Here is a 57,671-nt window from a genome sequence, read left to right on the forward strand (position 1 = left end):
CAGCGGTTGCTGCCGCGGCGGGCGCCGAGGTGATAAACCACCCGATTAACCTCGGGCAGGGTGCGGCGCTGCAGACCGGTTTCGACTATGCGCTGGAGTGCGGAGCGAAATACGTTATCACCTTCGACGCTGACGGCCAGCACCGACTGGTTGACGCGAACGCGATGCTCGCGCTTGCCCGCGAGCGGGATCTCGCGATTGTTTTCGGATCACGCTTCCTCGACGACCGTACCAAACCGGGACTGTTGAAGAAGATTGTCCTAAAAACCGCGGTGTGGGCAACCAACCTGGGCACGCGCATGAAACTCACCGATGCCCACAACGGGCTCCGGGTGATTCGCGCTGATGCGCTGCGACTTATCCAGTTGAAGCAGGATCGGATGGCTCACGGCACCGAGATTGTTGTGCAGCTCGGCCGCACCGGGCTGCCGTGGGCGGAGCACCCGGTTGAGGTTATATACACCGACTACTCCAGGGCTAAAGGCCAGTCGCTGCTCAACTCGATTAACATTCTGATCGACCTGATTATTAGGTAGGCACCCGATGGAAATTATTAAGCTGCTGTTACTGGTTGCGGTGTTTGCGCTGGCCGCGATGCTGTTCAGGTCGATCCGCGCCGAAAAATCACTCGCCTTAAAACGCCTTTTGGCGCTGCTGTTTGTGGCCGCCGCGATTATCGCGGTGCTGTTCCCGCAACTGTTAACCGCGGTTGCCGGTTTCTTCGGGGTTGGTCGCGGCACCGACTTCCTGCTCTACGTCTTTATTGTTGCGGTTTGCGCGTTTGCGATCGCGGTTATCAGGGCGAAGGCGAGGGCGGACGCCAGGGTCACCAAGCTGGCACGCGCGGTGGCGCTTGCTGAGGCGCGGGCTGCCAGGATCCACCGAGAAAATAATTCGGGCGAACAGCGGTAATTTTAAAGCCGCGAGGGGGCTGCTAGCTTAGACTGGATACATGGATCTAGTTGTTGTTGGCTCTGGCCTGTTCGGTTTAACCATTGCCGAGCGCGCCGCGTCTGAGCTGAATAAAAAAGTTGTCATTATTGAGCGCCGCAGTCACATTGGCGGCAACGCCTACTCCGAGTTTGAGGAGCAGACCGGCATTGAGGTGCACCGCTACGGCGCGCACCTGTTCCACACCTCGAACGAGCAGGTTTGGGAGTATGTAAACAGGTTCACGAAGTTTACCAACTACCAGCACCGTGTTTACAGCAACTACAACGGTGAGGTGTATCCGCTGCCGATCAACCTCGGCACAATCAACCAGTTCTTTAGGGCCGCTCACTCACCCGAGTCAGCTAAGCAGCTGATCGCTGAGCAGGCGGCAGAGTTTGACACCGCCAGCGCAAAGAACCTTGAGGAGAAGGGGATCTCGCTGATCGGCAGGCCGCTGTTTGAGGCGTTCATTCGCGACTACACCGCGAAGCAGTGGCAGACCCCGATCAACGAGCTGCCGGGCAGCATTATCAGCCGCCTGCCGGTGCGCTACAACTACGACAACCGCTACTTCAACGACACCTACGAGGGCCTGCCGGTTGACGGCTACACCGCGTGGCTTGAGCGGATGGCGGATCACCCGAACATCGAGGTGCACCTGAACACCGACTTCTTCGACGAGTCACAGCCGCTCAACAAGCGCGCGCTTGTTGGCAAGGTGCCAATTGTTTACACCGGCCCGGTGGATCGCTACTTCGACTACTCGGAGGGCGAGCTCGCGTGGCGCACCCTCGATTTCGAGGAGGAGGTTGTGAACGTCGGCGACTACCAGGGCACAAGCGTTATGAACTACGCGAACGCTGACGTCCCATACACCCGGATCCACGAGTTTAGGCACTTCCACCCGGAGCGCGAATACCCGGCCGATAAAACCGTGATTATGCGCGAGTACTCCCGCTTCGCAACCCGCGAGGACGAGCCATACTACCCGGTTAACACCCCGGAGGATCGCGAGCGGCTGCTGCGCTATCGTGAGCTGGCGGACCAGGAACCAGAGGTGCTGTTCGGTGGCCGCCTCGGCACCTACCAGTACCTTGACATGCACATGGCGATCGGTGCTGCGCTGACCACCTTCCGTAACCAGCTGACACCGCTTTTGACCAAGTAGCACGTGGCGCTGCGCGACCCTCAGCGGCAGCACAGCACTGTGTGGTGTCGCTGCGGCGCTGCCGTGGCACTGTCGCTGATCTACCGCGCAGCGCTGCCGCGTCTGGCACAGGAAAAGGCCCGGGATAAATCCCGGGCCTTTTGCTTTCGCTGCCTAGCTAGCTAGCAGGTTACTGGTGAGCCTTGCGGCGCTTCACCTGCGCGGTCATCATACCCGCACCGAGCAGCAGCAGACCAGCAGCGGCGGTCAGGTACATGCCGTTGAGGGCAGAACCTGTCTGTGCGAGTGCAGGCTTGTCAGCTGCTTTCGGAGCTGGCTGTGCTGGCTGTACCGGCTGTGGGTTGTCAGCTGCCGGCGGTGTTACCGAACCGGTTCCTGGGTTAGGGCCAGGGTTTGGTGTTGGTGTCGGCGGGTTGTTTGGAGCCGGCGGGTTGTTTGGAGCCGGCGGGTTGTTTGGAGCCGGAGGAGCTGGCGGGGCTGGCTCCGCGCTGTTCAGCAGCTCAACCTCGGTTGACTGCTGGTTGGTGATCACGAAGGTCACCTCGTTCTTTGACTCCTTACCGTTTACGGCGAAGGCTGGCTCACTCCAGGCGATAGCCGGGTTGGCCGAGTTGGCTGAGCTCAGGTCCTCGGTGAGGGTGATCTTGGTGCCAACCGGGAAGGTGCCGTTGTAGGTGTTGTTCTTACCGATCTCGATGGTCATGTCAACCGGGTTTGCTGGTGCCTGCCAGCCCGGGTAGTCAGCAGCTGACTTACCAGCTGGCAGCTCCCACTTCACCTTGCCGGTGAAGCTGGTGCCGTTAGCAACCTGGTTAACAGCGGTGCCGGTCACCTTCTTGGTGACACCGAAGCCGCCGAAACCGTCCTCCATGGTCACCGTGATTTTGAAGGTGTCAACGTAGGAGTTGCTGTTCTCTCGGGTTTCGTTAGTGCCCTCAAGGGTTGCGCTGTTGCCGTAGACAACACCCGGCTTGATCTTGTCACCGTCTGGCTTAGTGGTATAGCGCAGGCGGTAGTTGGTGTCAGGCTGGAAAGGACCGGTGATAGTGAACTTCGCCTTGTTTGAAGCGAGCACCTCAACGTTCACGGTGAAGCCCGGCACGTTGAACTTTGCCTTGTTGTCGGTTTTACTGTCGTACTGATCGAAGATCGCAGCAATCTTGTCTTAATCGTCGAAGGTGTGTTCTGGACCACTCAGGGTGTCGATAAAGGAGATTGTCTGGGTTGAACCGTCAGCGGTGCGGCCGAGTGCCTTAGCAACAAAGTCCGCGCCGAAGCCGAGTGACCAGTGAACACGGGTCGCATTGTAAGCGATTGAAACGGTGTTCTTTCCGAAGGTCCATGGGCCGTAGCCGTTACCGACGGTCTTGATCAGCTCGTTGTTTGGCAGGGGCAGCGGGGTAACCTTGCCGTTCAGGTCGAAGGTGCTGGTGCCGCTGGTGGTTGCCTTCTGCGCGGTCAGCAGTGCGCGACCCTCACCGTGAATATTGATTTTGCCGCGGATTGCGTCATTGAAGGTGCAGGTGATTTTGCGTTCTAACAGCTCGCACTTACCAACAGAGGTGCCCTGGAACTCAAATGGCAGCTCCTGGATGCTCTCACGGGTTTTAAACTCGTCAGGCAAGCCGATTGAGAAAGAGTCTCCCGGCTGTGGATTTGCGTTGCTTGCATCCCACTTGAAATTCAAAGCTGCAGCCCGCCATACAGTGAGTGAGTCCTTGGTGTCAGCGCCCCGGCCGTTAACGGTTACCAGCGGTTCAGCTGTAACGGTGATGTTCGGGTTATCTGCTGCGTGAGCGGCTGTCGCCACGCTTCCGAGTGAAGCGCCAGAAACGATCAGCGTAGCTGCTGCGCCGCTCGCAAGGAGTGACAGCAGCTTAGACTTTGCGCGTCCTGCTCTAGTGTTTTTCATGTAATCATCCTCATTAACCACTAATTAGTTATCGATCGTGAGGAGGCCTCTGGGGGTAGTGGTTACATACATACTAATGAATCAGGGATGAATCAGTCAAACGAACGCTGACAATCCTTCAAGTCCTGGCGTGTCAACACGCAATTCTGAGCTGACAGCCAGTTTTCTGGGGCAGTAACTACTGCGGCCGCAACCAGTTCTGCAGCAGCGCCCGCGCGCTAAACTCGCCGCTGTGCACCTCTTTAACGAAGCGCTGGCCCGCCTGGATCCGCTCGCTAAACCCTGCCTGATCGCTGATCAACTCACGCAGCACGGAGCCGATCTGGTTCGCCTCGCAGCTGACAATCGGCAGCGACACGCCGGTAGCCTCCTCAACCGCGCGCTCAACCTGCGGGGTGATGTGGCCGACAACAACGCAGCCGGCTGCCATCGCCTCAACCGCGGTTACACCGTAGCTGCCAGCCCTGAACTGGTCGAGCACAATATCGGCGTTCTGGTACACCTCCGGCATCTTCGCGGACGGCACGTTCTGGATCCGCTGATAGTCAATAACCCCGGCGCGCTCCAGCTCAAACAGCAGCGGCTCGATAATGTCGGTGCCCTTCTCCGCGGCGCGGCTCGGCGCGTGCACAACCAGCGGACGCTCCCGTTTAGGCTTCGGCGAATCACTGCGCCACCGCTGCAAGTCAATCGCAACCGGGCACCAGATCGCCTCCGGGGTGTAGACGAGCAGGTCGGGGGTTGAAACAAACACCGGCCCGGTTAGTTCGCGGATCGCGGCAATATTGCGCCGCGACAGCCACTCGGCCCGGAAATTATCGGCGCCGGGTTCCGCGTGAATCGACCAGCGGGTCTGCTTCACGTGCTGTGAGGGGACGCGGATGTCGGTGCCGTGGGCGAGGAAGGCGACGTTAACACCCGCGGCGCGCAGCGCCCGCACCTCCTGCTTAAAGTTCTGGAAGAGGTTACCAAACAGCCTCACCTCCGCCTCCAGCAGCACAAAATCGGCTCCGCTCAGGAAGCGCAGCTGCTGTTTTTGCCACGCACGCGAGGTCTCGTAAACGGCGACTGGGATCTCACTGTCGACCGCGAAACTGAAACCGCCCGGCACCTCAACTGCGTAGGAGTGCGCGGCAAGGTCGCTCGCCGCCGCAACCGCGTTCCCCCAAACATAGCCCTGACCGGCGTAGTTTACCGGCCCGATAACGAGCAGCTGTTTCTGCGGGTCGGTAGTCGGCAGGGCGGGAACCTGGCCGGCCTTGCCCAGCTGGATCCGCCGCAAAAACCGCCGCAGCCACGCCGGCAGGAAGTCAACGCCGACCTGGATAAGTCGCCGCCCGATGCCGCCCAGCTTGTTCACCAAACTCACTAGATCAGTCCCGCCAGCTCTGCCTGCCGCTTAAAGTCAGGCACCTCGGCAACCACCTCGTCGAAGGTGCCCTGACTCTGCACCTTGCCGTCCGCGAGGTAGCAGACAATATCGTAGTCGCGGATCGTCGCAAGCCTGTGCGCGATCGTAATAAAGGTGACGCGACCGGCGAGTTTGTTCATCGCCGCGGTTACCTTGTTTTCGGTGTCGGTGTCGAGCGAGCTGGTCGCCTCATCGAGCACCATGACAAGCGGCTCCGCGTAGAGCGCCCGCGCAATACCGAGGCGCTGCTGCTGGCCGCCGGAGATCGCCGCTCCACGCTCACCCATCTTCTCCTGCAGACCCTCGCCGCGCGACGCCAGATTGCTCAACTGCGCCAGCTCCAGCGCCTCAATCACGCGCTTTTCATCGTAACTGTCACCCCAGGTGAGGGCGACGTTTTGGGCGACGGATCCGTCAAACACCGCAACCTTCTGCGGCACATAGCCGATGTGGGCTCGCCACTGCTGCAGCACATGCGTCACCGGTAGGTTGTCGATCTTCAGCTCACCGGTGCTCGGAATGCTGAGGCCGAGGATCACGTCAACCAGGGTTGATTTACCGGCGCCGCTCGGGCCAACAATCGCAACCCTGGAACCGAACGGGATTGTCAGGTCGATGCCGCGCAGCACCGGCGACTCACTGCCCGGGTAGGAGTAGGTGATGTCTTTCAGGGTTAGCTGCTGCGGGTGGTCGGGCAGCGTCGCAATATCGTCCGCCGGTTTTTCTTTGTGGGCGATAAAGTCGGCGCGGGTTAGCTCGTTAATCACGTCACGGGCGTACGGCTCAGCCGCAACCGCCTGGGTGATACTCGACTGGATACCGTTCATCGCCGGGATCATACGGAACCCGGTTGCCGCGAACAGCGAGATCGAAACAACCGCCGCCGCTTCGCCGCCAAGCGCGAAGGAAACACCGCCGATCAGCAGCAAACCACCGATCAGCGCTGCATCAAAAATGTATTTCGGAATAATCGCGTAGTAGGAGAGGTTGGCGCGCGCGTCGGTTGCAACCTTGCGGCTCACCGAAACAGCCTCACCCGCCTCCGGCAGTTTGTCGCGCAGGGTTAGCTCTTTTAGTGCGTCCACCATCTCGCTGATAATCGTTGCGGCACGGTAGCCGTAGTCGCGGTTCGCGTAGCCGGCACGGCCAGCACGGCGGGTAACAAACACGAGCGTGATCAGGGAGATAACCGTCAGGTAGATGAGAGTCAGCAGCGCGGTCAGCGGCTGCGCAACAATCAGCACCATCAGCACACCGACGAAGGTGACTACGTTGTTTGGGATCTGCGACAGCGGCAGAATAAACTGCATGTTCGCGAGCTCCATAGAACCGTCGACGATGCGGGTGACGTCGGAGTTTGAGTAGCGGGAACGCTCCTCCCAGCTGGAATTAACGTACGCCTCAAACAGCTGACCGCCAACCTCCAGCTCGTAGCGGGCAAAGCGACGGGTGGCGAACCAGTGCAGCAGCACCGCAAAAACGCCCTTGATAACGAACAGCGCACAGATCGCGACAACCACGAGCGGGGTTGCGGAGGGGTCGAGTTCGCCGAGCAGCGGCAGGGTGATTGGGTCGCCGTTCACCATCGGCGTGATCACAATCGCGATCAGCGCGAGCGCCACCGTGTCCAACAGTGAGAGCAGACCGGTGACGATTGAGTACCACACGTAGAAGGGTTTTGCGCCCTTCGGCAGCACCGCAAACAGCTCTTTTAGCGTAACCCAAACAGACTTCATCTTGTTGTTTTATTCCAGCCTCGTCAAACAGCTCAGCACGCTGAGCACTAAACCAGTCAGCTAATCCTTCGCCCTGGTCGATTAGGCGCCGGCGCTGAGAACAGCCGCAACACCGTTTACGATCCGCTCCAGATCACCCTCGGTGAGTGACGGGTGAACAGGCAGTGACAGCACCTCGCTCGCGGCTTTCTCGGTCTCTGGCAGGTGCAGCTCCGGTGCGAAGTGCGCGAGTGACGGCAGGCGGTGGTTCGGAATCGGGTAGTAAACACCGGATCCGATCTGGTGCTCGTCACGTAGCACATCGCGCAGGCGGTCGCGCTCTGCGGCATCAACCCGGATTGTGTACTGGTGGTAGACGTGCTCCGCCCCCTCGCGAACCGCAGGAACCGTGACACCGTCGATCTGGCCGAGTCCGGCGTCGAGCACGGCGGCGTTCTGCTGGCGCTTAGCGGTCCAGGCGTCAACCTGGGTGAGCTGCGCGCGACCGATCGCCGCGTGAATGTCTGTCATGCGGGCGTTAAAGCCGATAACCTCGTTTGCGTACTGCGTCTCCATTCCCTGGTTGCGCAGCAGCCTAGCGTTGCGGGCGATCTCACCGTTCGCACAGGTGATCATACCGCCCTCGCCGCTTGTCATGTTCTTGGTTGGGTAGAGGCTGAACATCGCAAAGGAGCCGAAGGTGCCAACCGGGCGCCCCCGCCACTTCGCACCGTGAGCCTGCGCGGCATCCTCAAACACCTGCAGCCCAAACTCGTCAGCAATCGCCTGGATCTCGTCAACCAGGAACGGGTGACCGTAGAGGTGAACCGGCATAATGCCGCGGGTGCGCTCGGTTACAGCGGCGCGAACACTCTCCGGGTCGAGGGTGAAGGTGTCTGGCTCAATGTCCGCAAACACCGGGGTTGCGCCGGTTAGCGCAACCGAGTTACCGGTTGCCGCGAAGGTGAACGACGGCACAATCACCTCGTCACCGGGGCCGATACCGCTCGCGAGCAGACCAAGATGCTGACCGGCGGTGCCGCTGTTAACCGCAACGGTTTCACGCCCCTCAGCAAAATGCTCGCCGAACTCTTTCTCAAAGGTAGCTACCTCTGGCCCCTGCGCGATCATGCCGCTGCGCAGCACACGGTCAACAGCCTCGCGCTCCAGATCGCCAATAATCGGTTTAGCAGCCTGAATGAACTCTGCCATTTAATTCACCTCTGTCCTACCTGGCGCGAACCTTACATAACTCGCCGCCGCTTTTAGTTTCTCTTTAAGGCTACCGCAAAGCGCCGGGTTTTAGCTGCAGCTTTTACCGTTTACCAGCCGGTTTTTTTAGACGGTGCCTGAGCGGATCCGCCAGCAAAATACCAGCGGCAATCCAGCGCGCTCACCCACATCCCGCCCAATGCTGTCACAATAGAAGAGACACACAAGCCAACCCCGAAGGGCCCACCCGCAATGAGCTGGACTCAACTTATTCCCGTAGTTCTCACCCTGATCGGTCTTATTACTGTTTTGGGTGCGCCGCTCGCGTTTGCTCTAAGAGCTCGCGGCTACGCTTTCTTCATTGTGACGGTGCCCGCCGCCTTCGCGGTTATTGCACTCTCACAGATTATTTCCGGGTTTTTGCGGATCCCCTGGCAACCGCTCGTCCCGCTCGGACTGAGTCTGCTGCTCGCCCTGCTTCTGCTGCCGCTGTGGAAACTGCACCGCTTTGACCCGCTCAGCGTGCCGGGCGCGAAAAGCACCGCCTACAAACAGCTGCCGCTGAAGAACCGCCTGCACGATTTCTGGGTGCCGCTGATCGCCGCCGGAGCCGCCGGCTTCTTTATCGTCAGCCAGCTGCTGCCGAACATGTGGGCGCCAGACGCAATCTCGCAGACCTACGACGCGAATTTCCACCTCAACCTGGTTGACGAGTTCCTGGCTACCGGATCCGCAAACCCCTTCACAATCACGCTCACCTCCCCGGAAGGGCCGGTGTTTTATCCGTCGCTCTGGCACGGCACCGTGGCGCTGCTGGTGCAGCTAACCGGCACTTCTATTCCGGCGGCAACCAACGCGATGACGCTGGTTGTGTGCTGTGTTGTCTGGCCGCTCGGCGCTGTCGGCCTGGTGCGCAGTATGCTCGGCCCGAGCAACCGCGCCGCAATTATCGCCGCGCTGTCAACCGTGCCGATGGCGGCGATGCCGTATGTGCTCGCGATCTACGGTGTGCTCTACCCGCTGCTGCTGTCAATGTCGCTGCTGCCGTTTGTGCTGCTCGCCCTGATGCACTGCTTCCGCGCGGCCCGCTCCCGCAGCACCGACCCGCTGTCGCAGATTGCCCGGATTGTGCTCGCGATTGGATCCCTCGGCGCCGCCGCTCTCGCCCAGCCGAGCGCGATCTTTGGCGCGCTGATCCTGCTCGGCCCGCTGTTTGCGCTGGCGATCGTCCGCGCCTGGAAGGCAGGCCGCTACCGCTATCTGCTGCCGCTCGGACTCGCGCTCGTCGGCTACGCTGTTGCGATTGTGCTGGCGTGGAAATACGGCAGCATCGACGACAACTCTTGGCTGCCGCGCAACACCGTCTGGCGCGCGGTTGTTGACGGACTCAGCGGCTCACCGCACCTCGGCAGTGATGCCTGGGTTGTTGGCGTTTTGACAATGGTCGGCGTTGTGCTGATGCTGCTGCGCAAACGCTACCGCTGGTTCGCCGCCATGTATCTTTTGCTCGTCGCCGTTTACACGGTCTGTGACGGTTTCCCGGTTGGCACCCTGCGCAGCCTAATCACCGGGCCGTGGTACAACGACGGCTGGCGACTCGCCGCCCTGATCGGGGTTGTTGCGGTGCCGGTGCTGGCTTTCGCGCTCGACAACATCGCGGTTATGCTGCTGCGCCTGAAATCCACGGTGAAAGCGCTCTGGGGTCGCAGGGCAACACAGGCGATGACCGCAATAACCATCGTTATCGCTGGCGCTGGCCTGCTGCTCAACCCCGCAATCGGCGAGGTTAAGGTGTGGGCGGAGAGCAGTTACGACAACCGTGACGGCTACGCTGACCTAATTAACGAGTCGGAGAAGAAACTGATTAAACAGGCTGACGAGATCCTGCCGGATGGCTCGCTGCTGCTCAACAACCCGTGGACGGGCTCCTCCCTCGTTAAAACCCTCAGCGACAACGAGGTAATCTTCCCGCACATCGGCGGCAATTACCCGCAAAGCTACTTCGATTTGATTAACGGCATCAGGGACGCGGATCCGGCAGCCTGCCAGACCGCTCAGGAGCTCGGCGCCGAATATATTATTGATTTCGGCGATCACCCCGTGTTTAAGAGCCCCCGCGACTTTGCCCGGTTTGCCGAGGTCACCAACCTGAAACCGAGCGAGAACCCGAACCTGGAGCTGATCGCCTCGGAGGGAGACACGAAACTGTTTAAGATTATCGGCTGCTCGTGGCAGGCAAACTAGCCGCGTGACTCTGCCAGCAATTTCGGGTTAAAACCTGGCCTCACAGAGTAGGATTGTATTACTAACTTCACCGCTAAGGAGAAACACTATGACACTGAAGTACGGTCTGCTTGGCCTCGGCATGATGGGTCGCCACCACGCCCGCGTGATCCGGGAGCTGGACGGTGCTGAGCTCGTTGCCGTTGCTGACCCGATGGGCGATCCGCACGGTGTCGCCGGCAGCACACCCCACTTTGACAGTGTTGCCGGGCTGATCAGCGCCGGTGTTGACGTGGCGGTTGTTGCCGTCCCAACCAAGTTTCACGAGGAAGTTGGTTTGCAGCTGGCGGAGGCGGGGATCCACACCCTCGTAGAGAAACCGGTCGCCTTCGATATTCCGGCGGCGGAGCGCCTGGTGAGCGCCTTTGAGAGCGGCAACCTGGTCGCCGCCGTTGGCCACATTGAGCGTTTCAACCCCGCGCTGATTGAGATGCGCAAGCGGATCGCGGCGGGCGAGCTCGGTGATGTCTACCAGATTCACACCCGCAGGCAGGGGCCATTCCCGGCGCGGATCGCGGACGTCGGCGTTGTTAAGGACCTCGGCAGCCACGACGTTGACCTCACCGCCTGGCTCGCACAGAGCAAATACGAGAGCGTTTCCGCTCACACCATGAGCAAGTCCGGCCGCGAGCACGAGGATATGGTGTCAATCACCGGTAAACTGCAGAACGGCATCATGGTTAACCACATTGTGAACTGGCTGACCCCGTTCAAGGAGCGGCTGACGCTCGTCACCGGCGAGCGCGGCGCAATGGTTGCCGACACCCTGACCGCTGACCTGACCTTCTTTGAGAACGGCGTTATCGAGTCTGACTGGGATGTTGTTACCGCCTTCCGTGGCGTGTCCGAGGGCACTGTCACCCGCTTCTCGCTGAAGAAAACCGAGCCGCTGCGCAACGAGCACGAGGCGTTCCGTGACGCGATCCTCGGCAAGAGCGCAAACCACGTGTCACTGCGTGAGGGGCTTGAGGTGCTGCGCGTTGACGAGGCCGCTGTTGCCTCCGCCCAAAACGGTGGCCAGGCAGTCAAACTGGAGTACTAATGAGCCTGATCGCAGAAACCGCCTACATCGGCGAGGGTGTGACCCTCGGCCGCGATGTCAAAATCGGCCCGGGCGCTGTTTTGCTCGGTCCGCTCACTGTCGGTGACGGGGTGTGGATCGGGCCGGGCGCCCAGCTGGGTGCTCCGCCCGAGATCTCATCACTGCCGCAAAACGCCGCCTGGGCTGGCGATCAGCGGCACGCCGGGGTGATTATCGGTGACGGTGCGGTGATTCGTGAGGGTGCCGTGATCCACCAGGGCAGCCACCGCCCAACCACGGTCGGGGCTAACTGTTGGATTTTGAACCGCGCCTATCTCGCGCACGATGTGCAGGTGGGTGCCGGCACAACGATCTCTGCCGGGGTGTCAATCGGCGGGCACTGCACAATTGGCGAGCGCGTCAACATCGGCATGAACGCGGTTGTGCACCAGCGGCGGGTTATTGCGAACGGTGCGATGGTCGGCATGGGGACCCCAGTGACGCGCGATGTGCCGCCGTTTGCGAAACTGTATGGCACGCCGCCCAGGATCACGGGCGTTAACAGTGTCGGGATGGAGCGCGCGGGAGTTAACCCCGGCGCCGCTGAACTGCTGTGGGAACGTTACCTCGCGGGTGACACGCTGCTGTGGGATGAGGCGGTTGTGACTGAGCTGGTGCGGGCCGGATCCGCCCCGGGCAGTGACGCTGAGCCGGTGCTCGCGAACGCGCTTCAGCACTGGCAGCAGTTCGCTGAGCTGCGCCCCGCCCGCACGGCCGCTGAGACCCCCGTTTAACTCAGGCAAACTATATCCGATAGAATTTACTAGACTAACAGCTGAATCGGGGATTATGGACAGTGCACTGCTTGAGAGCATCCGACGCGATGCCGACTATCAGACCCCTGGCACAAGCAAGGGCTTGCTCGATGTTTTCAGAAACAGGTACCTGCTTAGCCTGCTGATGAAGAAGGGTGTCGCCACCCGCTACTACGGTTCTGTGCTCGGCTGGGTGTGGTCGTATATCCGCCCGGGTGCGCAGTTCCTCATGTACTACATCGTGATCGGTGTGATTATGGGGGTGGATCGCCACCTCGACGCCTTCCCGATCTACCTGTTCACGGGCATTGTCGCGATCAACCTGTTTAGTGAGACGCTGCGCAACGCAACCAACGCGATCACGGATAACCGCGCGCTGGTGCGCAAAATCTATCTGCCGCGCGAGCTGTTCCCGGTTGCCGCCTGCGGTGTTGCGCTCGTGCACTTTGGCCCGCAGGCGCTGCTGCTGTTGATTGTCAGCATCGTTGTCGGCTGGACGCTCGGGTGGATGCAGGTGGTTGCGCTGTTTGTTGGCGTGCTGCTGCTGATGGGATTCGCGCTCGGTCTCGGCCTGTTCTTCGGCGCCGCTAACGCGCTCTACCGTGACTCGAAGAACATTGTGGATCTGATCCTGATGTTCGCAACCTGGGCGAGCCCGGTGCTCTACCCGTGGACGATGGTGCACGAGCGCGCTCCCGAGTGGATCTTTAACGTCTACATGTCTAACCCGGTGACGGTTGCCGTCGAGATGTTCCACATCGCCTTCTGGCTGCCGCTCGACAGTGACGCTAACCGCCCTGACCTGGTGCCGTACCTGATCGCGGCGTCGATTATCACGGTGGTTACCCTGTTTATCGGGCAGCTTGTGTTTAGAAAGTTGGAGGGTCAGTTTGCACAGCGACTTTAGTAACGCGGTTTGGCAGAACCCGCTTGAGGCGCCTAAGCCTGGCGCTGATCCGCGCCCCGCGATTGTTTTTCACGGTGTCACCAAGAGCTTCGACATTAAGCACACACACTCGCTGAAGGAAACGGTGGTTGCGGCGTTTAAGCGCAAGGCTATCTCCAGCAAGTTTGATGCGCTCCACGATGTTTCTTTCACCGTCCCCGAGGGGCAGTCGATTGCGCTGATGGGCCGCAACGGCTCCGGCAAATCAACAACCCTGAAGCTGCTCTCCGGTGTTATGCCGGTTGATAAGGGGTGGATCCGCACTCGGGGCCGGATCGCCGGTCTGCTCGAGGTTGGTGCTGGTTTCCACCCGGATCTGACGGGCCGCACCAACGTCTACCTGAACGCCGCGATCCTCGGAATGAGTAAGGCGGAGGTTGATGAGCGCTTCGACTCGATTGTCGAGTTTGCTGAGATCGGTGATTTTATTGACACCGAGGTGAAGTTTTACAGCTCCGGCATGTATTCACGGCTCGGGTTCGCGGTTGCGATTCACACCGAGCTTGATACGCTGCTGGTTGACGAGGTGCTGTCGGTTGGTGACGCGAAGTTCCGCGAGAAGTGTTTTGCGAAGATTGATGAGTTGCAGGCGCAGCGCAAAACCATGTTCGTGGTTAGCCACAGTGCCTCACAGGTGAAGCAGCTCTGTGAGCGCGGAATCATCCTGGAGCGCGGCCGTAAGGTGTTTGACGGCCCGATCGACGAAGCCGTTGACTTCCTGGAGCGCAGCTAGTTTTCTGCTGCGATGCGGGTTTGCAGGTTAGCGTCTTTTTGGGCGACCTGGCTAGCAAGATCCGCTGCATAGTCGTCGAGCTTTTGCTGCACAGCCGCGTCGGAGCTGCCGATGATCCTGGCCGCGAGCAGTCCCGCGTTTTTGGCGCCGCCGATTGACACGGTTGCTACCGGGATGCCGCCCGGCATCTGCACGATCGAGAGCAGCGAGTCCATGCCGTCGAGGGTTGCCAGTGGCACTGGCACGCCGATAACCGGCAGGCTTGTCATTGACGCGACCATTCCCGGCAGGTGGGCTGCCCCGCCCGCGCCAGCGATAATGGTTTTTAGGCCGCGGCTGGCCGCGCTGGTTGCGTAGTCGAACATTTTTTGCGGGGTGCGGTGTGCGCTAACAACCGCGACCTCGTGCGGGATCCCGAACTCCCTGAGCACCGCGACCGCGTCCTGCATTACCCGGTAGTCGGAGTCGGATCCCATAATCACACCGACCAGCGGTGACGCCTGGTTTGCCTGCTGCGCCGGGTGCGGATCCGCCCCCGCCTGCGCCTCTAAAGTCGCCGGGTCTGTTGCTGCTGTTGCCTCTGCTGCTGTCTGGTTAGCCATGTTATGCTCCCTCCCCAAACTCTGCCGCGCAGTCGATTGCCTGCTGTTTCACGGCCTGCAGGTTGTGTCCGGTGACGGTGACGTGCCCGACTTTTCTGCCCGGGCGCGGGCTTTTGCCGTAGCTGTGAATTTTCACCGTCGGATATTTCGCCATAATCTCAGCGTACCGCACCGGCATCGCGCCCTCTGGCGGGCCGCCCAGTACGTTCACCATCACCGCGTGGGGTTCACGCATGGCGGTGTCGCCGAGCGGCAGGTCTGTGACGGCGCGCAGATGCTGCTCGAACTGGCTGGTGATACTGCCCTCGATTGAGAAGTGGCCGGAGTTGTGTGGGCGCATCGCAAGCTCGTTAACGAGCAGTCTGCCGTCGCGTGTCTCAAACATTTCAACGGCGAGCACACCGGTGACGCCAACGCCAGCGGCAACCTGTGTGCCGATGTTTGCTGCCGCCTCGTTTAACGCTGCTGCCCCGGCTGCGGATCCGCTCGGCGCGGGCGCTGTCACAACCGCGCAAACACCGTCCCGCTGTTCCGTTTCAACAACCGGCCAGGTTGCCTGCTGCCCTGAGGGGTTTCTCGCAACCAGCTGTGAGAGTTCACGGGTGAAGTCTACGAGTTCTTCGGCGAGCAGCGCTTCTGTGTCGCCGAGCTGGGCGAACCAGTCGGCTGCTTCGTCACCGCTGGTGACCACGCGCACGCCTTTGCCGTCGTAGCCACCGGTCGCGGTTTTCACAACCGCTCTGCCGCCGTGTTCGTAAATAAAGTCTTGCAGCTCGGGGGCGGTTTTAACGGCCCGCCAGCTCGGCACGGGAACCCCGAGCTCGGTGAGTTTTTGCCGCATCAGGATCTTGTTTTGTGCGTACCGCAGCGCCTCTGCTGGTGGCTGGACACTGTGTCCCGCGTCGGTTAGTGCACGCAGCACCGACTGTGGCACGTGCTCGTGGTCGAAGGTGATAACGTCAACGGTTTTCGCGAACTCGAGCACAGTTTCTGCGTCTTTGTAGTCTCCTACCCGGTCGGCTGCGCGTTTTGCGCTCATTTCGGGTGCTTCGGCGAGCACGCTGATGTCGATGCCGAGGGCGATCGCGGGCGGCACCATCATCCGCGCCAACTGGCCTGCGCCGATCACTCCGACCCGAATCTTATCCTGCGCGCTCATCTGTTTCGCTCTCTTCCGCTGCCGCTTGCTACTGTTGCTGCCGTTTGTTGTCTATTCTACGATTATGCCGGTTGGCCCGGTGCTGACGTCCTCTAGCGCAACCTCCGGGGTTTCGGGGGTGTCTATGACGTCAACAACAATCAGTGACACGTTGTCTCGTGCTCCCGCGTCCAGTGCCTCATCGAGCAGCATGTCCGCGATCGCCTGCGCACTGTCGGGCGCGGCGAGCATCTGTGTCAGGTCGCGATCCGCGATCTCGTTGACGAGCCCGTCGCTGCAGATCAGCAGTTTGCTTTCGCGGTGGACGGGAATCAGCCAGGTGTCTGCTTCGTCCACTGGCCCGCCGAGCGCCCTGGTGATGATGTTGGGTGGTGGCAGTGACGGGTCGTTTGGATCCGCCCCCCGCTCGATCATTTCGTCGCGCAGTGTGTGGTCGACTGTGATCTGTTTTAGCTGGCCGGCGAGCAGCTGGTAGACGCGCGAGTCACCGAGGTTGATGATCAGCCAGGTGGGGTTGCCGTCGTGTTCGATCATTATTGCGCCGCTGAGTGTGCAGCCGGCACCGCGTTCGCTCTGCTGTGCGAGTTTGCGCACGCGATGCCGCGCGAGCGTGTATGCGTCTGAGACGATTTGAAAGTTTGCGGGTTTGCCCGCCGGGATAATCTCGGCGAAGGCGCTGATCGCGGTCTGGCTGGCAACATCTCCGGCATCGTGGCCGCCCATGCCGTCGGCGACGAGGTAACAGGGGTACTGTTCGAGCACAGCGTCCTCGTTAACGACGCGTTTCGCCCCGACGTCTGAGTGGCTGGCTGTCTCGATTAGTGGATTCTTGTTCACTTGTTAGCTCCCGACCCGCACTAGTTCAACCTCTAGGCTGCCGAAGCGCATTTTGTCGGTTGCGTATTCTTGTTTACCTGGCACTGCGATTCTCTCTGGTTTGCCATCTTTATAAAGCACTATGCCGTTGGTGGATCCGAGATCCTCGATCAGCCAGCCGGTTAGCTCATGCTTAACCAACCGCGCATGCGTTTTTGAAACGGTGCGTGTCTCGTCCGGGATAATCAGCGGGTTATCGCCCTTCGGGTTGCGCCCGATGTGGATGCTGTCACCAAACAGTTCGAACTCGTCGCCGTTTGGCAGGCGCAGGGCCCAGCGCTCTTTGGACGGGGATGGCTGCGGTGTCACGGGCGCGGTCGCCGGTTCTGTCACCAGCTCCGGGACAGTGTCCGGGGTTTCACCCTGTGTCTCGCCCGGGGTTGCTGCAGGGGCTGCATCCGAGCTTTCTGCCGGAACGGCGGGTTTTGGCGCTGGCGCAAACACCGGCGCTGCAATCGGCGCGGGCAGCGGATCCGGGGTTGGTAGTGGATCCGGCGCAGGCTCAGCCGCGGAAGCGGCCGCGGGCGCTGCCGCGTCGGCACTGTCAGCGCTGTCACCACTGTCAGCGAAAAGCTGCTGAATACCGTCGGAGTCGTTCTCGTTGGACGCCTCGGCGATCTCGTTGTCGCTGTCGACCGGCTCCTCCTCAAACGGCGAGGAAACCAGTTGCGTGTGCTCGTCGTAGCTGCTCGCGATAAGCGCGTCAAAGTCGGTTATCACCTCGGGCTCAGCGACCGGGTTCTGGTGGTCCACCGGCAGTGGCGGCTCAAAACTCGCGGACTCGTTCAACACCGCGTCAAACGCTGACTCTGGCAGCACCGGCGGCAGCTGCGCCGCGTTAGCTACCGGGTCGCCGGCGGCCACGGTGTGCGAGGTTGGGCTCGCAAGCGGCTCAATAATCGGGAGTGCTGGGGCGGATCCACCAGCGTCGCTGAGATCGCTGGTTACGCTGAGATCGCTGGTTGCGGAGGCTGCGGAGGCTGCCGGATCCGCCACAATATTTTGCGGGTTTGCGAGCAGCCAGTAGCGCAGCATTTGCGCCCACAGCGGTGCGAGGACGAAACCGGTGACCGTGTAGATGGGACCCCTGCCCATTTCGGCGTTGATTTTGTTGATTGCGCGCTGTCTAAAGAACAGCAACAGTAGCCAGCCGAGGATTGGCAGCAGGGTGAGATAGGCCGGGGTTGGTGAGAATCCGGCGCGTTTCAAAAGCGCAGCGTCGGCGACGATCGGGGTTTTGCCCTTTGCGGCGGGCAGGCCGATCAGCGGGAACAGCTTTGCGAGCTCCAGCAGATACCAGACATACACACCGATAGCGAATGCCAGCCATAGCACTGTGTTTGCCAACAGCAGCACTGTTTGAGCGTTCACTGACGGTGTCTCCTTTTCGCTTCTTTCGGGTTACCTGTTTTCCGGCACACAGACCGGGCAGCCGCGCGTTCAACCGCTTGCCTGCCCGTAGACGACTTTATCTATTCTACTGTTATTTTGTATGGGATCACACCGTAACCATTTTTCTGTGGATAACTGCGCTCGGCAGTATCTACGGGGTTGTGAGCGGATCCACCCCGAGCCATGGCGCTGATATTACAAAAGCGCCGCAGCTTAATAACTGCGGCGCTTTGTGGTGTTATTGCTTAGATAGCGTTAACGTCAAGCGGGATACCAGGCCCGAACGTTGTTGAAACAGCGCCCTTGAGGACGTACTTGCCCTTCGCAGATGCTGGCTTCAGACGCAGGATCTCCTCAAGCGCTGCGCTGAGGTTCTCAGCGAGCTGCTCGGCGGTGAATGACGCCTTACCAACGATGAAGTGAACGTTAGCGTGCTTGTCAACACGGAACTCGATCTTACCGCCCTTAATGTCGGTAACTGCTTTAGCAGCGTCAGGGGTAACGGTTCCGGTCTTTGGGTTTGGCATCAGGCTGCGTGGACCGAGCACCTTACCGAGGCGACCGACCTTGCCCATCATGTCTGGGGTTGCAACCGCTGCATCAAAATCAGTCCAGCCTGCAGCAACCTTCTCGATGAGCTCGTCGCCACCAACCTCGTCAGCGCCAGCAGCGAGAGCTGCCTCAGCTGCAGGGCCGATAGCGAACACAACTACGCGAGCTGTTTTACCTGTGCCGTTTGGCAGACTAACGGTGCCGCGCACCATCTGATCTGCCTTACGTGGATCCACACCGAGCTTCACAACCGCCTCAACGGTGCTGTCGGTTTTAGCTGAACCGGTTTCGCGCGCGAGCGCTACTGCCTCAGCTGGGGTGTACAGTTTACCGGCCTCAATCTTTGCAGCGGCGGCGCGGTATGCCTTTGACTTCTGTGCCATTTCGTCGCCTCCTACTACTCGACCGTAATGCCCATTGAGCGAGCGGTGCCCGCGATAATAAGTTCTGCTGCGTCCAGATCGTTCGCGTTCAGGTCAGCCATCTTCTGCTCTGCAATCGCGCGAACCTGGTCGCGGGTAACCTTAGCCACCTTCACGGTGTGCGGGGTGCCTGAACCCTTTGGAACGCCGGCTGCCTTCTTGAGCAGCTCAGCAGCTGGTGGGGTTTTCAGAACGAAGTCGAATGACCGGTCGTCGTAGACGCTGATCTCTACAGGGATAACGTTGCCGCGCTGTGATTCAGTAGCGGCGTTGTATGCCTTGCAGAATTCCATAATGTTGACACCGTGCTGACCCAGAGCCGGACCTACCGGAGGTGCTGGGTTAGCGGCGCCAGCCTGGATCTGAAGCTTAATCAGACCCACAACCTTCTTGGCTGCCATGTTTTTTCCTTTCTAACGAGGGTTACCCCTCTCCCACAAAACAGACTCTCTGCCAGTGGTATTTGCGCACAGCAAAATGCTGCTGCGAGCAACCTCTCTATTCTAGAGAGTTTTTGCGGATCTCGCAATCCGAGCTTAAATAAACGCTTGGGCGTTAGGCGAGTTTAGCAACCTGGTTGAAGCCGAGCTCAACCGGGGTTTCGCGCTCGAACAGTGACACGAGCACGGTGAGCTTGCCGCTTGCGGCGTTGATCTCGCTGATGGTGCCTGGCAGGCCCTCGAAGCTACCGTCTTTAATGGTGATGGTCTCGCCAACCTCGAAGTCGATTTCGACGTTGCCGGCCTCCGCTGCGCGGTTTGCTGCGGTGCTCTTGTCTTCGTTCTCCAGGTCAACGGTGCTCTTCAGCATCTCGAATGCCTCATTGAAGCGCAGTGGCACTGGGTTGTGTGCGTTGCCGACAAAGCCGGTAACACCTGGGGTGTGGCGCACAACAGACCAGGTATCTTCGTTGAGGTTCATGCGAACCAGCACGTAACCGGGGATCCGCACCCTGGTCACCATCTTGCGCTGGCCGTTCTTGACCTCCATCACGTCTTCCATCGGAACCTGGATCTCGTAGATGTCGTCAACGGCACCCATAACCTCGCGACGGTTCCAGAGGTTCTGCTTAACCTTGCGCTCGTAGCCGGCGTAGCTGTGGATCACATACCACTTGCCTGGCTTGCGGCGCAGCTCACGCTTGAACTCTTTGTAGGGGTCGACCTGCGGCTCAGCAGCTGCTGCGGCGTCTGCCGGAGCGTCGGCAGGGTTGACAAGAGCGTCAAGTGCGCCCTCAAGCTGCTGCTCAGCTGCTGTGCTCTCTGAAGTCATATCCTTAAACCCCTACTTAGTTATGTGAAAAACTGTGACGGCAAAACCCGCTTAGTTAGGGGTTCCGAATACCCAACCGGCGAGTGTGCCGAAGCCGAGATCAATCAGTGACACAAACACCATCATGATGATTACGAAGGCGAGCACCACCAGGAAGTAGTTCCACAGCTCTTTGCGAGTCGGTGTGACAACCTTCTTCAGCTCGGCAAAAACCTGCTTGATGAACAGAATTATGCGCGCGAACGGGTTGAGTTGCTTCTCACCATCAGCACCGTGTTTAGCGAGTTCGCCAGAGGTCCTGTGTGCCTCGATTTCACTGCTGCTCACGCATAGTCCTTTCATTAAAACACTCTGCACCGGTCAGAGCAGAAGTGTGGCAGGGCGGACAGGACTCGAACCTGCAACCGACGGTTTTGGAGACCGTTGCGCTACCAATTGTGCCACCGCCCTAGGCAATGTCTACCCTTCAGCACCCTACTTGTGGGCACGTCAAAATAACATTACAGGTGTCAAGTCTACGGCAAAACCTGGCAGATGTCGAATGAGACCTCGCAAAAACTTAAAAATTCCGCAAAACCCCGGCGCGGATCCGCCCAAAAATGCCCCAAAATGATGAAAAGCAACCCGTAAAGGCGTAAACTAAGAAACTGTGAACCAGAAACCTCGTTTATCAAAGAAAATTGCGGCAATCGCAGAGTCAGCAACTCTCAAGGTCGATAGCAAAGCAAAAGAGCTCAAAGCAGCCGGTCGCCCAGTAATCAGCTACGCAGCTGGTGAACCAGATTTCCCAACCCCGGAGCACATTGTTGACGCGGCAAGAGCGGCGCTCGACGATCCGGCAAACTTCCGCTACACGGCGGCGGCGGGCCTGCCAGAACTGCGTGAGGCGATTGCGGCGAAAACCGCTCGCGACTCATGGCTAACCCTGCCAGCCAGCCAGTTTATTGTCACCAACGGCGGTAAGCAGGCTGTTTACCAGGCGTTCCAGGTGCTGATCGATCCGGGCGACGAGGTAATCGTGCCCGCGCCATACTGGACAACCTACCCGGAGGCGATCGAGCTGCCGGGCGGTGTGCCGGTGCCGGTTTTTGCCGGGGCGGATCAGGGCTACAAGGTGACCGTTGACCAGCTGCAGGAGGCACTCACCGAGCGCACCAAGGTGCTGCTGTTTGTTTCGCCGTCAAACCCAACCGGCGCGGTCTACTCGCCGGAGGAAACCAAGGCGATTGGTGAGTGGGCGCTGCGTAACAACCTGTGGGTTGTCACCGACGAGATCTACCAGAACCTCACCTATGACGGTGTCAAAGCAACCTCGATTGTCGCCGCCGTGCCGGAGCTTGCAGACCGCACCATTCTCGTCAACGGTGTCGCAAAAACCTACGCGATGACCGGTTGGCGACTCGGCTGGATGGGTGGCCCCGCAGACGTGATGAAGGGCGCGGCAAACCTGCAGTCGCACCTCACCAGCAACATCAACAACATTGCGCAGCGTGCCGCGATTGCAGCGCTCACCGGCCCGCAAGAGCCGATTGAGGAGATGCGTCAGGCGTTTGACCGCCGCCGCAAACTGATTGTTGCGGAGCTCAGCAAGGTGCCCGGCTTTGTTTGCCCAACCCCGGAGGGCGCGTTCTACGCCTACGTTGACGTCACCGGCGTGCTCGGCCGGGAAATCAAGGGGCAGACACCAACCAGCTCACTGGAGCTCGCTGACCTGATCCTCACCGAGGCAGAGGTTGCTGCGGTTCCGGGCGAGGCGTTTGGCCGCAGCGGCTACCTCCGCTTCAGCTACGCACTCGGCGATGAACCGCTCATTGAGGGTATTCAGCGGATCCAGCAGCTGCTCAGCTAGTCTCACCAGCTGTTTCAGCGGGTGAGACCCGCAAACTAAAGCGCTTTCGGCGCTCAAAGGGCGGTGCGTTCCTCTCTTAAGGAATCGCACCGCCCTTTCGCTTTTGGCTAGCGTCACACGCTGCTGACGCCCGGCCAGGGACTAGCGCCTGCCGCGCAGGCTAGCCCCTGGCCGCAATGGTCTAGCGCAGCGCCGCGGCCTCGCGGTCGGCGACGTCTAGCACCTCGTCGATAATCTCTAGGCCGCGCACCAGATCCGCCTCGGAAATAATCAGCGGCGGCGCAATCTGCAGCCGGTTACCCGCCGCGAACGGCCACAGCCCCGCGTCCTTGCACGCCGCAACAACCCGGTTCATTGGCGCGGCAGCGTCACCGCTCGCGTTAAACGGCACAAGCGGTTCACCGGTTTCACGGTCGGTGACGAGCTCCAACGCCCAGAACAGGCCGAGTCCGCGCACCTCACCAACCGACGGGTGTTTTGCTGCGATCTCGCGCAGTTTTGGACCAACAACACGCTCCCCCAGGTCACGCACGCGCTCACAAATCTGTTCACGCTCAAACACCTCGAAGGTTGCAACGCCGGCGGCGCAGGCGAGCGGGTGACCGCTGTAGGTGAGTCCACCCGGGAAGGGGCTGCTCTCGAAGCTGCCGTGGATCGCCTCCGAAATAATCACACCGCCGAGCGGCACATAGCCGGAGTTAACACCCTTAGCGAAGGTGACAAGATCGGGCGTGATCCCGAACTGTTGGAACGCAAACAGCGACCCGGTGCGGCCAAAGCCCGCCATCACCTCGTCACAGATCAGCATGATGCCGTGTTTGTCGCAGAGCTCACGCACACCCTCCAGGTAGCCGGGAGGCGGCACCAGAATACCGTTTGTGCCGGTCACGGTCTCAAGAATCAGCGCCGCAATGGTGCCCGGGCCCTCCAGCTCGATTGTGTGTGCAAGATGCTGTAGTGCCCGCTCGCTCTCCTCGGCGGCGGATCCGGCCCAGAACTCTGAACGGTACTCGTAGGGGCCAAAGAAGTGCACAACGTTTGCGTCGAGCACACCGTTCGCCCAGCGGCGTGGCTCACCCGTAAGCGTGATCGCGGTCGCGGTTGAGCCGTGATACGAGCGGTAGCGGGCGAGCACCTTCTGCCTGCCGGTGTGGTGGCGGGCGAGGCGGATCGCGTACTCGTTAGCGTCAGCGCCGCCGTTGGTGAAGAACACGCTGCGAGCGCCCGCGAAACTGTTTTCGACGAGCAGCCTCGCCAGTTCACCGCGAGCGTCGTTCGCGAAGGCGGGCTGGATCGTGGCGAGGCGCTGCGCCTGGCTGGTGATCGCCGCAACCAGTTCGGGGTGCTGGTGTCCGAGGTTCAGGTTGACGAGCTGTGACGAAAAGTCGAGGTACTCTTTTCCGTCATAGTCCCAGAATCTCACCCCCTCACCCTTTGCAACCGGTAGCGGATCGATTTTGCCCTGCGCCGACCACGAGTGGAAGACGTAACCGCGGTCGTTTTCACGCACCCGCTGCTGTGCGGCGGCGTCACCGAAACTGCGTGCCTCACCCGCGAGATCAACATAGTCTGTCATTGTTTACCTTTCTGGTTTTGGTTGGTCTGGTGTTAATTCTTTTGTGGATCGCGCCCGCGCCGTTGCTTCTGAGGCTGCCTGCGTGGATCCACCCGCGCCCTCACCGCTAGTTGCTGTTTTGCTGCCAGAGCGCAGTATAGTTGAGCCCGAGCCCGATCAGCAGGCGGCGGAGCGCCGGCAGGGACAGCCCCATAACGCAGCTGTGGGATCCCTCAATTCGGTCGATAAAAGCACCGGCAAGCCCGTCAATTGCGAAGCCGCCCGCGAGCTGCAGTGGTTCGCCGGATGCGACGTAGGCGGCGAGTTCCTCGTCGGTGACATCATCGCAAAGGCGCACTGTTGCGCTGTCAACCAGGCCACCACCGGTGATTATTTCGCCGTTTTCGACAACAACAACCCAGTGCCCTGAGTAGAGCACGCCGGTTTTGCCGCGGTGCTGTTTCGCGCGTTCAAGCGCAACCTCCGGCACAAGCGGTTTGCCGAGCAGTTCACCGTCGAGCAGGAACATGCTGTCACCGCCCAAGATCACGCCAGTGAAACGCTGCTGCCGCAACTGGTCACGATGGCGTTCAGCAACGTCCTCAGCCTTCGCTTTTGCGAGCAGCTGCACGGTTTCTGCGGCGGTGAGGGCGGATCCACCAACGGCGATGCTTGCCCGGTTTGCGGCCTCAACAACCGCTGCTTCGTCGGTTGCTGGGGGCCACAGCTGGGCGGGGATGATGCCGGCGGCGCGCAGCACGGCCTGGCGTGCCTGGCTGGTTGAGGCGAGAATTAACTGCATAACCAGATATTAATGCCTGAAACTGTCTGTATGCTGCGTGGGACTGGCAGAATATTAAGCATGACTGAAAAAACCGAATCAGCGGCGACCGATAACGCCCGCAAGAATCCTGGCACGGCAGCGCTCAGCGCGGGAGACACTCTGGAGCTTGAGGTGACGGGGATCGCGCACGGCGGCCTCAGCATTGCCCGCCACGAGGGGCGTGTTGTGTTTGTTGCCGACACGCTGCCGGGTGAGCGAGTGCGTGCCCGACTGACCGAGGTGAAGAAGAGTTTTGCGCGCGCGACCGCGGTTTCGGTTGTTGAGGCTTCCCCCAAGCGGCAGGATCACATTTGGGCGGAGGCGAGTATTAACCGGCAGCCGGAGATGCGGGTTGGCGGCGCCGAGTTCGGGCACATCGAGCTTTCGCACCAGCGGGAGTTGAAGGCGCAGGTGCTCGCGGATGCGATGCGGCGCCAGGCGAAACTTAACAGCGAGATCGCAACGGCCGCGGTGATTGAGGCGCTGCCCGGCGACGATGATGCCGGGCTCGGCTGGCGAACCCGCGTGCGCCTGCACGTCGACCCCGAGACGGGCAGGGTTGGCCCCTACGCCGCCCGCAGCCACCGCGTGATCCCGGTGAAGTCGCTGCCGCTCGCTGTTCCCGAGCTCGCGCCTCTCGCGCCGCTTAACGACCTGCTGCCGGACGCGCAGCACGTCGACCTGGTGGCGCCGAGCGGTGACGATCCACGCCTGTTAATCACCCATCGCGGCGAAAAAACCGCGGTTGGCGCTGGGGACGTCATAACCGAATATGCTGCTGGTCTGCCGTTCCGGGTGCGCGCCGGTGGCTTCTGGCAGGTGCACCGCGAGGCCGCGTCGACGCTGTTTGAGCAGGTTGCGAGCGCGGTTGAGTGGCTCGGTGACGCGGTGGATCCGGCCGCCGCAAACCTCGATCTTTACGGCGGTGTCGGGTTGCTCGTCGGCGGTTTTATTGCGGGCAGCGATTCCAGGGCGCGGATCACCAGCATTGAGAGTGATGAGGCGGCGACCGATCTCGCGGCCGAGAACCTCGCAACCGCGCCGGGCGCTCAAACCCTCAACGCGAAAACCGAGGACTATCTCGCAGACCTGCTGCGCTCCAGCGGGGTTGTGCGGCAGCGGGTTAACCGGGGCACGGTGGTTTTGGATCCGCCCCGATCGGGCGCTGGCGGCCGCGTCACCGCGCAGTTGCTAGAGCTCGCACCGCAGAACATTATCTACGTTGCCTGCGATCCGGTGGCGCTCGCGCGCGACACGCAGACGCTGGTCACGGGCGGATATGAGTTGACGGCGCTGCGCGGCTTCGACCTCTTCCCGCACACTCACCACTTCGAGTCAATCGCGATCTTCGAGCGGATCTAGTCACCCGGCAACCCGGCACCCCCGCCACCCGGCATTCCAGCCACCCGGCATTCCCGGGCGGATCCAGCGACCCTGAGCGGCACTGCCGACCCTGGCCCTAGGCAGGCTCCTCCCCGGGCGGATCCAGCGACCCCGTCGACCGCTCCCGCGATCCTGCGGAGGCGCCGAATGATTGCGCGCATCATCAGATGTAGATAAAATGGGACTTACTAATCCCCAAGAGAATTGCATATTGATGTTAGCTACCTTTTTGATTGGCTTTCGCGAGGGGCTTGAAGCTGCCCTCGTCGTCGGTATTCTGATCGCCTACGCTGCCAAGCTCGGCAGGCGTGACGTGATCCGCAAAATTTGGCTGGGCGTTGCGCTCGCGATCCTAATCTCGCTTGTCACCGGGTTTATTCTCACCTACGGTGCTTACGGTCTGTCGTTTAAGGCGCAGGAGCTAATCGGCGGCGGACTGTCACTGGTCGCCGTCGCGATGGTCACCGGCATGATCTTCTGGATGTTGAAAACCGCGAAGAATCTGCGCGGCGAGCTGGAGGGTAAGCTCAGCAAAGAGATTATTAAAGGCTCAGGCTGGGGAATTGTTGCGCTCGCAACCATCTCGGTTGCCCGCGAGGGTCTAGAAACCGCGCTGTTTATTTGGGCGACAACCAAAACCTTCGAGCTCGGCCCCGCCGCAGGTCTCATCAACGCTGTTGCCGGCATTTTAGTTGCCGCGCTGCTCGGCTGGGCGATGCAGACCGGGCTTGTGCGCGTCAACCTCTCCCGCTTCTTCACCTGGTCGGGTGTGCTGCTGATCGTTTTCACCGCGGGTATCCTCGCTTACGGTGTGCACGATCTGCAGGAGGCTGACGTGCTACCGGGGCCGTTCGCAACCGCGCCAACCTGGGCTCCCGAGGCACTGCACGGCCTCTGGGGTGACAGCGCCTGGGCGTTCCAGATCGGACACATTATCAGCCCTGACGGGTTTATCGGCTCACTGCTGAAGGGCACAGTCGGGTTCACCCCGGAGATGAGCAAGCTGGAGCTTGTCGCCTGGGCGATCTACCTGGTGACGGTGCTAGCAGTCTTCATCGTAAAATCCCGCAAAACCCCGGCAAAGCCAGCGGCAACCAAAACCGCAGCGACCGGCTCAGCGGCCGGCCCAGCTACCAGCCCAACAACCGCTCAAGCGGCAACCAAACCCCAAGAATCCCCTAATCCCCCTAAGTCCTCCAAATCCCCAAACCCTGTTGAACCCGTCTCCGGTTAGCCAGCTGGCTATCAAGCACGGCGACCCGATGACAGACTCAACAGTGGCGGATCCGCCAAAATGAAAGGAAAATCCCCAATGAAGCACACCAAGCTAGTCGCGATCCCCGCGCTCGCTGCTGCCTCAGCGGTAGCGCTCGCCGGTTGTGTGCCGAACGCCCCAGAGGGCGGTGCGGCAGCGCAGAAGATCGCGGTCACAGCAACAGACACCGACTGTAAGGTTGAGACCGCCGAGGCAACCGCCGGCACAATCACCTTCACCATTAAGAACGAGGGCAGCAAGGTTAACGAGTTCTACCTGCTTGGTGAGAACGGCCTGTCGATTGCCAGCGAGGTTGAGAACATTGCTCCCGGCGCAAGCCGCGACCTGACCTATGTTGCCGACCCTGGCACCTACTTCACCGCCTGCAAGCCTGGCATGGTTGGCGCTGACGTTGGTAAGGCCGAGTTCACTGTTACCGGTGAGGTGCAGGCACTGCCGGCTGACGAGCAGCAGGCCGCCGATGACGCCGTAGCGACCTATGTTGCCTACACTAAGCAGCAGGTTTCTGAGCTGCTGCCACAGACCGAGGAGTTTGCGAACGCCTACGCGAGCGGTGATTTTGACACCGCCATGAAGCTGTTCCCGCTGGTGCGTAAGCACTACGAGCGGATCGAGCCGACCGCTGAGCAGTTCGGCGACCTGGATCCGAAGATCGACTACCGCAAGCCAGGCGCTGAAGCAGAGAACCTGGAGTTCACCGGCTTCCACCGCATCGAGATGGACATGTGGATCGACGAGGCCCGCAAGAACTACCCAGACGAGGATATTCAGCCGCTTGACGAGGCAGGCCGCAAGAAGCTCGCCGACCAGCTGGTTGCTGACGTCACCGAGCTGCACGACCTGGTGTCTTCTGATAAGTTCGAGCTGACCCTCGCCGACATCTCTAACGGCGCGATCGGTCTGCTCGATGAGGTTTCTGCTCCTGACGGCAAGCTGCCGGGCGAAGAGGACGAGTTCAGCCACACCGACCTCTACGACTTCTACGCAAACGTTGAGGGCGCCGAGGTTGCGTTCGAGACCGTGAAGAAGATCGCATCCGCTAAGGGTGAAGAGGGTAAGAAACTGGTTGCTGAGCTGGAGAAGCAGTTCAAGGCCATGAAGGACCTGCTCGGAACATACGGTTCATACGAGGAGGGCTTCGTTGACTACTCAACCGTCGGCCAGGACGAGCGCAACGAGCTTGCCGCCCAGCTGAACGCGCTGAGCGAGCCGCTCTCGAAGCTCACCCACACCGTGCTGGGTCTTGAGGAACCAGCCGAGTAGTCCGGGATAAAACCCACTAAAATAACACTAAAGGCACCGGTTGCCACAGTAAAAGTGAGATAGCTCACAGGGGGAAGCAAAACCCCTGTGGGCTATTTTCACTAGCTTCCGCCGGCCCCACTGGTCACACCGATTTTCGGTTCACCGGTTCACCGGTCGCACCACACCGTTTCGCCGTCACTGATTTCACCAACCCCGAGGCAATTATGACTGAGCACACTTCCCCCAACAACGAGTCTGCCGAGAGCGGATCCGCCCAGCACGACACCGTCAAGAACGGCAACGCCGAAAATCACGCCGCCGAGCGCGGCACCGCCGAGCGCGGCACCGCCGAGCGCGGCAAGCTCACCCCGAGCCGCCGTGAACTGTTTGGCATGATCGGCGCCGGAGCCGCCGGAATCGCCGTCGGTGCGGCCGGAGGCGCAGCCGCCCAAACGGCGCTGAGCGGTGGTTTTGACGACAACCGGGTTGATACGGTCCACGGTGTTGTGCCCTTTGAGGGTGAGCACCAGGCGGGCATCACAACCGAGGCGCAGGACCGGATGCACTTTGCGTCGTTCGAGCTGAACCGCGCAACCAGCCGCGAGGATCTGATCCAGCTGCTGAAAGACTGGACAACCGCGGCGCGCGCCCTCACCCAGGGCAAAGATATCGGCGACGGAGCCGTTGACGGCGCGCTGCTGCTCCCACCCGACGACACCGGCGAGGCACATGATCTGGGGGCCGCGAACCTGACCCTCACATTCGGCTTCGGACGCACCCTCTTCGCCGACAAAAAATCCGGTCAGAGTGTTATCGCCGACCCTTACGGACTTCGCAGCAAACTGCCGAAAGAGTTTGAAGAACTGCCGCTTTTCGCCTTCGACCTGATTGATGACGCGATCAGCGGCGGCGACCTGTGTGTGCAGGCGTGCGCGGACGATCCGCAGGTGGCGGTGCACGCGATCCGCAACCTCAGCCGCATCGCGTTCGGGAAGGCGCGCATCAAGTGGACGCAGCTCGGTTTCGGCCGCACCTCCTCAACCAGCCGCAGCCAAAAAACACCCCGTAACCTGTTCGGGTTCAAAGACGGCACAGCGAGCATTAAGTCCGATGAGGCTGAAAAGCTGAAGGATTTTGTGTGGATCCAGAAGGGCGATAAAACCCCCGACTATCTGGTTGGCGGCACCTACCTGGTGGCGCGCAAAATTCAGATGACCATCGAGATTTGGGACCGTCAACACCTCAACGAGCAGCAGCGCGTGATCGGTCGCACCAAGGGTGAGGGCGCGCCGCTGAGCGGCAGCACCGAGTTTGAAACACCTAATTTTAAGGCGCTGAACCCCGATGGCAGCCCGGTGATTGACGTTGACGCGCACGTCCGTCTCGCCCACTCCAGCAACAATCAGGGCGTTGAGCTGCTGCGTCGCGGCTACAACTATGTTGACGGATCCAACGAGCTCGGGCAGTTGAACGCTGGCCTGTTCTTCATCACCTTCCAGAACGATCCGGCGAAGTTTGTGCAGGTGCAGGGCAACCTGAAGAGCGACCTGCTCAACGAGTACATCCGCCACATCGGGTCAAGCCTCTGGCTGGTTCCGCCCGGGGTGCGCCCCGGCGAGTACATTGGGCAGCGAATCTTCGAGGCCTAGCTAGCTAGCGGCGGGTTTGCTGACGTTCTGCGCGCTGCTGCAGCATCTCGTTGTAGGCGCGCAGCTCAGCATCGCCGGTGCGATCGGCGGCACGGTCACGGCGGCGCTGTTCTTTATCGTCCGCCCGCGCCCACTGCACCGACACAATCAGCGTCAACAGCAGTGTCGGAATCTCGCCGATACCCCAGGCGATACCGCCGCCGTTTTGTTGATCCTGAAGCGGCGGATCCCCCCACTCGCGGCCCATCGCCCCGAACCAGTCCGCTGCGAGTAGCCCCTCACCGCTCATAATAGTGACGCCGAAGAAGGCGTGCGCCGCCATGGTGGCGAGCAGCAGAACGAGCCGCAACGGATAGCTGAAACGGTTTGGCACCGGGTCGATGCCGATCAGGGTTAGCGCGAACAGGTAGCCGCTGAGCAGGAAGTGCACGATCATCCACTGGTGGCCGATGTGCTCCTCCATCGCCCAGCGAAGAATCGGCGTGAAGTAGAAGATCCACAGCGAACCAGAGAACATAATCGCGGCAAAAATCGGGTTCGAGACGAGTTTCGCCCAGGGGGTGTCGAGCGCCCAAACAACCCACTCGCGCGGGCCCCAGGATCCATCGCGGCGCTTCTCAGCAGCTCGCAGCAGCAGCGTCACCGGGGCGCCCAGCACCAGCAGCATCGGGATCAGCATGGTCAGAAACATGTGCCCGAGCATGTGGGAGCTGAACAGGTAGGCTTCGTAGGCGTTCAGGTAGCCGTTCGTGACCCAGAACAGCACGAGCATACCCGCGGTCCACGAGATTGTTCGGCCAATCCCCCATTTGTCGCCGCGACGGCGTAGTTTAATCACACCGTAGTAGTAGATTGCGATGCCGAAAACCGCGATCAAAATCCACAGCAGATCAAACTTCCACTGTGTGAAGATGCGGTCCGGGGTGAGTTCGGGCGGCAGCGGATCACCGGTCAGCCACTCTGCGGGGGTGATTGTGGTGCCAAGCTCCCGCGCCGGCTGGATCGTGACGGGTGTTTCGGTGCGGCCGAGCGCTCCGGCAAGACCGGAGGCGATGCCCATAACCGCGATCTCGCTCACAACAAACCAGAGAAACAGGCGGGTGCGATAGATCGCCGTCTGTTTCACCTCCCCCGCTGGTATCTTCGCCTCGCGAGGCTGCTTCGCGGCGCCGGGGTGCTTTGCACCAGCACCCCGCGGCTTTGCGACGGCGAGGCGCGGGATTAGGCGGATCCGATGCCACGCACCAAACCCGAGCAGCACAATCATCGCAACGGTTTTTAAGACGAGCAGCTGGCCGTAACCGGTCGCAAACAGGTTAGAGAGGTCTCCAACCCGGAGCATACCGCTTAAAACACCCGAACAGAAAACCGCGATTGACGCGAGCAGCGCGAGAAACGAGTAACGGCGCACCAGCACGGCAAACCGTTCAGGGGTGCTAAACAGCGCCAGATAGACGATCGTGACAAGCCCGCCGATCCAAACCGCCGCGCCGCCAATGTGCAGGAACATCGCGTTCACCGCGAGCGAGTGGCCTGAGGCTCCGGCTGCGTGACCCTGCGCGGCGAGCGGCAGCAGGCACAGCACCGCCGTCACCAGCGGCAGCAGTGTCAGCCTGCGCGACCTGACAGCGAAACACAGCACGGTGGTGACAGCAGCGAGCGCAACCAGCTCGATCCACAAGCGCCCAAGCTCTAACTCGCTAACGAACTGGCCGAGTCCCGCGCCGAACGCCTGGCTCGCCGAGAACGGCTGCAGGCTGACATCGAGGTAGGTTGCGATCAGCGCTGTGCCCGAGCTGACGGTGAGCACCGCAGCGGCGCCGGCGGCGAGATCCATAACCCGTCCGTACTCGTTTTTGTCGGTTGCGAGCGCCCACACCGCAATCAGCAGTGCGCCAAGCATAACCGACAGCGACAGGTTAACGGCTGTGCGGGATGCCGGCAGCAGGTAGCGCACAATCGCCCCCGGGTCTGCGACGGTGCGCGGATCCGCTGCCCCGCCGATTTGCAGTCCGGCGTAGAGGGAAACAGCGGCGCCGAGCAGTAATAGCACCACCGCGGGGGTAAAGACTTTTAGCGCACGATCCACGCTACTAGCCTACCGTAAGGACACCGGCCGGATATTTAGCGCGCTAGCTCGCTGTCAGCGCGGTCAGCACCCGATCGAGGGCGTTCTCAAACTGGCTTGCCTGCTCAATTGTTAGCACCATCGGCGGCTTAAACTTGAGGACGTTTTGCCGTTCACTGGTTGGCTGCACGATGAAGCCCTCGGCAAGCAGCGCCTCACAGACGGCTGCGGTGAGCGTGGTTGCCGGGGTTTTGCTGTCGCGGTCGGTCACCAGTTCGATGCCGAGGTAGAGTCCGCTGCCGTGAACGGCGCCGATCACCTCGTGTTTGTTTTGCAGCTCGGCCAGCAGCTCGCGGGTGTGATTGCCGACGGTGAGGGCGTTTGCCTGCAGCTGCCGTGACTCAATCTCGTCGAGCACTGCGGAGGCGGCAACCGCGCTTGCCGGTGCACCCGCCGCCGAGGAGAAGAACATGCCGACGCGCACAAGCGCCGCAACGGTCGCACTGCTCGCGATTACCGCGCCGACCGGGTATGCGTTACCGGCCGCCTTCGCGGTCGCGATAATATCCGGCGTGACACCGAGCAGCTCGCAACCCCAGAAGGTTTTACCGAGCCTGCCGTAACCGACCTGCACCTCGTCCGCGATCACCAGACCGCCCGCCTCACGAACCGCACGGTAGACGCGATCCAGGTAGCCCGCCGGCGGGATAACACCCCCGGCGTTACCGAACACCGGCTCGCAGATAAACGCTGCCGGCGGGTTTCCGGCCGCAACCATCTCGGCGATCACTCGCTCAACCTCGGCCGCGTACTGCTCTGCCGCGTCCTCGCCCTGGTGCTCGCCACGATAGCTGTTTGGTGCGCTCACCAGGTGCACCCAGTCGGGGCGGGAGGCGGTTGCGTGCGGGTTGTCGAACGCCGAGGTGCTGACGGCGTCGGACGCCATGGTCCACCCGTGGTAACCCTCGCGCGTCGCAATAATGTGACTGCGACCGGTTGCCACCTGGGCGAGGCGGATCGCGAGATCCACCGCCTCAGAGCCGCTGTTGACCGGGATTGCGCGGTTCAGGCGCGGATCCGGGCTGTGCGCGAGCAGCTTCTCGGTGAACTCGGCGTAGGCGTCATAGAGGAAGCGGTTGTTGGTGTTGAGCAGCTGCAGCTGCTCGGCAACGCGCTCCGCGAGCACCGGGTTGGAGTGGCCGATCGCGGTGACGTTGTTCACCAGGTCGACGTAGGCGTTGCCGCAGTTGTCAACCAGCAGCGCCTCCCAACCGCGCTGGAACAGCGGCGGATCAGCGTAGTAGCGCTCCGCGGCCTCCCCCATTGCGCTATTGCGGCGGGTCTGTGCCTCACGCTTTTGCCGGTGTGGATCCGTCACCGCCGCCGCCCGGGCGGGTAGCCTCAGCACAACGCTCGGGTCAGCGGCGCAGTTGCTCTCGTAGTCACCCGCCGCGTCCGTGAAACCGTATGTTCCACGTGAAACATTGTCTTTAATTGTGGCGATCAGGTCGGAAATCGTTGCCTCCGGGGAGACGATCTGCCGCGTCACAATCGCGCTGCCGAGCATCTCGTCCTCGCCGGAGCTGAGCAGTCCGATAACCTCGCCCGCAACAACCCGCTTCACCGGGGTCGCGATCTCGCTGACACCTTCGCCGTTGCGCCCGGTTTCCGCCTCGCGTTCGTTCTCGTCCTCGACCTGGCCCTCACGCTCGCTCTCGTTCTCGGCAAGCGGCTCGGCCTCGCCAAGCGGCTCATCCTCACCACAAATGTCGGTGACGAAGTCCTGTGCGCTGTCGATTGGTTTCAGCACTTCGCTCGCGAAGGTAACAGCAACACCGCTTTCGCGATCGTAGAGGGTTATACAGCTGGAGTCGCCAGCGTCGTAACAGTAGACCTCACCGGCAAAGGGTGCGCGGATCCGCGATTCGGATGCCTGCCACAGCTGCACCCCGCGTGCCCGTGCCCGGCCCTGCTCGGTTGTGTCCTCGCTGACGCGGGTCATTCGCGCCTCGCCGAAGCGAGCAACGCACACCTCGCCGAACTGCACCAGGTCAGCTGCGAGCTCCGCCTCCTGCTCGGGTGCGGGCTTTGCCAACCAGCTGCCGCCGTTGAAAACCGGGGCGGTGATACCGAGATCCAGCACCTTAGCCTCGTCTATGCCAAGAATGGCATATGCGTAGTCTGCGCCGGTGTGGGGCAGACCAGCGGCGAGCAGCAGCTGCGCGGTCGCCCAGTCGTAGGGCAGCGCGAGCGAGCGCTCAAACACCTGCCACTCCTGTTCCATGCGAACAGCGGCATATTCGTTTTCGGGGTCTATGCGCAGCTGGGAATATCCGCTAACGGCGAGCACCGCGCCGCGCAGCACAATCAGCGGCAGAATAGCGCGCACCTCTTCTACGCTGAGCGGGTTTCCGGCGGCGGCAAGCTGTTTTGCGCAGCCAGCAACGCCGCGGAGAACCGTCATAAAGTCTCCTGTGTGGCCGAGCAGATCGGCGGCAAAAACAGCCAGCTCGTTTACTCGCCACGAGTGCATCAGGTCGCCCAGGTCAACAACCCAGAGGTTGCCCGAGTCGTCCTGCATAACATTGTCGGCGGTCAGATCGCCGTGAATTATCTGTCGCGGCAGTTTCGCCGCGAGCTCACTAACCCGCTGCCAGGCGGCAATTGTCGCGTCACGGCAGAGCGGCTGTTTTTCGGCGGGGAGCTCCTCCAGGAGCTGCGCCACAACCTGATCCGCCCGACACAGATCCCACTGCAGTTCACGCCGGGCAGCCGGGTGGTCAAAGTCTTGCAGCGCCAGCAGCACACGACCGAGCTGGGCGCCAAGCATCTCGGCGGTGACGCCGTCAAGCTCACCGCGCTCCAGCAGCGACCGGCCGGGAACAACCTCAAACCCAACCGCGGTTGCGGTGCTGTGGCCGGACCCAGCGCTACCACCGGTCGCGGCACTCTCGCCGGTCACGGTGCTGTCACCAGTCGCGGTGCTGTCACTGTCGGCGAGCGGCACCGTCAAAAGCCGCTCCCCCGTCAGGCTCGGCCGAGCAAGCGGGGTGCGAAGGCCGTGCTCGCGCAGCCGGTCCGCGGCGGTGATCTGCAGCTCGACGGTCTCGCGCGTCACAACAGGGTTGTAGATTTTCAGCAGCAGCGGATCCGCCCCGGCCGTGCCCTGCACAAGATAGTTGCGATCCTGCTGGCTGCCGAGCTCGCGGACAACACCGCTGACATCGTAGTTGGTCATCGCGATCTCAAGGGCGGCCGCGGCGGTAACCCGGGGACGCTCAAGTAACCACTTGGCTGATGGTTTGTGCTGCATAATGCCTCCTCGTTAGCGATACTACCGGGCGTTCGGTACGCCACACAAAAAACTCGCTCGTAGCTATCTAGCGTTTGGCCGCCACACCACTATCTCGTTTGCGCGACGCACCCGGGTGCCGCGTCTGACGCTGACAACCTCACCGCCTGCCCCGGCAGCGAACACGCGCCGCTCCTGCTGCATAACCTGATCGGACAGGGCACGCTCAAGTGACGCAACCCTAACCCGCAGGCGCTGCACCTCGTTCTCCAGATCGAGCACGCGGCGGATCCCCTCCAGACTCAAACCCTCGTGTGACAGCTGTGAAACCTGCCGCAGCTGGTCGATGTCGTGGAGGGAGTAACGCCTGGTGTTACCGCGTGTTCGCTGCGGTGACACCAGGCCAATCCGGTCGTACTGGCGCAGGGTTTGCGGGTGCATCTCCGCGAGCTCCGCCGCCTGGGCGATTGCGAAAATGGGCGAGTACCGGTCCATTTTTTCAGTGCTCATACTGTTTCACCGCTCATTCACCTATCTAGCCATTTCACCGGGTTGGTTAAACCCTAGCGTACAGGTCGCCGCGCGGATTGTCAGTCTCCAGCTCCTGCAACTGTTCAAACAGTTTGCGCTGTTTGTCGGTTAGGCGCTGCGGCACAACCACCTGCACCTCAACCAGCAGATCACCGGGGGTTCCGGATCCGTTCACGCCGCGACCCTTAACCCGCAGCACACGGCCGCTCGGGGTGCCCGGCTGCACACGCAGTTTCACGCGCTCACCGGTGATTGTTGGCGCCTCAACGGTTGCGCCGAGGGTTGCCTCCAGGTAGGTGACAGGCAGTTTCACGCGCAGGTTCTTGCCGTCACGCTCAAACACCGGGTGCTTACGCACCAGCACGGTGAGGATTAAATCACCGTTCGGGCCGCCGTTCGGGCTCTCCTGCCCTTTGCCGCGCACGCGAATCTTCTTACCGTCGGTAACACCGGCGGGAATCTTCACCTTAATCGTTTTATCGCCCGGGATCGCGAGCGTCACCGTGTCGCCGGTGATTGCCTGCCGCAGGTCAATTGTGTGGGTGGCACCGAGATCCGCACCCTTCTGTGGACCGCGTGGCCGCGACTGGAAACCGCCCATACCGCCGAAGATGTCTTCAAAGCCACTGCCGGTTTCGTAGCGCACATTGCGTCTTGCACCGCCGCCGCCGAACAGGCCGCCGAAGATGTCCTCAAAACCGCTGAAGTCACCCTGTTGGTAGCCGCCAGCACCGCCGAAACCGCCGGGGCCGCCGAACATGCCGCCGAAGCCGCCAAACGCGGCCGGGCCGAGCTCGCGAATCTGGTCGTATTCAGCGCGCTGTTCCGGGTCGGAGAGCACCGAGTATGCCTCGCTGATCTCCTTAAAACGCGCCTCCGCCGCGGCATCACCCTGGTTGGAGTCGGGGTGATACTTGTGCGCGAGCTTGTGGTACTTCTTGGTGAGCTCCTTCTCGGTGACCTGCTTGTCAACGCCGAGGATCTTGTAGAAGTCCTTCTCTAACCAGTCCTGACTAGCCATCGGCCGCCACCGCCACCGCTACTTTTGCGGGACGCAGCTCAACCTCGCCGAGTTTGTATCCCCGCTCAACAACGTCCAACACGGTTGCCTGCTCGGTGCCCGGCACCGGCACCTGCGCAATCGCCTCGTGCAGCTGCGGATCAAACTCCTCACCGGCCTCCCCGTAGGCTTCCAGGCCGAGCTTCTCCAGTGAGCCACGCAGTTTCTGCGCGATCGCGGCAAACGCGGTGCCCTCAACCAGGTCACCGTGAGCTGCCGCGCGATCCAGGTCGTCAAGCACCGCAAGCAGCGGGGTAACAACCTTCGCAACCGCGCGCTGCCGCTCCAGCTCCGCGGTTTCGGCGGTGCGTTTGCGGTAGTTCGCGTACTCGGCGGTGATCCGGCGCAGGTCCTCTAGATAGGGGTTTGCCGCATCCTGCAGCGGGTCTGGGTGGGCGGATCCACCCGGCGCAGCGCCGTCAGCAGCTTCGGCCTCTCCCTCCCCGGTGCCCGCGGTTGCGGATCCACCCGGCGCAGCATCGTCAGCGGCTGCGGTGTTTTCGGCCGCGGCCGCCTCCTCACTCTGCGCCGCGCTCAAAATATCTTCAACTGTGAGCGGTTCTGCAGCTGCGGCAGAGCCGGAGACGTTTGCCTCCGGCTCACCGCTGTGAGGAACCTGCTCGTTGTTAGCGTTCTGTTCCTCTTTAGTCATTGTTACTTCTTGTCCTCTTCGTCGTCAACAACCTCGGCGTCCACGATGTCCTCGTCGCTGTCTGCGCCGGCTGCGGCAGGCTCAGCGTTTGCTTCGCCTTCGCTCTGCGCAGCGGCGTAGATTGCCTGGCCGAGTTTGCCCTGGCTCTCGTTCAGTTTGTCAGCTGCCGCCTTTACCGCGTCAGCGTCATCTCCGGCGAGCGCCTCATTGAGCGCGTCAAGGTCTGCCTTCACCTCGGTTTTCACGTCCTCAGGCAGTTTGTCGTCGTTTTCGGTAAGCAACTTGTCAACACCGTAGGCGAGCTGCTCTGCGCTGTTGCGGGTCTCAGCTGCCTCACGACGCTTTGCGTCCTCTGCTGCGTGCTCCTCGGCTTCCTTCACCATGCGGTCGATATCCTCCTGTGACAGGCTGGATCCACCGGAGATGGTGATGGTCTGCTCTTTCCCGGTGCCCTTGTCTTTTGCAGACACCTGCACAATACCGTTGGCGTCGATGTCGAAGGTGACCTCGATCTGTGGGATGCCGCGAGGAGCCGGTGCAATACCGCTTAGCTCGAAGGTACCGAGGTTCTTGTTGTCGCGGGTGAACTCGCGCTCACCCTGGAACACCTGGATAGACACAGACGGCTGGTTATCTTCAGCGGTTGTGAAGGTCTCGGAACGCTTGGTTGGGATCGCGGTGTTGCGCTTGATCAGCTTGGTCATAATGCCACCCTTGGTTTCGATACCGAGTGACAGCGGGGTGACGTCGATTAACAGCACGTCTTTCCGCTCGCCCTTCAAAACGCCCGCCTGCAGCGCCGCACCAACGGCAACAACCTCGTCAGGGTTTACACCCTTGTTTGGTTCTTTACCACCGGTCAGCTGCTTTACGAGCTCTGTTACGGCTGGCATACGGGTGGATCCACCAACGAGCACAACGTGAGCGATTTCACTAACCTTCACGCCCGCCTCTGCGATAACGTCGTTGAATGGTTTCTTGGTGCGCTCAAGCAGATCCTTGGTCAGCTCCTCGAACTTTGCACGGGTGAGGGTCTCGTCAAGGTTTGCGGGGCCGTTCTCTGTCAGTGACAGGTATGGCAGCTGGATACTGGTCTGGGTGCTGGTTGACAGCTCCTTCTTTGCCTGCTCTGCTGCCTCTTTAAGGCGCTGCAACGCGATCTTGTCGTTTGAGACGTCAACGCCGGTTGCTGCCTTGAACTGCTTGATCAGGTGTTCAACGATCCGCTGATCCCAGTCGTCACCACCGAGACGGTTATCGCCCGCGGTTGCGCGCACCTGGATGGTTGAAAAGTCGTCGTCCTTACCAACCTCGAGCAGTGAGACGTCGAAGGTACCACCGCCGAGGTCGAACACGAGGATCAGCTCATCCTCTTTGCCCTTGTCGAGGCCGTATGCGAGCGCCGCAGCGGTTGGCTCGTTAACAATGCGGAGCACGTTCAAGCCAGCGATCTCGCCCGCTTCCTTGGTTGCCTGGCGCTCTGCGTCGTTAAAGTAGGCAGGAACGGTGATAACCGCGTCGGTTACCTTGTCGCCGAGGTAGGTTTCGGCGTCGCGCTTCAGCTTCATCAGGGTGCGAGCGCTGATCTCCTGCGGGGTGTATTTCTTGTCGTCAATGGTGACGCTCCAGTCGGTGCCCATGTGGCGTTTAACTGACGCGAGGGTGCGGTCAACGTTGGTGACCGCCTGACGCTTCGCGGTTTCACCGACGAGCACCTCACCGTCTTTTGTGAACGCAACGATGGACGGGGTTGTGCGCAGCCCCTCCGCGTTTGCGATAACGGTTGGCTCGCCACCCTCAAGCACGGACACAACCGAGTTGGTGGTTCCGAGGTCAATGCCTACAGCGCGTGACATATTGTCTCCTTTGTTACTGGGTCTAAATCGGGGTTTCCCGAATCTTTTAACTCTCTGTGGTTGGTCGGTTTGTTCGTCCGCCACGGCGGTCGCCAGATTGCCCAAACCTGAGTCTTACACACTCAAGTTTACAGATTTGCGTCCGGCGCGCAACTCCAAACCGTCAAACTTGAGTCATTCCCACTCAACTTTCAGGTTATGGGATGGATCGCGTCAGTTACTCCCCCGCCCAGCGGCTATTTTCCCGCCATTCAGGCCAGTGTCTCCCAGCCCCGCGCCCGGCTCAGCCCCGCGCCCGGGTGAGCACACCGTCAGACATCACATACTCGGAGTCACACCAGTGCAGCTGCTCCCGGTCGTGAGTGACCACAACGGTTGCAAGGTTAAAGTCAACGGTCAGCTGCTTCAAAAGTGCCATAACCGCCTCACTGCGGACACTGTCGAGCGCGCTTGTTGGCTCATCCACCAGCAACACCCGCGGCGAGTTCATCAGCGCCCTGGCAATGTTGACGCGCTGCCGTTGCCCGCCGGAGAGTTCACCGGGGCGTTTTTTAGCGTGATCCGCCATATCAACCGCCGACAACAGCTCGGCGACCCGCTTACTCACGGCATTGCGCTGAGCCCTGCCACGTGTTGTGCCGCGCAACTCAGAGGCAATCTCCAGCTGCTCTGCAACGGTCAGTGAGGGAATCAGGTTGGGGGCCTGAAAAATAATCCCCAGCTTATCCCGGCGCAGCTTCGCCAGCTCCGCGCCGTTCATGCCGGTTGTGTCGACGCCCGCGATCGTGACCCTTCCGCGATTTGGGCGCTGCAGCGTTGCCGCAACCGCGAGCAGGCTTGATTTACCGGATCCGCTCGCCCCCGTAATCGCGACCATCTCGCCCGCATTAACCCGGAGGCTAACCCGGCGAAGCGCAACCGTTTCACTGTCACCATCCGGGTAGATCAGTTCTACGTCTGTTATCTCTAACACTTTTACTCCTTGTACTTCTTTTGCAATCGAGGGCTGCTAGGCGGCAGCTGCCTGCAGGGCGCTGTTTGGATCCGCTCGCACAACCTGTCTAAGCGATACCAGCGCACCGATGAGGCCAGCAACAACAATCATCACCGCCGGCAGCGCAACGGGAATCAAGCCTGAAACAAACGGCAGACTCAGGCTGACAGCTGAACCGAGCAAGAGGTTTGCGACCCCGCCAAGCAGCACACCGAGCACCAACACCAGCAGCGCCTGACCGAGACTGTCGCGCACAAGCCACGAGGTTTTTGCGCCAAGCGCCTTTAACACCGCGATATCTCGATACCGCTGCATCGACCACACCAGGAAGAAAACACCGATCACAAGTGTTGCAATAACAACCAGCATGCCAATCATCATGCCCAGCGAGCCGATCTCAGACTTGAACGACTCAAGCGCGAGCAGCGAGATCAAAAGCGGCTGCGCCTCTGTCTCGGTGAGCTGTGCGGTGTCGGCGATCAGGGTTTCTGTGTCAGCTTGTATGCCCGTGGCCGCCTGGGCTGATCCCGCTTCCCCCGTCTCGCCAGCTGCCTGCGCGGATCCTGTCGCAGTCTGCTTTAACAGCAGCACCGAGGCGAATCCGGCATCCTGCATAGTGCGCTGCTGCAGCTGGTGGGCACTCTCCAGCGAAATCCACGCCACTTCGCGGTGCGAATAGAACTCATCGCCGGTGATTTCTGTGACTGTGAGCGGGCTACCCGCGAGGGTCACAGTGTCGCCAACTGTCACACCAAGCTCCGCTGCAGCGCCCTCACCAAGAATGACATCTGAGCCGCGAGTTACCGCCTCACCTTCCGGATCCACCCCGGCAAAAAACACCAGCGGTTGCTTGGCGCTGTCAGATACGACTGCGCCGTTAACAATGCTGAGCGGGGTCACCCTCACCCCCTCAACCTCCTCCCAGGTGGCAACCGCGTCTGCGGAGATCGCAGATTCTGAGTACGAGAGTTTCTTGTCTGCCGTCGGGGCGCTGAACACCACCTGGTCGGCGCCGGTGCGCAGCAGCGCGGAAATGTTTTGGCTGGCGAGCCCGCCCGTCAGACCGGTGAGGAAACCAACCAGCATCGTCATCAACGCAACGACTGTAACGATGAGGGAAAACCTTCCCTGGGCAAACCTTAATTCACGAATTGCTAAGAACATACTTATCAGTCTGGTCGCTTGCCAACCGCCAGAGAACCGCAAAAAGGTCGGCTTTTTGTCATCCTTTTGGATGATTTACAAGCGGCACCTACTGGTTTTGCTGAGCGTGCCATAGCGACACTACCCAAAACGCAGCTAGGCTGAAACTATGACTGTTGCCCTCTCCCGCTCTGCCTCGCGACCGCTCGAGCTGTCGATCCTCGCGGGCGCGCTCGCACTGATGGCCCTGCCGAGCGCGCTGGCCTTTGCCGAGGCGGATCCTGGTCGCACCCGCATCCTAACCTTCTCCCTCCTCAGCGCGGCACAGTTGCTGATCGGTAGTTACTGGCTAAGCCGCAGCGGTGTTTCGCTGCTATCCCCCGCAACCCGAATCAACTGGCGAGTCGTTTTGCACCTGATTGTGTTCAGCTCCCTGTGGGCGGTGGTGATTGCCGACAGCCCCTATGCAAGCTATCTGCTGTTTGTGCTCGTCCTAAAAAGCTACTGGCTGCTACCACCCCTGCCCGGGTTCATCGCCGCCACGCTGCTCACCGCCGGCACAATCGGGGGTGAGCTAATGCACCACAGCTGGTCACCGTTCACAGTGCTCGGACCGCTAATCGCCTTCGCGATTATTTCCGTGTTTTCGGCGCTGTTGCGTAGCCTGCTCGCCGCGAATAACGCCAAGTCGCGGGCACTCGCAGAGCTAACAGCCGCCCGTGAACAGCTCGCCGAAACGGAGCGCCGAGCCGGAGTTCTAGCGGAGCGCAGCCGCATCGCCGCCGAACTGCACGACACCGTCGCCCAGTCACTATCAAGCATCCAGCTGTTTCTACAAATGGCGGCTAACAAACCCGAGAGTTCTGCCAAGCACATTGAGCTTGCCCGCGCCGCTGCCGCGCACTCTCTCGCTGAAACTCGCAGCTTCATAACCGAGCTAAAGGCGCCCGCCGACCTGCGCGGCAACTCACTGCCTACCGCTCTCAGGCAGGTGGTGGATCGCGCAGCCCAGCACTCAATCGCCCGCGCCGCCGAATCCCCCGCCGCCGGCTCGCCAACTGCCAAACCGGTCACGACCGCGTTTTCGCTGCGGTGCGAGCTGGGCGGATCCACACTGCCTCTCGCACACGAGACAACGCTGCTGCGCATCTGTCAGGCGTCAATCGAGAATGTTGTGCAGCACGCCGGCGCCGCGCACTGTGAAGTGCGGCTGAGTGCAAGCGACAACGAGGTGCGGCTGGAAATCGACGATGACGGCGTTGGTTTTGACTACGATCAACAGCTGGTTTCCGCTGTGCAGTCCGACAGTGGCTGGGGTCTAAAACTGCTTGCCGATCGGGTGCAAATCTTGGGCGGCAACCTCGCGGTTGTGACAGAACCGGGCGCCGGATGCTTAACCTCAGTGACGCTACCGCTGAAAAACAACCAAACCGGAGAAACCCCATGATTCGCATGGTGATAGTTGATGACCACCCGATTGTACGCAGCGGGCTGCGGGCCGTGTTTGCTGACGATCCCGGCTTTCAGGTAGTCGGTGAGGCAGACCGTGCCGCTGCCTCGGTCGCGCTTGCAACCGAACTGCAACCTGACCTGGTGACAATGGATCTGCGCTTCCCGGAGGGGATGAGCGGGGTGGAAGCGATTATTGAACTGCGCGCCCTACAACAGCCACCAGCGATTCTGGTACTCACCAATTACGCCGATGACAGCGATATTTCCCGCGCGATTGCGGCCGGTGCACAGGGCTACCTGTTGAAGGATGCGGCACCGGCAGAGCTTTTGCGTGCCGCCCGGGCTGCAGCGAACGGCAGCTCTGTTATTGCCCCGCTGGTCGCCGAGAAACTGGTGCAGCGGATGCGTGATCCACAGCCGGATCTAACGCAGCGGGAGCTCGATGTTTTGCGGGCGCTCGCGGGCGGAGCCAGCAATAAACAGATTAGCGAGCAGCTGTTTATTGGGGCAACCACTGTCAAAACCCACCTGGCGAGAATCTACGCAAAGCTCGGTGTCAGCAGTCGCACCGCGGCACTCGTGCGGGCACGCGAACTTGGCTTGGTTGACTGATATTTCAGCGCAGCGACAAAAGTCGATGAGTTTTACTGTTTGGTGCGCCGCAGCTCGGCAAATAAGGCATCCAGGGTTTCACTGTCTGCCCAGCCGTTCACCGCTGTTGTACCATCGGCTGCCACGGTGATCTCTAACCTGTCTGGCAGCTGCTGCCAAGCCCCCTGCAGGTGACTGTAACGCGGGGTCAGCGTGTGGAAGCCCTGATTGCGCGATCCCACCCACGGTCGCTCGTGATCTAGATCCTCCCTGATAAACGGACCGTCAATCAGCAGATCCGTGGCTGCCAACAGCTGTTCTGTGGCGGTGTCACCGGCAGCTGCGCGAGCCTCCAACTGCTCCAGCGTGTATCCCGTGAAGCTCATCACCGTCAGCCCTGCATCTTGCACCAGCCGCGTGAACGGCGCCAACGCAGCAGCCTGCTCGAAGGGTTCACCCCCGAGCAGCGTAACACCCTCGACTCGCCGCTCGGGAATCATCGCGAACAGTTCCGCGGCGCTCATTTCGGTGCCACCGCGACTCGTCCAATACTGCGGGTTAAAGCACCCCGGGCAACGGATTGTGCAGCCCTGCACCCACAGTGCAAAGCGATTTCCTGGACCCTCCGCAACCGTTTCCGGCACCACACGGGCCACCCGAATCGGGGGCGATTCCGGAGGTTGCTGCGGGGTTTCTGGCGCGAGTGGATCCGCAGCTGACCGAGGTGGATCCGCTGCTTGGCGCGATATTTCCTGCCGCACCCGCGGAAATGGCAGCTCAGTCATTAAAAGTCGACGATTCGCCCACCGCGTGACTCATCGCTGCGCTCCGCGGTTTTCGGAGGCTGAGCAGCCGTCGCCGCAGCGGTTACCGTGTAGCCTGCGCGATCCTCACGAGATGTTGCCGCGACTGCTCGTTCGTCAGCCCAGGCGCGCAGTTTCGCGATCTGTTCCGGTTGGGTGACCGCGAGCGGCACCATCGTGTCAGCCGCGTGGCGCAGATCCGCCATCGTCAGCTTCCGCTGAGCCGTGTAGGAGTCGAACATTGCCGAGATCACGGCCTGTTCAATCTCCGAGCCAGACCAGCCCTTGCTGAGGTTCACCAGCTCTACCAGGTTTGCGTCAAGGTCGATCTCGTGCTCAACCCGCGGATTTTGCAGCCGCTTGCCAAGGTGCAGCCGCCAAATCACGTCACGCTCAACAGCGGTTGGCAGATCCACAAAGAAAATCTCGTCAAAGCGGCCCTTGCGCAAAAGCTCGGGCGGCAGGGCATCAATGTTGTTGGCGGTTGCGATCACAAAAACCGGTGCTTTCTTCTCCTGCATCCAGGTTAGGAAAGACCCGAAAACGCGAGATGAGGTGCCCGAATCGTGTGACTGCATAACCCCGGAGAAACCTTTTTCGATCTCGTCTATCCAAAGCACACAGGGTGAAACTGCCTCGGCGGCTTGAATCGCGGTGCGCATGTTTTGTTCGCTGGATCCAACCAGCCCCGAGAACACCTTCCCGATGTCGAACCGCAACAGCGGCAGCTGCCAGGCAGAGGCTACAGCCTTCGCGGTCAGTGACTTACCACAGCCCGGCACACCCGTAATCAAAACCCCGCGCGGCGCAGGCAAACCGTATGCGGCAGCCTCCGCCATCCACGAGTTCTTGCGCTTGCCAAGCCACCGTTTCAGATTCTGCAACCCGCCCACATCATTGAGGTTAATCTGGGCATCAACAAACTCTAACATCCCCGATTTGCGAATAGTCTGCTGTTTTTCCGCGGTGATAATATCGACGTCTCTCGCGCTGAGTTTGCCGTCCTCCACAATCGCGAGGGCAATAGCGTTCTCGGTTTCTTGCAGAGTCAAACCGCGTGCCGCGTCAATTAGACGCTCCCGGTCTTCCGCGGGCAGGTCGATTGCGATCCGCCCAGAGTGTGAGTTTGCGGCGACGATACCGTCGAGTGCTTCCCCGATTTGGGCAGCTCCCGGCAGCGGAAAATCAACAATGGTGACATCTTTTTGCAGGTCAATCGGCAGCTCAACACCGGGCGCAACCATCACCAGGGTGCGAGCCACCTCACCGTTTTGGAAGGCAGCAGCGATATCGCGGATCGCGCGCACAACTGTCGGGTCTGCGGGGCGCCGCTGGTCCCCGAGGGAGGCGTGCAGGTCCACTAACACAAAAACCGCTGCTTCGGTTTCGCGATGAAGAATCTCAGTCAGTGCGTCGAGGGGAGTTTTGGTGTGACCGATCGGGCTCTGTTCGCTGTCAAGCAACCCGTCGGTCAGCGACCAGCGGTAAACCTTTCTAGGGGTGCGCACCTGTGCGGCATCGGTGGCGACCGCGGTGATCTCACTCAGCACCCGCTGTTCCTCGTGGGTTTCAATCAACAGCACCGGGAAGCGAGCCTTAATTAGTTGGGCTAGCTCTCTCCGGAAACGTGTCTGTTCAGACATCGAGGATCCTTCCTTGTCGCGGCGGTTTTGTTTTCGCCGGTTTTTGTTGCCGCTCCGCCGGGGTGTGGGGAGAAACGGTGTGCGGAGAGCCAGCGGGCTGGGAGTCAGCGGGCGGTGTCTGCACGAAGCTAAGGCGTGAGCGGATCGCGGCAGCCTCGTGCGGCTGCAAATCCAGCGCCGCGATCACATCGGTGATATCCCGCACCATGTCACGGTCACGCAGAGCAACCAGCTGCTCGGCGCGTGATCGGCTGATAAACGGCAGCACCTCCAGCTGATCGACGGAGGCGGTTGCAAGATCCACCAACCCGACTGTGCCGAAGGCGCGCTGTGTGTCGATCTCATCCCAGCTGCGGAAGCGGGGTTGCGGGGAGCTGCTGCGGCGCACCTCCTGTGCTGCTAGTGGCACCGCGCTGCTTCGACGCGCTGCCTGAGAGGCTGGCTGCGCTGTGCTGCTGCGCTGCGAAGCCGACGCACCAGCCTGCGCTGTACTGCCCTGGCTCGCCGCCCGCTCACTGTTTTGCGCGCCGGCTTCACCGCTGATGTTCCTCAGCCGTGCCGTGAACCAGTTGCTTGCCGCAGGAACCTCCTGCCCAAGCATCTCCCGCCGCCAGGTAGTCCGCAAATATCCGGGGTTGATATACAAACCCAGCAATACTGGCCCGATCCACAAAAAGATGTGCATAAATTGGGTTTCGTCGACGTCATCGTTAAACAGAGTGAACGGCAGGTAGAGAATGCTGAGACCCAACAGCACCAGTGCGATAGCGTTCATGCCAGGGCTTCGCCATTTTTTCGCCAGCCAGAAATATGACACAAAACTGATGTAGCCGAGACCAAACACCGCCGGCAGAATCCACAAACTACGCCGCAGCATCCAACCGAGCGGCGGTTTATCGGGCGGCTGCTGTCGTGCCTGCAGAGGGGAGCTGTTTCGTGTCATGTTATGCTTCCACGTTCACGGTGTCTAACACAATGCGGATGTTCTGTTCCGCGTCGATGGTTTGTGAGCTGACTCGCATCCCAATATTCTCCGCCTGGGCGTGGATCCGCTCAACCACCGCCTTTTGCACCAGTTTGCCGTATGCAGCATCGAGCTGCCGCAGCAACTCGGCAGCCTCCGCCTCGGTCACCGTGTGCTCCTCATAATGTCCCGCGTTCACGGTGCTCGCCGCCTCCGCGTGGGCAACCCACACACCGCTGTTATCGCGGCTCATTGTCAGGCGGATCCGGTTAACCTCCGCCACAACCGCGTCCTCCGCCGCTTCCTGCACGGCCACGCCAAGCTCCTCAAGAGCGCGCACCAAAAGCCCGGTGTCACGCATCCTGGTTTGCACCTGCAGCACCGTCGCATCGGCTGTTTCTGTGCTGGTGTGAACTGTCTGTTGAGCGACGCTGCCCGCTGCCAGGTCCTCTTTCGCATGCTTGGTTTTGTGGGCGGCTACCACGCCGGCGGTCATCGTAAACGCGATCGGCAACAGAATCACTGACACGCTCATTCTGCGACCCCCTGCTGCACGGCAGTGCCGGTTACGAGGTTGTCAGCGGCGAGGGTTTCGGTAGAGATGTTGCCTGCAACAGAATTGTAGTTGTGCGCCGGGGTAACACCGCGATGATAGTCAGCTGTAAACTCAGAGGTCACAGTGTTGGCGGCGAGCAGATCCTCCAAAACCTCAATATAATCGAGGCAGTCCGGGCCGGTTACGCCCTCGGTTTTTGCCTGCACAGTGCCATCGGGTTGCACGGTCAAAATAACTCGCGGGCTAGCCATTTGGGTCTCCCTGGTAGTTTTCTCGCTGCCGCTGCATTTCTTCCTGCACCGCAGCATCACGTTCATCATAGTCAGAGTCTTGCACCCAAGCGCGCCAGGTTTGCCCGGGTTTTGCGTACACGGTCACAGCATATCCTTGCACCGACCCAGCGGGATAGTTGTTGCTATCTGACTTGTCTTCCCCAAGATAAATTCCTACACCGTACCCTTCATCAGAGTTGTTTTGGCAGCCGCACCTACCACAGATGGTGACCGTCTCATCCATTGCGTCAGTAAGCTGCAGCTTAATATACTCTCCGGGGCCGTGATAGTAGAAGGAACCCGTTCCGGTGCTTTGCCATTCCGCGTAAACGGGTAGATTCTCAAAGACCGTTTGTGGTTTGATGCCCGTCACCGGCTCCACTTTGATTTTCCAGCTGCTGCTCCTGACCGTGAGCAACTCCCCCCGCAGCATTTTCAGCACTATCGGGCTGACTGGAAACCCTTGGCTGGAATCGGTTGCAATTCCCTGCGAAAATCTTGAATTCTTCGACCTTGCTTCGTCTTCGTAAATATCCAGGATGACGCTGTCTTCAGCCGCTTCCAGGATGGTGATCTGTAGCAGCTCGGCGGCCTTCAGCTCGGAGCTGAGTGGCACCACTGTCCTTTGATTATTGCCGGAGTAGGTTGTGTCGTTATTTTTTTCTGCTGTCTCAGCTGCGCGTTTGCGTTCCGCGGCAAGCTGCTCGGCAACCTCCTCTGTCTGTGTGTACCAGGGGAAGATCCTGCCAAAATAAAGCAGCTGACCTGCCACCATCGCCGTCAAAACAAGCCCGACAGCGACGCTCCAAAAGATGGAGAATCGCCTCACCTGCCTGCTCACTCTGTTGATGGTCACAGTGTGATTATATAGCGATGTTGCTGTTGCTATAGAAAAACCCGCGGTTGTTCTTTGCCCGCCGCTGAGTTTCCCCGATTATCCTCAGTGATTTTAGCGTTCCCCCTACACTCGCGGCAGTGTCTGCAAACCAACTTACCCGGGAACTCACTACTTAACTCACTACCTACTCACTACAGTAGTGAGTTGAGTAGTGAGTTCAGTAGTCACTTAGTGGACGAGTTGCCCACCCGCTCAATAGAACCGCGGTGAGCTCAGGGATCCACACCGCTACAGCTTCATGCGATAGCGCTGCTTCGGGCTGCGGCTCGGCTCGGTTTTTTCAATGGTGTTATCAGCTACTAGGTCGCTCAGCGCCTTCTGAATACCGCCGCGACTGTATTTTGTTCCCAGCATAAGCTCTTTCACACTAATGCTGTCTTGTTTTTCAAGGCGCTTCAGAATGTAATCTTTAGCGGTCGCGTTACGCTCTGCAGGTGCAACACGACGCTTATAAAAGGTGATCCTGAAGGAGCTAAAACTACTCTCGATCTTCGCCGGCGGCATCAAAGCTTCTGCCAGCGCCTTGTTAATCACAGTAATGCCGGTCCCTCTGTTTTCTGCAACCAGACGGTTCTCAGCATCTTTAGTATTTTCCAGCATGTATGCAAGCAGCTGGTTTCTTGTAGAACTTACCGACCTATTGCCAAGCTGGTCAATCGTTACAGCCCCGAAGAGACCACCTGGGTTTTGTATTTCCAAACGGTCAACAAACATATCCACCTGCACCTGCGCACCCCTAGCAGGGGGAGAGTAGTCGCGGTGCATAAGCGCGTTCACGATCGCCTCACGCACTGCCACTAGCGGGTATTCTGGAACCTCTCTGCGTTGTGCATCCTCAAAATATGCCGCAGTTCGCATATTCTGATGCACAAGACTCAACGTTCTATCAACGAGTTCTGGGATCGAACCAGATAGCGTCCTACTGTCTATCAGTCTCTCCCCTGTAAGGATCGGAGCGCGGTCTGTTCCCGGATACAGCGCAAATGTCACGGTTAGCCGCCTAAAGAACTGTTGCGGATAGTCCCCGAGAGCGAGCAACGCAGCAAGTGTTGGCGATCCCTCTCTGGCTATGCCCAGCCGATCAAGGACAAACGCTTCTCCGTTTTTAAACAGATTAGTACGTTCACGACGTTCCCGCGCCAACAGTGCTTCAACCCTGTCCGGGTCAAGATCTTCAACACCGGCCTCAGTAACCAGTTCTTCATCCCATTTGGGCTGTGTTTTCTCCTCACGCAAGCGATTAACCTCATAATCAGTCAGCCGCACATCACCGTCGCTAATTCGCTTGAAACTACCACTATACATGCCCCTGTCTCGGATATAGCAGGGCTTGTCATACTGCTGCATCTCTGGAATCTCGGCGGCCAGAATTTTTACATCATCTATTACGACTGGATGAATAATCAGGTTAACCGGCGGCTGTAGTTGCCCCGCTCGCGTCTCTAACTGATCTGCTGCCTTGTCTGCATCGAAATTCTCAACAGGTTGAAATCCAGATTCCTCACTCAAGCCGACCAGCAAAAGTCCACCACTGGTGTTAGAAAAAGCGCTGAGTGTTTCTAAAATACTCTTGCCAACACCGCTCTTGACCTCAACCTTGGAAGTGTCCCTACCTAGCAGCCGCAGGTGATTAACAACGTATTCTATCCTCTGCTGATCCATAACGCTTCACTCCTTAAGCTGGCGTAATTTCAAGGCTGTAGCTGTAACTATACACTAACTCCCCCATATACTCACTACCTAACTCACTACTGTAGTGAGTTGGTAGTGAGTTAAGTAGTCACTTAGTGAACGAATTGCTCGCTTACCCAATGAAACAGCCGTAAGTACGGGGATCCACACCAGGTTCAGCCGCCTGGCCTGTGCTATCCAGACAAAACAATCCACAACCCCCACAACACGGCCACCCCTCGCTACACCGTCAAGTAAACTTAGAGCTATGTCTGCCAGCAAGCTTAAAACTCCGCCGCTCAGTCCCGAACAGCAGACTATTTTTGAGCGGGCAGACAATAGCCGCGAACACATCTTTATCACCGGTCGCGCCGGAACCGGCAAGTCGACGCTGCTCTCATACCTGGCGAGTCACACGAGCAAGAACCTCGCGATCTGTGCCCCCACGGGCGTCGCAGCGTTGAACGTCGGCGGGCAGACGATCCACTCACTGCTACAGCTAACAACCGGGGTTATCGCCGATCACCGCCTGAACCAGAGCCCGGAACGCCGCAAACTGCTGCGAGCGCTCGACACCCTAATCATCGACGAGATTTCGATGGTCAGCGCCGATTTGATGGACGCCATTGACCGCTGTCTCCGGGAGGCGCGTGGCCGCCGCCACGACCCCTTCGGCGGGGTGCAGATCATCATGTTTGGGGATCCATACCAGCTACCGCCCGTGCCACCCCGCGACCCAGAGGAGCGCGCCTACTTCAAAGACACTTACCGGTCACTGTGGTTTTTTGACGCGAAGGTGTGGCAGACGACGCCGGTGACGGTGCTGGAGCTGAACAGGATACATCGCCAAAAAGACGCGCGATTCAAAGAGATTCTAAACGCGGTTAGGATCGGGCACGTCACCGCCGATATGGCTAACGACCTCAACACCGCTGGCCGCCGGCAACCACCTAAGACGCACACGATCACGCTCGCGACAACGAACCGCACCGTTAACGAGATCAACCAGCGGAAACTCGCTGAGATCGACGGCAAACTGTTGAAGGCGGAGGCCGAGATCACGGGCGAGTTTAAACAGAACGTGTTCCCGGCGGACGAGGTGCTGGAGTTAAAGGTTGGCGCGCAGGTGATGTTCCTGCGCAACGACCCCGACGGCCGCTGGGTTAACGGCACAATCGGCACGGTTTCCCGCATCGACGGCACCGTCTGGGTTGAGGTTGACAAAAAAGAGTTCGAGGTTGAGCCGACCGTTTGGGAACGCTACCAGTACAGCTACGACCCCGAGTCGAAGAAGCTGGAGCGCGAGGTCGTCGCCGAGTTTGAGCAGTTTCCGCTCAGGTTGGCGTGGGCTGTGACGATCCACAAGTCGCAGGGGCACACCTACGATAGCGCCGTTGTGGATCTCGGTCCCCGCGCTTTTACCGCCGGTCAGGCCTATGTTGCGTTGAGCCGCGTGCGCAGTCTGAACGGGCTATATCTGCGGCGCGAACTGCGCCCCGGCGACGTGATCGTCGACCCGCACGTCGCCCGGTTTATGCATGAGCGGCTAACAACCCAAAACATTGTGCCGGCTGACCAGCTGCCGCTCAGCTAGCTCTGCGCGGCCTTCGCCGCCGCCAGGTCGTTAAAGACGGCGGTGTTAAACTCGTAGGCGATCCGCACCTCGTCGAGGAAACGCTCACGATCTTCCTCGCTCAGCCGCTCACCGAGCAGGTCAAGCTGCTCACGGTAGGCGTTCTTGAACGCACCAAGCGGCGCAATCTCGCTAAAGTCGTAAAACTCGACCCCTGACTTCTCAAAGCCGTGCTGTTTGCGCATCTGCTTCGCGATCATCTGCCCGCCCGACAGGTCGCCGAGGTATCTGGTGTAGTGGTGGGCAATAACGGCGGGCAACCAACCAGCGGCGGCGACCTCGCGGATCCGCTCAGTGTATGCGGCGGTTGCGGCAACCGGCTGAATTTGATCGCGCCAGTCTGGCCCGAGCAGGTGCTCAAGGTCGCGCTCTAGCGTCGCAATGCGGCGCAGCCCGGGCGGATCAAACGCGGCAAGCTGCTCATCTGCGGCGCCGTGCAGCAGGTCGCTCGCCGCCTCCAGCTCGATATAGAGGAAGTAGTGCTGCGCAACCAGCGCAATATAGTCGGCGAGCGGCGACTCACACCGCATAATGCTCGCCATAAAGTCCGCGCCCTCACTGTCAGAGTGCCACATCCAGCTTTTTGTGCGGATCACCTGCGAAAACGGTGCATCGGCGGGGAGCTCTGCTGGTTCCCCATGATGGCCCTTGCCGTCCGGGTGGCGGCGGTAGGAGTGCTTCGCGTCACCGTGCGGGTGACCGCCGTGTGCGTGGTGATCTCCGTGCGGGTGATCGCTCGCGGCATCCGCCTCGGCAGGCTCGCCACCCTCGGTAGCCTCGCCGCCCTCAGCAGAGTCGGCGGGGTCGTCCGCGATCCCAAGCCTCTCCTTCGCCTGCTTGAACAGCACAACCACCTGCTCGCGGATTTGCGGGCGCTCGGAGATTGGCGCGCCCGGCCAGTCGATTCGCAGCTGCTTTTCACCGCCCTCGGCGGCAACCCGCCAGTCTGAGCCGTTTTCGTCAAAGCCCAGCATCGTCGCGGCGGTCGCCTCTGGCGCCCCGTGGGCGCGCACGATCAGCAGATTGTCTGCGCCGTGATCATCGTTCATGTGCGCGAGCACACGCTCTGTAACCTCTTTTGAAAAAATACTCACAGAATAAGCGTAATCAGCCTTTGCACAGGTTTCTACATCATCTGATGATAAAATTGCGCCTCGGCGTGTCGCCCTTAGATAGTACGACAAAACTTTTTAGAAAACCCCGATCAGCGCAATGACGCAAAATATCTGCCTAAAACATTGCCGAAAATTACAAAAAGCTATTTACATCAGAGTCATTCTTGGTTAGGCTAAACATCGTCTGACTTATTAAAGCGGTGTTGCAAGTCTGCATAAAAGCTCAAACTTCAGTTTTTATCAGCAAACCCCCACCCCGCTGCCAATAACTCACAGGAGCAATTTGAAGAAGCAGCTAATCGCCGTCGCAGCCAGCGTGCTGCTGCTGTTTGGTGTCACCGCTTGCGGATCCGCCGGCGCAGCAAACAGCGGCCCCGCCGTGCCTGACGGTCCGAGCCGCACGGTTGTCGATGCCGAGGGAACCGAGGTGAAGGTGCCGGAGAACCCGGAGCGGATCGTCGCTCTCTCCGAGCCAACCCTCGACGGCCTGCTGGCGCTCGACATTGAACCGATTGGCGCGGTTAGCGGCCGTGGGCAGTCCGCTGTCCCCAACTATCTGCAGGATCGCGCCGGTGATATTAAGCTGCTCGGCGGTGTTGCGCAGCCAAACTTTGAGGCGATTGGCGCGGCAAAACCCGACCTGATCCTGGTTGACGGCACCAGCATCAACAACAACCCGCCCGTGATCGCGGCACTGCGCCGCATCGCACCGGTTGTTTACACCGGTTACGCGGGCGGTGACTGGCGCAAGAACTTTGAGCTGGTTGCGGAGGCAACCAACAAACAGGACGCCGCAGCCAAGGTGCTCGCCGACTACGATGAGGTGATCGCGGCAGCAAAACCGCAGCTTTCGCAGTTTGACGGCAAAACCTTCTCGATTGTCCGCTGGCAGGGTAACTCCGCCGCACTGATCCTAAAAGAACTGCCGCCCGGTCGCGCACTCAGTGACCTCGGCCTTGCCCGCCCAGCAAACCAGGACCGTGAGGGCCGCGGCCACTCCGAGCCCGTCTCGCTTGAAAACCTGACCGAGATCGATGCCGACTACATCTTCTTCGGCACCCTTGGCGGATCCAGCGTCGGCAACCCGAACGCGGGCGGCACCGCCGACATTGAGGGCGCGGAGCTCGCTCTCGCCGAGGCAGCCAAGGCTCCCGGGTTCACCTCGCTTAACGCATACCAGAACGACCAGATCATCCTGGTTGACGGATCCGCTTGGACATCAACCGGCGGGCCAATTCTGATGCGCACAATCGTCGACAACATTATCGAGGCCCTGGTCACCAGCTAAAAAGCCCCGGTCAAGAACTAACCAAACAGCAAAAACCAACAACTGAATATCACTGAAACCCACCACACAACCAAACACTGAGAGGACGAGAGCGTGAAAGAGCAAAAGTCGCCCTGGTTGCGACACAGCAAGCTAGCGGTTGTTACCGCAGCCTGCGTTGGTTTGATCGCCACACCGACCCAGGCACTGGCGGACACCGGAGAGGATGAGTGGCGCGCTGACGTCACCTCCGTTGAAACCGGTGTCACCCGCGGCTACCAGCTGGAATACAGCAACGGCAAGGTCTATGTTGCTGATCCACAGTGGCGCAGTGAAACAGGCAGCTTCGGCACACCTGAAAACACTCCGTTTGAGAAGGATGACCAGCGCAGCATGCGCACAACCTTCTCCCCCTACGGCGTAGAGGTTGACCCTGACGTGAACGGCGAAACCGTGCTCGTCACAACCACCGCCCGCCAGACCGCTGCGGAAGCAACCGACGGCAAATACCAGTACGGCGGTGGCGTTGTGGTCTACTCTGCTTCGCAGGGCGCTCCAACCGATGCGGATCGCGTTTTCCGCTACAACGACGGTTCACCGGTGTTCTCTGGTCCCCGCCGAATCGCGGTTGATAAACAGCGCAACCTCGCCTATGTCACTAACCTCGGATCCTCACGCAGCAACGCGCCAGAGAACCGTGACGGCTACATCACCGTGCTCGATCTCACCAAGCGCGGCACCGCAGCGGTTATTGCACAGGTCACAGTGCCTGACGCAGCCGGCGCAATCGGTGTCAGCGTTGACGAGGCAAACAACCTGATCTACGTTGGTGGATTCAAGGACGCCGGTGAAACCGGGATCGACACCGAGAAGCTCTACGTTATCGACGGCAGCAAGCTGGTGAAGAACCGCCCAACCGACTTTACGGCAAACAACGGCGCAATTCGCGCGCTTGACGCGGTTGTTGGTGGCAACGCCCGGCCGTTCTATGATGCCGCAACCAAGAAGGTTTACGTTTCAGCCTACGACGCTTCAACAATCACCGTTGTTAACGCGGATCCAGCCAACGCCGCCGAGTACGGCAAGGCTGTGAAATCAATCAAGGTTGAGGGAACCGCTCCTGACCCAAGCAAGCCACGTCTGCAGCTGGGCACCAACGAGGTGACCGTTGACGCAGCTCGCGGCCTGCTCTACTCAGCAAACCTGGACGCCGGTATCACCGTCTACGACATTAACGATGACTACGCTCAGCTCGAGTTCACCGCCCAGGACGGCACCAAAACCCGCGAGATTCGCGGCAGCGGCCGCACCGTTAACGTGGTGCTGAACCCAGCTAATGGCGAGGTTTGGGGATCCACGATCGGCAACACCGGTAAGGTAGACATCTTCAAGGTCACCGGCGGCGACGCTACGGCAACGCCAGCGCCAACCCCGACACCGACACCAACTCCAACCCCGCAGCCACCGGCTCAGGACGAGGAGACCATCACCTTCACAACCAACGGCACCGCGCCTGGCACCGTCACCCTGCCAAAGAACTGGGTTGCCGGTAAGCCGCTGACCGTGAAGGGCACCGGCTTCACCGCGAACAAGGCTGGAAACGGCGCACGCATCGCGGTTAAGGTGAACACTGGTGGTGTTTCTGCTATGCCAGAACCAGCTAACAGCGAGGGTATCTCTGACCTCTGGGCTGTGATTGACGCGGACGAGAACGGTAACTTCACAGCGGAGTTCCCATTCCCAACACCTGACAACTCCAATGTTACCGCAACACCAGAGCCGGGTACCCAGTACGACTTCGCGTTCCTGACCGGCAGCCTGGGTGTTGGCACAGACCGTGAGAGCTCAATCCGTGGCGGCCGCACACCAAAGGTCACCGTGGTGGCAGCTGAGGCAGCTCAGCCAGCTCCGTCACAGCCAGCAGCTCCGGCACAGCCTCAGGCTCCTGCGCAGCCAGCGGATCCAGCAGCAACCTCTAACAAGGTTTGGCAGGCAGCTGTTGAGTCCTTCGACACCGGTGTACAGAACGGTTACCAGCTGGCCCTCGACGGCACCAGCGCATACGTTGCTGACGCCAAGTGGACAACCGGCAAGGACCTCGGAACCGGCAAGCTCGTGCAGGTTAACATCGCTGACCGCAAGATCGTGAAGAACCACGACTTCACCCAGCTGCGCCGCAACGACGGCAAGTTTGTTGCCAGCGAGGTAACCACCGAGGCTGACGGCAAGCTCGTTGTGATCGACGCTAAGACCAAAAAGGTTGAGGGCAAGCTCTCATACCTGGATCTGACCCGTAACGACGGCACCGGCAAGAAAGAGAACGAGCCATTCGACTGGAGCGACTTCGAGGCAGCAACCTCAAAGAGCGGCGTTCGCAGCAGCTTCTCACCATACGGTGTGGCTGTTGACCCTGACGTGAACGGTTCACCTGTGGCTGTCACCACCAACGCTCGCCAGAACGCAAGCGTTGCAAGCGGTGGCAAGTACACCCACGGTGGCGGCATCGTTGTCTTCAACCCGAACAAGGGCAACCCAACTGACGCGGATCGCGTATTCGAGTACGAGGACGGCACCCCGGTGTTCGCTGGTCCACGCCGTGTTGACATCGACGACGCCCGCAACCTCGCCTACGTCACAAGCCTCGGCGCTCGTGGTGAGGCAGGCTACGTCACAGTGCTGGATCTGACCAAGCGCGGTATCGACTCCGTTGTTGCGCAGGTACCACTGCCTAACGGTGCTCGCACAGTCGGCACCGCTGTTGACTCAGAGAACAACCGTATCTACGTGGGTAGCCTCGTGGAGAGCGGCAAGCTCTACGTCATCGACGGCAACAAGATTAAGCGCGACGCTCCAAAGGACTTCACCGTTAACGCCGGTGCGGTTTCCGAGCTGGAGGCAGTGGTTGGCAGCAACAGCCGCCCAACCTACAACGCAGCCGACAAGCGCCTCTACGTCTCATCGTTCGCTGACGCAACCATCACCGTGGTAAACGCTGACCCAGCTGAC

General features: G+C 60.4%; 47 protein-coding genes, 1 tRNA gene and 2 pseudogenes (2 of these 50 cut by a window edge). 18 read left to right on the forward strand and 32 right to left on the reverse strand.

The window, feature by feature from the left end:
* The 3 genes in view from EII30_RS03260 to glf are tightly spaced (at most 40 nt apart) and all read left to right on the forward strand, a layout consistent with a single transcriptional unit that may run on beyond the window.
* On the forward strand, positions 1-536 hold the 3' portion of the coding sequence (locus EII30_RS03260; RefSeq protein ID WP_199731553.1) for a glycosyltransferase family 2 protein. It extends 175 nt beyond the left edge of the window; 536 of the gene's 711 nt are visible here — the last part of the coding sequence; its start codon lies beyond the left edge, outside the window; it ends in the stop codon at positions 534-536.
* 7 nt (positions 537-543) lie between these two features.
* Positions 544-912 carry a DUF2304 domain-containing protein gene (locus EII30_RS03265; RefSeq protein WP_124885907.1) on the forward strand — a complete coding sequence of 123 codons (369 nt, stop codon included), beginning with the start codon at positions 544-546 and terminating at the stop codon, positions 910-912.
* Between the two features lie 40 nt (positions 913-952).
* Complete coding sequence (gene glf, locus EII30_RS03270; protein ID WP_124885908.1) at positions 953-2,101, forward strand: UDP-galactopyranose mutase; 1,149 nt, start codon at positions 953-955, stop codon at positions 2,099-2,101.
* A gap of 169 nt (positions 2,102-2,270) precedes the next feature.
* On the opposite strand, the gene EII30_RS03275 is transcribed toward glf, so the two are convergent.
* The 5 genes from EII30_RS03275 to EII30_RS03295 form a co-directional block, all read right to left on the reverse strand.
* Entirely contained in the window at positions 2,271-3,203 is a 933-nt protein-coding gene (locus EII30_RS03275; protein ID WP_124885909.1) for a DUF5979 domain-containing protein, read from the reverse strand.
* A 63-nt stretch (positions 3,204-3,266) separates the two neighbouring features.
* The gene (locus EII30_RS03280; RefSeq protein ID WP_124885910.1) at positions 3,267-4,013 is read right to left on the reverse strand and encodes an Ig-like domain-containing protein; all 747 of its coding nucleotides are present in this window, start codon (positions 4,011-4,013) and stop codon (positions 3,267-3,269) included.
* Positions 4,014-4,191: 178 nt separating this feature from the next.
* Positions 4,192-5,373, reverse strand: a complete 1,182-nt coding sequence (locus tag EII30_RS03285; RefSeq protein ID WP_124885911.1) for a glycosyltransferase — start codon at positions 5,371-5,373, stop codon at positions 4,192-4,194.
* A gap of 8 nt (positions 5,374-5,381) precedes the next feature.
* Positions 5,382-7,160, reverse strand: a complete 1,779-nt coding sequence (locus EII30_RS03290; RefSeq protein WP_124885912.1) for an ABC transporter ATP-binding protein — start codon at positions 7,158-7,160, stop codon at positions 5,382-5,384.
* Positions 7,161-7,241: 81 nt separating this feature from the next.
* Positions 7,242-8,351, reverse strand: a complete 1,110-nt coding sequence (locus EII30_RS03295; RefSeq protein WP_124885913.1) for a DegT/DnrJ/EryC1/StrS aminotransferase family protein — start codon at positions 8,349-8,351, stop codon at positions 7,242-7,244.
* Between the two features lie 252 nt (positions 8,352-8,603).
* On the opposite strand from EII30_RS03295, the gene EII30_RS03300 reads away from it, so the two are divergent.
* The 5 genes from EII30_RS03300 (at position 8,604) to EII30_RS03320 (ending at position 14,149) form a co-directional block, all read left to right on the forward strand.
* Positions 8,604-10,595 carry a DUF6541 family protein gene (locus tag EII30_RS03300; RefSeq protein WP_124885914.1) on the forward strand — a complete coding sequence of 664 codons (1,992 nt, stop codon included), beginning with the start codon at positions 8,604-8,606 and terminating at the stop codon, positions 10,593-10,595.
* 88 nt (positions 10,596-10,683) lie between these two features.
* A complete protein-coding gene (locus EII30_RS03305; protein WP_124885915.1) occupies positions 10,684-11,676 on the forward strand; it encodes a Gfo/Idh/MocA family protein in 993 nt (330 codons plus the stop codon).
* Positions 11,676-12,449, forward strand: coding sequence for an acyl-ACP--UDP-N- acetylglucosamine O-acyltransferase (locus tag EII30_RS03310; protein WP_124885916.1), 774 nt, complete (start codon positions 11,676-11,678; stop codon positions 12,447-12,449). The genes EII30_RS03305 and EII30_RS03310 overlap by 1 nt, the downstream gene beginning before the upstream one ends.
* Before the next feature lie 55 nt (positions 12,450-12,504).
* Positions 12,505-13,377, forward strand: a complete 873-nt coding sequence (locus tag EII30_RS03315; protein ID WP_124885917.1) for an ABC transporter permease — start codon at positions 12,505-12,507, stop codon at positions 13,375-13,377.
* Between the two features lie 61 nt (positions 13,378-13,438).
* On the forward strand, positions 13,439-14,149 hold the full coding sequence (locus EII30_RS03320; protein ID WP_233569263.1) for an ABC transporter ATP-binding protein: 711 nt from the start codon (positions 13,439-13,441) through the stop codon (positions 14,147-14,149).
* On the opposite strand, the gene purE is transcribed toward EII30_RS03320, so the two are convergent.
* The 9 genes and pseudogenes from purE to EII30_RS03365 all read right to left on the reverse strand — a co-directional run bounded on the left by purE (position 14,146) and on the right by EII30_RS03365 (position 20,874).
* The gene (purE, locus tag EII30_RS03325; RefSeq protein ID WP_124885976.1) at positions 14,146-14,625 is read right to left on the reverse strand and encodes a 5-(carboxyamino)imidazole ribonucleotide mutase; all 480 of its coding nucleotides are present in this window, start codon (positions 14,623-14,625) and stop codon (positions 14,146-14,148) included. The two genes, EII30_RS03320 and purE, sit on opposite strands and share 4 nt — an antisense overlap.
* A 127-nt stretch (positions 14,626-14,752) precedes the next feature.
* Positions 14,753-15,931 (reverse strand): annotated as a pseudogene (locus EII30_RS03330) (5-(carboxyamino)imidazole ribonucleotide synthase); the annotation flags it as partial.
* Between the two features lie 30 nt (positions 15,932-15,961).
* Positions 15,962-16,747: a PP2C family serine/threonine-protein phosphatase gene (locus tag EII30_RS03335; RefSeq protein WP_124885920.1), complete on the reverse strand. Its 786-nt coding sequence runs from the start codon at positions 16,745-16,747 to the stop codon at positions 15,962-15,964.
* Positions 16,748-16,750: 3 nt separating this feature from the next.
* A complete protein-coding gene (locus EII30_RS03340) occupies positions 16,751-18,157 on the reverse strand; it encodes an FHA domain-containing protein (RefSeq protein WP_124885921.1) in 1,407 nt (468 codons plus the stop codon).
* Between the two features lie 266 nt (positions 18,158-18,423).
* Complete coding sequence (rplA, locus tag EII30_RS03345) at positions 18,424-19,113, reverse strand: 50S ribosomal protein L1 (RefSeq protein WP_124885922.1); 690 nt, start codon at positions 19,111-19,113, stop codon at positions 18,424-18,426.
* A gap of 14 nt (positions 19,114-19,127) precedes the next feature.
* On the reverse strand, positions 19,128-19,553 hold the full coding sequence (gene rplK / locus EII30_RS03350) for a 50S ribosomal protein L11 (RefSeq protein WP_124885923.1): 426 nt from the start codon (positions 19,551-19,553) through the stop codon (positions 19,128-19,130).
* A 154-nt stretch (positions 19,554-19,707) separates the two neighbouring features.
* A pseudogene (nusG, locus tag EII30_RS03355) lies at positions 19,708-20,316 on the reverse strand (transcription termination/antitermination protein NusG); the annotation flags it as partial.
* A 159-nt stretch (positions 20,317-20,475) separates the two neighbouring features.
* Positions 20,476-20,751: a preprotein translocase subunit SecE gene (gene secE / locus EII30_RS03360; protein WP_370266931.1), complete on the reverse strand. Its 276-nt coding sequence runs from the start codon at positions 20,749-20,751 to the stop codon at positions 20,476-20,478.
* 47 nt (positions 20,752-20,798) lie between these two features.
* Positions 20,799-20,874 (reverse strand) — tRNA-Trp (locus EII30_RS03365).
* 199 nt (positions 20,875-21,073) lie between these two features.
* Between EII30_RS03365 and EII30_RS03370 the strand changes: the two genes are divergently transcribed.
* On the forward strand, positions 21,074-22,273 hold the full coding sequence (locus tag EII30_RS03370; RefSeq protein WP_124885926.1) for a pyridoxal phosphate-dependent aminotransferase: 1,200 nt from the start codon (positions 21,074-21,076) through the stop codon (positions 22,271-22,273).
* Between the two features lie 181 nt (positions 22,274-22,454).
* Here EII30_RS03370 and EII30_RS03375 read toward each other — a convergent pair whose 3' ends face one another.
* The gene (locus EII30_RS03375; protein ID WP_124885927.1) at positions 22,455-23,849 is read right to left on the reverse strand and encodes an aspartate aminotransferase family protein; all 1,395 of its coding nucleotides are present in this window, start codon (positions 23,847-23,849) and stop codon (positions 22,455-22,457) included.
* A 106-nt stretch (positions 23,850-23,955) separates the two neighbouring features.
* Positions 23,956-24,630 carry a nucleoside triphosphate pyrophosphatase gene (locus tag EII30_RS03380; protein ID WP_199731555.1) on the reverse strand — a complete coding sequence of 225 codons (675 nt, stop codon included), beginning with the start codon at positions 24,628-24,630 and terminating at the stop codon, positions 23,956-23,958.
* A 60-nt stretch (positions 24,631-24,690) separates the two neighbouring features.
* Here EII30_RS03380 and EII30_RS03385 point away from each other — a divergent pair, with 60 nt between their 5' ends.
* From EII30_RS03385 to efeB, 4 genes are all read left to right on the forward strand, one after another.
* A complete protein-coding gene (locus tag EII30_RS03385; RefSeq protein ID WP_124885929.1) occupies positions 24,691-26,013 on the forward strand; it encodes a class I SAM-dependent RNA methyltransferase in 1,323 nt (440 codons plus the stop codon).
* A 235-nt stretch (positions 26,014-26,248) separates the two neighbouring features.
* The gene (efeU, locus tag EII30_RS03390; protein ID WP_124885930.1) at positions 26,249-27,268 is read left to right on the forward strand and encodes an iron uptake transporter permease EfeU; all 1,020 of its coding nucleotides are present in this window, start codon (positions 26,249-26,251) and stop codon (positions 27,266-27,268) included.
* A gap of 78 nt (positions 27,269-27,346) precedes the next feature.
* Positions 27,347-28,573: an iron uptake system protein EfeO gene (gene efeO, locus EII30_RS03395; RefSeq protein WP_124885931.1), complete on the forward strand. Its 1,227-nt coding sequence runs from the start codon at positions 27,347-27,349 to the stop codon at positions 28,571-28,573.
* A 206-nt stretch (positions 28,574-28,779) separates the two neighbouring features.
* Entirely contained in the window at positions 28,780-30,204 is a 1,425-nt protein-coding gene (efeB, locus tag EII30_RS03400; RefSeq protein ID WP_124885932.1) for an iron uptake transporter deferrochelatase/peroxidase subunit, read from the forward strand.
* A 4-nt stretch (positions 30,205-30,208) separates the two neighbouring features.
* Here the strand turns inward: efeB and EII30_RS03405 are convergent, their stop codons facing one another.
* The 8 genes from EII30_RS03405 to EII30_RS03440 all read right to left on the reverse strand — a co-directional run bounded on the left by EII30_RS03405 (position 30,209) and on the right by EII30_RS03440 (position 41,821).
* The gene (locus EII30_RS03405; protein WP_124885933.1) at positions 30,209-32,293 is read right to left on the reverse strand and encodes a cytochrome c oxidase assembly protein; all 2,085 of its coding nucleotides are present in this window, start codon (positions 32,291-32,293) and stop codon (positions 30,209-30,211) included.
* Between the two features lie 43 nt (positions 32,294-32,336).
* On the reverse strand, positions 32,337-35,585 hold the full coding sequence (locus tag EII30_RS03410) for an aminotransferase class III-fold pyridoxal phosphate-dependent enzyme (RefSeq protein ID WP_233569258.1): 3,249 nt from the start codon (positions 35,583-35,585) through the stop codon (positions 32,337-32,339).
* Between the two features lie 63 nt (positions 35,586-35,648).
* Positions 35,649-36,074 carry a heat shock protein transcriptional repressor HspR gene (locus tag EII30_RS03415; protein WP_233569259.1) on the reverse strand — a complete coding sequence of 142 codons (426 nt, stop codon included), beginning with the start codon at positions 36,072-36,074 and terminating at the stop codon, positions 35,649-35,651.
* Between the two features lie 46 nt (positions 36,075-36,120).
* Positions 36,121-37,116 (reverse strand): J domain-containing protein, encoded by a 996-nt coding sequence (locus EII30_RS03420; RefSeq protein WP_124885934.1) that lies wholly within the window; start codon positions 37,114-37,116, stop codon positions 36,121-36,123.
* Positions 37,109-37,807: a nucleotide exchange factor GrpE gene (locus EII30_RS03425; protein WP_124885935.1), complete on the reverse strand. Its 699-nt coding sequence runs from the start codon at positions 37,805-37,807 to the stop codon at positions 37,109-37,111. Before EII30_RS03425 ends, EII30_RS03420 begins: the two co-directional genes overlap by 8 nt.
* A gap of 2 nt (positions 37,808-37,809) precedes the next feature.
* On the reverse strand, positions 37,810-39,663 hold the full coding sequence (gene dnaK, locus EII30_RS03430) for a molecular chaperone DnaK (RefSeq protein WP_124885936.1): 1,854 nt from the start codon (positions 39,661-39,663) through the stop codon (positions 37,810-37,812).
* 283 nt (positions 39,664-39,946) lie between these two features.
* On the reverse strand, positions 39,947-40,636 hold the full coding sequence (locus tag EII30_RS03435; protein ID WP_124885937.1) for an ABC transporter ATP-binding protein: 690 nt from the start codon (positions 40,634-40,636) through the stop codon (positions 39,947-39,949).
* 36 nt (positions 40,637-40,672) lie between these two features.
* A complete protein-coding gene (locus EII30_RS03440; RefSeq protein ID WP_124885938.1) occupies positions 40,673-41,821 on the reverse strand; it encodes an FtsX-like permease family protein in 1,149 nt (382 codons plus the stop codon).
* A 148-nt stretch (positions 41,822-41,969) separates the two neighbouring features.
* Between EII30_RS03440 and EII30_RS03445 the strand changes: the two genes are divergently transcribed.
* On the forward strand, positions 41,970-43,247 hold the full coding sequence (locus tag EII30_RS03445) for a sensor histidine kinase (RefSeq protein WP_124885939.1): 1,278 nt from the start codon (positions 41,970-41,972) through the stop codon (positions 43,245-43,247).
* Positions 43,244-43,864, forward strand: a complete 621-nt coding sequence (locus EII30_RS03450; protein ID WP_124885940.1) for a response regulator transcription factor — start codon at positions 43,244-43,246, stop codon at positions 43,862-43,864. The genes EII30_RS03445 and EII30_RS03450 overlap by 4 nt, the downstream gene beginning before the upstream one ends.
* 32 nt (positions 43,865-43,896) lie before the next feature.
* On the opposite strand, the gene EII30_RS03455 is transcribed toward EII30_RS03450, so the two are convergent.
* The 7 genes from EII30_RS03455 to EII30_RS03485 form a co-directional block, all read right to left on the reverse strand.
* Positions 43,897-44,628 (reverse strand): 4Fe-4S single cluster domain-containing protein, encoded by a 732-nt coding sequence (locus tag EII30_RS03455; protein WP_124885941.1) that lies wholly within the window; start codon positions 44,626-44,628, stop codon positions 43,897-43,899.
* On the reverse strand, positions 44,628-46,289 hold the full coding sequence (locus EII30_RS03460) for an AAA family ATPase (RefSeq protein ID WP_124885942.1): 1,662 nt from the start codon (positions 46,287-46,289) through the stop codon (positions 44,628-44,630). The genes EII30_RS03455 and EII30_RS03460 overlap by 1 nt, the downstream gene beginning before the upstream one ends.
* Complete coding sequence (locus EII30_RS03465) at positions 46,282-47,232, reverse strand: hypothetical protein (RefSeq protein ID WP_124885943.1); 951 nt, start codon at positions 47,230-47,232, stop codon at positions 46,282-46,284. Before EII30_RS03465 ends, EII30_RS03460 begins: the two co-directional genes overlap by 8 nt.
* A gap of 1 nt (position 47,233) precedes the next feature.
* A complete protein-coding gene (locus tag EII30_RS03470; protein ID WP_124885944.1) occupies positions 47,234-47,788 on the reverse strand; it encodes a hypothetical protein in 555 nt (184 codons plus the stop codon).
* Positions 47,785-48,060 carry a DUF2997 domain-containing protein gene (locus EII30_RS03475; RefSeq protein WP_124885945.1) on the reverse strand — a complete coding sequence of 92 codons (276 nt, stop codon included), beginning with the start codon at positions 48,058-48,060 and terminating at the stop codon, positions 47,785-47,787. Before EII30_RS03475 ends, EII30_RS03470 begins: the two co-directional genes overlap by 4 nt.
* Positions 48,053-48,937, reverse strand: a complete 885-nt coding sequence (locus tag EII30_RS03480) for a hypothetical protein (protein ID WP_124885946.1) — start codon at positions 48,935-48,937, stop codon at positions 48,053-48,055. The genes EII30_RS03475 and EII30_RS03480 overlap by 8 nt, the downstream gene beginning before the upstream one ends.
* A 270-nt stretch (positions 48,938-49,207) precedes the next feature.
* Complete coding sequence (locus EII30_RS03485) at positions 49,208-50,641, reverse strand: ATP-binding protein (protein ID WP_124885947.1); 1,434 nt, start codon at positions 50,639-50,641, stop codon at positions 49,208-49,210.
* Between the two features lie 277 nt (positions 50,642-50,918).
* On the opposite strand from EII30_RS03485, the gene EII30_RS03490 reads away from it, so the two are divergent.
* Positions 50,919-52,244 carry an ATP-dependent RecD-like DNA helicase gene (locus EII30_RS03490; protein WP_124885948.1) on the forward strand — a complete coding sequence of 442 codons (1,326 nt, stop codon included), beginning with the start codon at positions 50,919-50,921 and terminating at the stop codon, positions 52,242-52,244.
* Here the strand turns inward: EII30_RS03490 and EII30_RS03495 are convergent.
* Positions 52,241-53,377 carry a biliverdin-producing heme oxygenase gene (locus EII30_RS03495; RefSeq protein WP_233569260.1) on the reverse strand — a complete coding sequence of 379 codons (1,137 nt, stop codon included), beginning with the start codon at positions 53,375-53,377 and terminating at the stop codon, positions 52,241-52,243. The two genes, EII30_RS03490 and EII30_RS03495, sit on opposite strands and share 4 nt — an antisense overlap.
* 304 nt (positions 53,378-53,681) lie before the next feature.
* On the opposite strand from EII30_RS03495, the gene EII30_RS03500 reads away from it, so the two are divergent.
* On the forward strand, positions 53,682-54,686 hold the full coding sequence (locus EII30_RS03500; RefSeq protein ID WP_124885949.1) for an iron-siderophore ABC transporter substrate-binding protein: 1,005 nt from the start codon (positions 53,682-53,684) through the stop codon (positions 54,684-54,686).
* Between the two features lie 93 nt (positions 54,687-54,779).
* Positions 54,780-57,671, forward strand: the 5' portion of a protein-coding gene (locus EII30_RS03505; RefSeq protein ID WP_124885950.1) for a YncE family protein. 900 nt of this gene lie beyond the right edge of the window; 2,892 of the gene's 3,792 nt are visible here — the first part of the coding sequence; the start codon lies at positions 54,780-54,782; its stop codon lies beyond the right edge, outside the window.

Origin of the sequence: Leucobacter sp. OH1287 (assembly GCF_003859945.1) — a bacterium.
GTDB lineage: Bacteria > Actinomycetota > Actinomycetes > Actinomycetales > Microbacteriaceae > Canibacter.

Coding starts and splice junctions, on each gene's coding strand:
- EII30_RS03265 (WP_124885907.1), top strand. CDS start 544: ATGGAAATTATTAAGCTGCTGTTACTGGTTGCGGTGTTTGCGCTGGCC.
- glf (WP_124885908.1), top strand. CDS start 953: ATGGATCTAGTTGTTGTTGGCTCTGGCCTGTTCGGTTTAACCATTGCC.
- EII30_RS03280 (WP_124885910.1), bottom strand. CDS start 4,013: ATGAAAAACACTAGAGCAGGACGCGCAAAGTCTAAGCTGCTGTCACTC.
- EII30_RS03290 (WP_124885912.1), bottom strand. CDS start 7,160: ATGAAGTCTGTTTGGGTTACGCTAAAAGAGCTGTTTGCGGTGCTGCCG.
- EII30_RS03295 (WP_124885913.1), bottom strand. CDS start 8,351: ATGGCAGAGTTCATTCAGGCTGCTAAACCGATTATTGGCGATCTGGAG.
- EII30_RS03300 (WP_124885914.1), top strand. CDS start 8,604: ATGAGCTGGACTCAACTTATTCCCGTAGTTCTCACCCTGATCGGTCTT.
- EII30_RS03305 (WP_124885915.1), top strand. CDS start 10,684: ATGACACTGAAGTACGGTCTGCTTGGCCTCGGCATGATGGGTCGCCAC.
- EII30_RS03310 (WP_124885916.1), top strand. CDS start 11,676: ATGAGCCTGATCGCAGAAACCGCCTACATCGGCGAGGGTGTGACCCTC.
- EII30_RS03315 (WP_124885917.1), top strand. CDS start 12,505: ATGGACAGTGCACTGCTTGAGAGCATCCGACGCGATGCCGACTATCAG.
- purE (WP_124885976.1), bottom strand. CDS start 14,625: ATGGGATCCGACTCCGACTACCGGGTAATGCAGGACGCGGTCGCGGTG.
- rplA (WP_124885922.1), bottom strand. CDS start 19,113: ATGGCACAGAAGTCAAAGGCATACCGCGCCGCCGCTGCAAAGATTGAG.
- rplK (WP_124885923.1), bottom strand. CDS start 19,553: ATGGCAGCCAAGAAGGTTGTGGGTCTGATTAAGCTTCAGATCCAGGCT.
- EII30_RS03375 (WP_124885927.1), bottom strand. CDS start 23,849: ATGACAGACTATGTTGATCTCGCGGGTGAGGCACGCAGTTTCGGTGAC.
- EII30_RS03380 (WP_199731555.1), bottom strand. CDS start 24,630: ATGCAGTTAATTCTCGCCTCAACCAGCCAGGCACGCCAGGCCGTGCTG.
- EII30_RS03385 (WP_124885929.1), top strand. CDS start 24,691: ATGACTGAAAAAACCGAATCAGCGGCGACCGATAACGCCCGCAAGAAT.
- efeU (WP_124885930.1), top strand. CDS start 26,249: ATGTTAGCTACCTTTTTGATTGGCTTTCGCGAGGGGCTTGAAGCTGCC.
- efeO (WP_124885931.1), top strand. CDS start 27,347: ATGAAGCACACCAAGCTAGTCGCGATCCCCGCGCTCGCTGCTGCCTCA.
- efeB (WP_124885932.1), top strand. CDS start 28,780: ATGACTGAGCACACTTCCCCCAACAACGAGTCTGCCGAGAGCGGATCC.
- EII30_RS03410 (WP_233569258.1), bottom strand. CDS start 35,585: ATGCAGCACAAACCATCAGCCAAGTGGTTACTTGAGCGTCCCCGGGTT.
- EII30_RS03415 (WP_233569259.1), bottom strand. CDS start 36,074: ATGAGCACTGAAAAAATGGACCGGTACTCGCCCATTTTCGCAATCGCC.
- EII30_RS03420 (WP_124885934.1), bottom strand. CDS start 37,116: ATGGCTAGTCAGGACTGGTTAGAGAAGGACTTCTACAAGATCCTCGGC.
- EII30_RS03425 (WP_124885935.1), bottom strand. CDS start 37,807: ATGACTAAAGAGGAACAGAACGCTAACAACGAGCAGGTTCCTCACAGC.
- dnaK (WP_124885936.1), bottom strand. CDS start 39,663: ATGTCACGCGCTGTAGGCATTGACCTCGGAACCACCAACTCGGTTGTG.
- EII30_RS03440 (WP_124885938.1), bottom strand. CDS start 41,821: ATGTTCTTAGCAATTCGTGAATTAAGGTTTGCCCAGGGAAGGTTTTCC.
- EII30_RS03445 (WP_124885939.1), top strand. CDS start 41,970: ATGACTGTTGCCCTCTCCCGCTCTGCCTCGCGACCGCTCGAGCTGTCG.
- EII30_RS03450 (WP_124885940.1), top strand. CDS start 43,244: ATGATTCGCATGGTGATAGTTGATGACCACCCGATTGTACGCAGCGGG.
- EII30_RS03455 (WP_124885941.1), bottom strand. CDS start 44,628: ATGACTGAGCTGCCATTTCCGCGGGTGCGGCAGGAAATATCGCGCCAA.
- EII30_RS03460 (WP_124885942.1), bottom strand. CDS start 46,289: ATGTCTGAACAGACACGTTTCCGGAGAGAGCTAGCCCAACTAATTAAG.
- EII30_RS03465 (WP_124885943.1), bottom strand. CDS start 47,232: ATGACACGAAACAGCTCCCCTCTGCAGGCACGACAGCAGCCGCCCGAT.
- EII30_RS03470 (WP_124885944.1), bottom strand. CDS start 47,788: ATGAGCGTGTCAGTGATTCTGTTGCCGATCGCGTTTACGATGACCGCC.
- EII30_RS03475 (WP_124885945.1), bottom strand. CDS start 48,060: ATGGCTAGCCCGCGAGTTATTTTGACCGTGCAACCCGATGGCACTGTG.
- EII30_RS03485 (WP_124885947.1), bottom strand. CDS start 50,641: ATGGATCAGCAGAGGATAGAATACGTTGTTAATCACCTGCGGCTGCTA.
- EII30_RS03490 (WP_124885948.1), top strand. CDS start 50,919: ATGTCTGCCAGCAAGCTTAAAACTCCGCCGCTCAGTCCCGAACAGCAG.